Raw genomic sequence first — 57,144 nt, 5'->3', positions numbered from 1 at the left:
GTCGAGGGGGTGCGTGGGTGTCTCGGACATGCCGTCCACCCTAGTTCCCGCGCCCCGGCTCGCCCCTTTGCCTCCCCCTCCTCGTTCAGGAAGTCTCTGCCTGAGCCGTGCGGTGGGGGGAGCCGTGTTCCTGACTCGTGCACTGTTCAGGAAGTCGGGACCGTCAGGTCCTGCATGCTGTGCGTCCAGCGGGCCCGGCATGGTCACTACGCGAGGCTCGACGCAGCCACGGACGCAGTCGCCGCCGTTCGTCTCGGCGGGCGCCTCGCGGGTCCGTCCGCCGCTTCCGTGCACGGGCTCTGGGCGGGGTACGACCGTCGACTGCACGTCTCCGTCCCCCGCCACGCGTCGCGCCTCAGGGACGCGCGCCGGGCAGCACCGGGGGGAGGAGGAGCGCCCAGGTCGGCCGACGACTCGGTGGTGGTCCACTGGACCGACACCGAGCCCCTCGACCTGGGCGAGCCGTGCTGGCTGTCGCCGGTCGTCGTCTGCCTCCGCCAGATGGTCGCGTGGTGCGACGAGATGACGGCGGTCGCGTGCGTCGACACGGCCCTGCAGGCCTCTCTCGTCGGTCTCGACGACCTCACGGCAGGTGTGGAGGGCCACGGTCCTCGAGCGCGTGCCGTGCTCCGGAGGTGCCGTCAGGGGTCGGACTCGGGAGTCGAGTCGATCGTGCGGCAGGCCCTCGCTGTGAGAGGTGTGGAGGTCGAGCAACAGGTCGTGGTGACGTCGGTCGGGCCGAGCGACATGCGCTGCGAGGTCGTCGTGGTCAGGCGCTCCGCGCGCTGGTGGAACTGGACGGCTTCGCTTTCCACTCGCGGCGGGACGCGTTCGACCGGGACCGGAGGAAGGACGCGGAGTCCGCATCGGCCGGCTACACGACCCTGCGGTTCAGCGCCGACCAGGTCGAACGTGATCTCGGGGAGGTCAGTGACACGGTCGTCCGCGTTCGCGACGCGCACGATGCAGGAAAGGACGAGCCGGAGTTCCTGAGCCGTGCACAGTTCAGGACGATCTGACCCCTCATTGCGAGGATCAGGACGGATCTTCCTGAATGAAAGAGGAGGAGGGGGAAGGGGGCGAGCGCGGGCTAGTCGATGCTGAGGAGGACGTGGCCCGACGAGACAGTCTCGCCGACGGCGGCCGAGATGCCCGAGACGACCCCGTCGCGGTGGGCCGCGACCGGCTGCTCCATCTTCATGGCCTCGAGCACGAGCACGAGGTCGCCCTTGACGACCTGCTGGCCCTCCTCGACGGCGAGCTTGACGACCGTCGCCTGCATGGGCGACTTCACCTCGGCGCCCGTGGAGGTGACCACGGCGCCGCGACCGGAGCCGCGGCGGCGGGGGGCAGCCGCAGGAGGCGCGGTGCGCGCGCCGAGACCGGCGGGCAACGAGACCTCGACGCGCTTGCCGCCGACCTCGACCACGACGGTGGTGCGCTGGTCGTCGGGGCGGGGAGCCTCGGCCTCGCCGCTCCACGCGGGGATGTCGTTGACGAAGTCGGTCTCGATCCACCGGGTGTAGATCGAGAACGGCTCGCCGCCTTCGGGGGCGAACGCCGGGTCGCGGACGATCGCGCGGTGGAAGGGCAACACGGTGGGCAGGCCGGCGACCTCGAACTCGTCGAGGGCACGCCGCGAGCGCTCGAGGGCGTCCTCGCGCGACGAGCCGGTGACGATCAGCTTGGCGAGCAGCGAGTCGAACGAGCCGCTGATCTCGTCGCCGGCCTGGACGCCGCTGTCGACGCGGACGCCGGGGCCGCCCGGCGCCTTGAAGACGTGCACGGGGCCGGGGGCGGGCATGAAGCCCCGGCCCGCGTCCTCGCCGTTGATGCGGAACTCGAACGAGTGGCCGCGGGGCTCGGGGTCGCCGTACTCGAGCACGCCGCCCTCGGCGAGGCGGAACTGCTCGCGGACGAGGTCGATGCCCGTGATCTCCTCGGAGACGGGGTGCTCGACCTGGAGGCGGGTGTTGACCTCGAGGAACGACACCGTGCCGTCCTTGCCGATCAGGAACTCGCAGGTGCCCGCGCCGACGTAGCCGACCTCGCGGAGGATCGCCTTGGACGACTCGTAGAGCGCGGTGGTCTGCGCCTCGGTCAGGAACGGGGCGGGCGCCTCCTCGACGAGCTTCTGGTGACGGCGCTGCAGCGAGCAGTCGCGCGTCGACACGACGACGACGTTGCCGTGCGCGTCGGCGAGGCACTGGGTCTCGACGTGGCGGGGCTGGTCGAGGTACTTCTCGACGAAGCACTCGCCGCGGCCGAAGGCGGCGACGGCCTCGCGGACGGCCGAGTCGAACATCTCGGGCACCTCGTCGCGGGTGCGGGCGACCTTGAGGCCGCGTCCGCCGCCGCCGAAGGCCGCCTTGATGGCGACGGGCAGGCCGTGCTGGTCGACGAAGTCGAGCACCTCGTCGGCGCCCGAGACGGGGTTGAGGGTGCCGGGTGCGAGCGGTGCGCCGACGCGCTCGGCGATGTGCCGGGCGCTGACCTTGTCGCCGAGCTGTTCGATCGCCTCGGGGGAGGGGCCGATCCAGACGAGCCCCGCGGCGGTCACGGCGCGCGCGAAGTCGGCGTTCTCGGCGAGGAACCCGTAGCCGGGGTGCACGGCGTCGGCCCCCGAGCGGCGGGCGACCGAGAGGATCTTGTCGATGACGAGGTAGGTCTCGGCGCTCGTCGTGCCGCCGAGCGCGTAGGCCTCGTCGGCGAGGCGGGCGTGCTGCGCGTCCCTGTCCTGGTCGGCGTAGACGGCGACGCTGCCGATCCCGCTGTCGCGCGCTGCGCGGACGACCCGGACCGCGATCTCTCCACGGTTGGCGATGAGGACCTTGCTGATGGACGGCATAGTTCCCCACCCTATTGCGCCACCCGCAGCCTCCTTTGGCTGACGTGCACGAAAACACGCAGGAGGCGCGTGAGGATTGCTACAAAGCGCCGGAGGTCGGTGTCGTCCACAGCTCGTGCCACGACACCCCGAAGCCACGAACCAGCGAGCGCAGCACCGGCACCGACAGGCCGACGACGGCGCTCGGCGTGCCCTCGATGTGGGTGATGAACGCGGAGGCGCGGCCGTCGATGGTGAAGGCGCCCGCGACCTCGAGCGGCTCGCCGGTCTCGACGTAGGCGGCGAGCTCCTCCGGCTCCAGGTCGTCGGCGAAGACCAGGTCGGCGCTCGCGACGGCGCCCGCGCCGCCCGACGGGAACGCCGCGTCGGCGCGGGGCGAGCCCCCGCGGTGGTCGATCAGCCAGTGCCCCGACCAGAGGGTTCCCCGGCCGACCTCGGCCATGCGACGCCAGCGATCGAGGGCGAGGGCGGGCTCGTGGGGCTTGCCGTGCACCTCGCCGTCGAACTCGAATGCGCTGTCGCCCCCGAGGACGAGACCGTCGAGGGGGTGCCCGTCGACGGTCACGTCGAGGACGGCCTCCGCCTTCGCCCTGGCCAGGAGCGAGACGGTCTCGGAGGCGGTGAGGGCTCGGCCCGTCGCCTCCTCGGCCCGCGCGACCGCCGCCTCCTCGTCGACGCCCGGGCTGATCAGCACCGGCTCGACGCCTGCGGCCCGCAGGAGCGCGAGGCGTGCGGGGGAGGTGCTGGCCAGGTAGAGGGGAACGGTCATGTCCGCCAGCCTGGCAGACTCGGAGCATGGGAGACATGCTGGGCCGCGAGGTCGAACTGGACGTGACCGGGATCGCACACGGGGGCATCTCGGTGGCGCGCCTCGACGGGCGGGTCGTCTTCGTGTCGGACACGCTGCCGGGCGAGAAGGTCCTCGCGCGCGTCGCCGACGACCGCAAGAAGTCGTTCTGGCGGGCCGAGACGGTCTCGGTCGTCGAGGCCAGCCCGCACCGGCGCGAGCACGTCTGGTCCGCGGCGTCCGTCGACCGCGCTCCGGAGGACCGCGCCGGCGGCGCCGAGTTCGGGCACATCGAGCTGGGCCACCAGCGCGAGCTCAAGTCGCAGGTGGTCCGCGACGCCCTCACGCGGACCGGCGGGCTCCCCGACGAGCAGGCGACCGTCGCCGTCGAGGCGCTCCCTGGCGACGACGAGCGCGGAGGGACGGGCTGGCGCACGCGGGTGCGCCTGCACCTCGACGCCGAGGGCCGCCCCGGGCAGTACGCCGCCCGGTCGCACCGCGTCGTGCGGGTCGCCGACCTGCCCCTCGCGACCCCCGAGGTCGCCGAGGCCGCTCCGCTCGCCGACGCGTTCCCCGGCGAGGAGCACGTCGACGTGCTGGCGCCGAGCACGGGAGGCGCCCGCCTGATCATCGGCGGCCAGGCGCCCAGCACGGTCACCGAGGTCGTCGGCGACCGCACGTTCCAGCTCGACGACGGCGGCTTCTGGCAGGTGCACCGCCACGCCGCCGCGACGCTGACCGCCGCCGTCCAACAGATGGTCGACCCCGAGCGCTTCGAGCCCGGGGCGGCCAACCTCGACCTCTACGGCGGCGTGGGGCTCCTCGCGGCCGCCGTGGGCGACGCGTTCGGCAGCCGCGTCCGCATCACGAGCGTCGAGAGCGACGAGCGCGCGACCGAGCACGCGTCCGAGAACCTGGCCGACTGGCTCGGCGCCTCGGCCGTCACCGGCCGGGTCGACCGGTGGGTGCGCCAGGCCGCCGCCCAGGCGACCTCGGCCGAGCGCGACCGCTTCCGCTCCGCGACGGTCGTCCTCGACCCGCCGCGCTCGGGGGCCGGTCGACCCGTGGTCGACGGCATCGCGGAGCTCGCCCCGGCGCAGGTCGTCTACGTCGCCTGCGACCCCGTCGCCCTCGCCCGTGACCTCGCGCTCTTCCGCGACCACGGGTACGACGTCGACGCGATCAGGGCCTTCGACCTGTTCCCCAGCACGCACCACGTCGAGACGGTGGTCCGGCTGCTCCGTCGGTGACTCCCCGTCACGTTACGATGACGACGTTGACGACCCGGAATTCAGGGACCGGGTCGCACGCGAACGAAGGACCATCGTGACCGACACCTCGACGGACGCTCCGGCGTCGACGACCCCCGCCCCCGTCCGCGTCGCCATCGTGGACGACCACGAGTCGGTGAGGCTCGGCATCCAGGCGGCCTGCCAGGCCGAGGGCTTCGACGTCGTGCTGACCGCGGCCGGCGTGCAGGAGCTGGTGGAGTCGCTGGCGGGCCGCGAGGTCGACGTCGTCGTCCTCGACCTCTCGCTCGGCGACGGCTCGACGGTCACCGAGAACGTGAAGCGCGTCCAGGCGACCGGCTCCGCCGTGCTCGTGCACAGCATCGCCGACCGGGTGGCGAGCGTCCGTGAGGCGCTCGCCGCGGGCGCGGCCGGCGTCATCCCCAAGTCCTCCGCGACGAAGACGGTGATGGCCGCCGTCGCGACCGTCGCCCGCGGAGACGTGCTCAACAACCTCGAGTGGGCCAGCGCGATCGACGCCGACCGCGACTTCGCCAAGGCCCAGCTCGGCCGGCGCGAGCGCGAGATCCTGCACCTCTACGCCTCGGGCCTGCCCCTCAAGCTCGCCGCCCAGCAGCTCGGCATCGGCTACTCGACCGCTCGGGAGTACCTCGACCGCATCCGCGTCAAGTACGTCGAGGTGGGGCGACCGGCGCCCACGAAGGTCGACCTGCTCCGGCGTGCCGTCGAGGACGGCATCCTGCCGGGACTCGACGCGGACGGCGATGGCCGCTGAGCCCCTGCCGGCGCTGACGCCGCCGACGACGCGCTCGGCGCGGAACCCGATCAGCCGTGCCCTGTTCGACAAGGTGCTCGGCCGGGTCATCGCCCTCGCCGGGCTCATCTTCGGCCTGCAGGCGCTGCCGACGACGATGGTGCAGATCGAGGTCATGCAGGTGGCGTGGGCCTGGCTCATCGGGCTGGGGATGCTCGGCGCCATCGTGGCCGTCGGCGTCGCGAGCGTCGTGGTGCGCGGAGTCGAGACGACCTGCGCCATCCTCGCGGTGTCCTACCTCGTGGCGATCGTCACGTGGCCCCTGGCGGTCGTCGACCCCGACCAGGTCCTCGCCGGCGTGCCGTGGCTCTGGTACCTCTGCACCGTCGCCACCGCGGCGGCCGCCTACGCCTTCTCCGCGTGGATCGCGATCGGCTACTCGGTCGTGGTCCCGCTCGTCTACGGCGCGATCCGGCTGACCCCGTCGGGAGGCGGCGAGTCGCTGGCGCGCGCCGCCCTCGACTCGACCTACGCGATCCTGCTCGGCGGGGCCGTGCTCGTGCTCGTGCTCATCCTGCGCCAGGCGAGCGCGGCCGTGGACGCCGCCCAGGCCACGGCCGTCGCCCGGTACTCGGGGGCGATCCGCGAGCACGCCACCGAGCTCGAGCGCGTGCAGGTCGACGCCATCGTGCACGACAGCGTGCTGACCACCTTCATCCAGGCCGCCCGGGCGTACACGCCGGCGGAGCAGGTGCTCGCCACGACCATGGCCCGCAACGCGATGGCCCACCTCACCTCGGCCGCCGCGACGACGCCCTTCGACGAGTCGACGACGACCCTCGGCGTCCTCCGCCGGCGCTTGTCCGACGCGGTGGACGCGACCGGCGTCGCCGTCGAGCTCCGCGTCGACGACACGGACGACCGGGTGCTGCCGACCACCGCCGTGGAGGCCATCGTCAGCGCCGCGGCCCAGGCGCTCGTCAACAGCTCCCAGCACGCAGGTCCCGGCCCGGTCCGGCGATGGGTCGCCCTCGAGCGCACCGGAGACGCCGGCGTGCTCGTCGAGGTCGGCGACGACGGGGTGGGCTTCGACCCGGGTGCCGTGCCCGTGGAGCGCCTCGGAGTCCGGGTGTCGATCATCGAGCGCGTCGCCAACGCGGGCGGCCGGGCCTGCATCGACTCCCGGCCGGGTGCCGGCACGGTCGTCCGCGTGATGTGGCCCGCGGCCCTCGTCGTCGGCCCGTCGAGGGGAGACGCGTCGTGAGGATCACCGTCCCCCGGTGGCTCATCGTCTCGCTGGCGGCGGTCTTCTCCGGCTACCACCTGGTGCTCGGGGCGGTCTCGCTCGGCCAGGTCGCCGATCCCGTCCCGGTCGTCGCCTGCATGGTCGCGTACGCGGTCGTCACGGCCGTCGTGCTCTGGCCCAGCCGTCAACCGGTGCTGCCCGTGTGGGCGGCGGCCTTCGCCCTCGCCGTGAGCATCGTGGTGCCGCTCGTCGTGACGAGCGTCCTGGACCCCGGGGCCGAGAACGGCTACGCGACCTGGTACGTCGCCGCCGTGGGCACGCTCATGGTGATCGTCTCGACGCGTCGTCGCCAGGGCTTCGCGTGGCTCGGCGTGGGCTTCATGGCCGTGCAGGGGGTCGCGTGGGCCGGGGTGTCCCAGATCGCCGACCTCGGCATCGTCGGCAGCGTCAGCTGGGTCGCCTTCTCGCACGCCATCTCGTCCACGCTGACCCGGGCCGGTCGCGAGACGCGGGAGTTCATCCTGGCCGAGCACGAGGCCGCGGACTGGCAGGCGGCCCAGGAGGCGCACGTCAACGAGCGTCAGTACCGGCTCCTGCAGACCGGCCGCACCGCCCGGCCCATGCTGCAGGCGATCGTGTCCCAGTCCGGCGACCTGTCGCCCGAGCAGCGGCAGGAGAGCCTCCATCTCGAGGGCGCCATCCGGGACGAGATCCGCGGGAGGCGCCTCCTCGACGACGAGGTCCGTCGCGAGGTCATGGCGGCGCGACGCCGGGGGGCCGAGGTCAGCCTGCTCGACGAGGGCGGCATCGACGACGTCCCCGACGACGAACTGCGGCGCATCCACGAGGCCCTCGCCGCGGCGCTGCACGGCTCGGAGGCCGACAAGCTCATCATCCGGACGGTCGCGGGCGGCGACCACGCCGTCAGCGTCGTCGGTCTCGGGTCGCCGGACCTCAGCTCGAGCGCTCTCGGGCGGGGGGTGTCCGCCGAGGCCGACGAGGACGACGACGACGACGAGGTCCTGCTCTGGCTGCAGATACCGCGCCGAGCCGGGGTCTCTGCGGACCAGGCACCGGTCGACGACCTCGAGGGCCTCGACGAGGACAGCCGCGTCGTCCGCTAGGGACGAGGGCCGACGGTGGGGGCGTGCGCCGCCGCAGCGGAGGAGGCCGGCGGCGGGGACCGGGCAGGAACGGGCGACGGGTCCGACGACGGGAAAGAGGGCCAGACACCCGTCTGGCCCTCATGGGAGATATCCCGGTCCAGAGCGACAACCCGAATGTCGCCCTGATCCGCCCCCGACCGAGAACTCGCTTACCCTAGTCAGCTCCCGATCGGTGGTGCGACTCAAGGAGAGGCACCTAGCAAGAACGAGTATGTCGCCCCCCGCCACGAGCGCAAAGTCGTCATTTAGGGGGACAACACGGGGGTGAGCGACCCGTCTACCCCCGTTCGGGTGCCGTATCTCTGGGCCTCGGGGCACGCCGGTGGCGATGGCGGGGTACGAGGTCGGGGTACGCGCGCGGGCGCGGCCGGGCTCAGGCCGAGAAGCTGCGCCAGCGACCGGGGCCGCGGTCGACGGGGCGACGGAGACGAGCCGTCCGGGAGGACCAGCCGGACGGCGACGAGGAGACGTCCCGAGGGGCCGCCCTCGCCGTCTCGGCCGCCTCCGCCTCGAGGGCCGTCAGGACGGCCGTGACGGCGGCGAGCTCCTCCGGTGACGGCGAGCCTCCGACGACGCGCAGGAGCGGCCCCTGGGCCTCGTGCGCGTCGAGGGTGTCGTCGGCGGCGTGGCGGCCGCTCACAGGGGGATGTTCCCGTGCTTCTTGGGCGGCAGGTCGGCACGCTTCGTGCGGAGGGCCCGAAGCGCCTTGACGACGGCGACACGGGTCGCCGCCGGCTCGATCACACCGTCGAGCTCGCCGCGCTCGGCAGCGAGGAAGGGGCTGGCGACGTTGTAGGTGTACTCGCTGGCGAGCCTCGCCCGGACTGCGGCGACGTCCTCGCCGGCGGCCTCCGCGGCCTTGATCTCGTTGCGGTACAGGATGTTGACGGCGCCCTGTCCGCCCATGACGGCGATCTCGGCGGTCGGCCACGCCAGGTTGATGTCGGCGCCCAGCTGCTTGGACCCCATCACGATGTACGCGCCGCCGTAGGCCTTGCGGGTGATCACGGTCACGAGGGGCACGGTCGCCTCGGCGTAGGCGTAGAGCAGCTTCGCGCCGCGGCGGATGACGCCCGTCCACTCCTGGTCGGTGCCGGGCAGGTAGCCGGGCACGTCGACCAACGTGAGGATCGGGATGCCGAACGCGTCGCAGAAGCGCACGAACCGGCTCGCCTTCTCGCCCGCCTCGATGTTCAGGGTGCCGGCCATGGCCGACGGCTGGTTGGCGATGACGCCCACCGACCGGCCCTCGACCCGACCGAACCCGATGACGATGTTCGGCGCGAAGAGCGGCTGGACCTCGAGGAACTCGCCGTCGTCGACGACGTGCTCGATGACGGTCATCACGTCGTACGGCTGGTTGGGGCTGTCCGGGATCAGCGTGTTGAGCTGGCGGTCGTCGTCCGTCGTCTCGAGCTCGACGGCCGTCTCGAAGACGTGCGGCTCCGACAGGTTGTTGTCGGGCAGGTACGACAGCAGCGACCGCGCGTAGTCGAGCGCGTCGTCCTCGTCGCTCGCGAGGTAGTGCGAGACGCCGCTGACCTTGTTGTGGGTCAGGGCTCCGCCGAGCTCCTCGAAGCCGACGTCCTCGCCGGTGACGGTCTTGATGACGTCGGGGCCGGTCACGAACATGTGGCTGGTCTTGTCGACCATGATGACGAAGTCGGTGAGCGCGGGGGAGTACACCGCGCCTCCCGCCGCCGGGCCCATGATGAGCGAGATCTGGGGGACGACGCCGGAGGCGCGGGTGTTCAGCCGGAAGATCTCGCCGTACTTGCCGAGCGCGACCACCCCCTCCTGGATCCGGGCCCCGCCGGAGTCGAGGATGCCGATGATCGGCACGCCCGTCTTGAGGGCGAGCTCCATGACCTTGATGATCTTCTCGCCGGCGACCTCGCCGAGCGAGCCGCCGAAGATCGTGAAGTCCTGCGAGTAGACGGCGACCTGGCGGCCGTGCACCGTGCCCGTCCCCGTGACGACCGCGTCGCCGTAGGGGCGCTTCGACTCCATGCCGAACGCGTGGGTGCGGTGGCGCACGAACTCGTCGAGCTCGACGAACGAGCCCGGGTCGAGAAGGCCGTCGATGCGCTCACGGGCGGTCATCTTGCCCTTGGCGTGCTGCTTCGCGATCGCGGCCTCGCCGCTGGCCGTCACGGCCTCGTGATAGCGGGCCTTGAGGTCGGCGAGCTTGCCCGCCGTCGTGCGGAGATCGGGCTGCGAGGCGTCGTCGCGGGGCGCGGAGTCGGAAGTCACACCGGCCACTCTACCGAGGGCGTCCGCGGCCGCCGTTGGAGGTTCCCTCGCGTGCGACGTGCCTCGGATGGTGGAAGTCGTCAACGCCTAGGCTGGCGGCGTGACCGACCCCACGAGCGCCTCCTTCCCCCTGAGCGCGGCCCACAGCCCGCGGCTGGTGCACGTGGCCGAGACCGGGTCGACGAACGCGGACCTGCTGGCCGACGCGTCGGCCCCGCACCTGGCGGTGCTCGCCACGACGTCCCAGACCGCCGGGCGCGGGCGTCTCGGCCGCACCTGGACCGCGCCTCCGGGCCGCACGCTCGCCGTGAGCGTACTCGTGGAGCGCCGAGGGATGCCCGTCGAGTCCCTGGGCTGGGTGCCCCTCGCCGCGGGCGTCGCGATGCGCGCCTCCCTCGCGGCCGTCGTCCGGACGGGCGAGGTCGGCCTGAAGTGGCCGAACGACGTCCAGGTGGACGGCCTCAAGGTGTGCGGGATCCTCGCCCAGGCGCGCGACGACGCGTCGGCCGTCGTGGTCGGCGCAGGCGTCAACCTCTCGCTGACCCGGGACGAGCTGCCGACGACGGTGTCCACCTCGTTGTCGCTGCACGGGGCCGAGGGGACGACGGAGGCGCTGGCAGACCAGGTCCTGTCGGCGTGGCTCGCCGACGTCGTCGCGCTCGTCGACGTGCTCGCGTCCGCGGGGGGCGACGCCGAGGCGAGCGGGCTGCGCGCCCGAGTGCTCGCCGACTGCACCACGCTCGGCCGCCGGGTGCGCGTCGAGCTGCCCTCGGGCGAGGTCCTGACCGGCACGGCGTCGTCGATCGACCACGATGGTCGTCTGGTCGTCGAGCCGCCGACCGGGGGCGCCGTCGCCGTGTCCTCCGGCGACGTCACCCACCTGCGGTATGAATGACCCCGTGAGCACGGCCGAGCAACAGCCCCGAGAAGAGGTCGTCGCGCGCCTGCACCCGCACTCCCGGGCGTTGTTCTGGCCGTCGGTGGCCCTCGTCGCGGTGTGCGCCGCAGGCGGCTACTTCAGCAGCTGGTTCGAGCTCGAGTGGCAGAACTGGATCGTGCGTGCGGCTGCCGTGCTCTTGGCGGTGCTGCTGTGGCTCGTGCCCCTCCTCGTCTGGCTCGGTCGCCGCTACGTCATCACGACGAGGCGCATCGTCCTGCGACGCGGATTCGTCGTCCGGTCGCGTCAGGAGCTCCTGCACAGCCGCGGCTACGACCTCACCGTGCGCAAGAACGCCGTGCAGAGCCTCTTCCGCAGCGGGGACGTGCTCGTGAACACGGGGCTCGACCGCCCGGTCGTGCTCTGGGACGTGCCGGGGGCCGACCTGGTGCAGGCGACCCTGCACGACCTGATGGAGGCGGACGCGACCCTCGTCGCGCAGCGCCGCCGACTCGACCAGTCGACCCCGGGCGCGTGGCCGCGCCCGGCGGAGTAGGAGCGACGTCCCCATGCAGATATCCGTCATCGGTTGTGGCTACCTCGGTGCCGTGCACGCGGCGTGCATGGCCGAGCTGGGGCACGAGGTGGTCGGCGTCGACGTCGACGGCGCCCGGGTCGCCCGGCTCTCCGCCGGCGACGCGCCCTTCTTCGAGCCCGGCCTTCCCGAGGTGCTCGCGCGCGCGGTCGCGAGCGGTCGGCTCCGCTTCACCACCGACATGTCCGAGGTCGCCGACGCGAGCGTGCACTTCGTCGCGGTGGGCACGCCGCAGGCCCAGGGCAGCCAGGCGGCGGACATGACCTACGTCGACGCCGCCGTCGACGCCCTCGTGCCCTGGCTGTCCGAGGGGGCGCTGGTCGTGGGCAAGTCGACCGTCCCGGTCGGCACGGCCGCCCGCCTGGCCGAGAAGGTGCGCGCGGGAGCGTCCGGCGCCGACCTCGCCTGGAACCCCGAGTTCCTCCGCGAGGGCTTCGCCGTGAAGGACACCCTGACGCCCGACCGCTTCGTGTACGGGGTCCCCGCGGGGCCGGCCGGCGAGCTCGCCGCAGCCCGGCTCGACGCGGTCTACGCCACCGCCCTCGCGGCAGGGACCCCCCGGATCGTCACCGACTACGCCACGTCCGAGCTCGTCAAGGTGTCGGCCAACGCCTTCCTCGCGACCAAGATCTCCTTCATCAACGCGATGGCCGAGATCGCCGAGGCGACGGGCGCCGACGTGACGCAGCTCGCCGACGCCATCGGGCACGACGCCCGCATCGGGCGGAGGTTCCTCAACGCCGGGCTCGGCTTCGGCGGCGGCTGCCTCCCGAAGGACATCCGGGCGTTCCAGGCCCGCGCCGACGAGCTCGGGCTCGAGTCGCTGGCGTTCCTCGCCGACGTCGACGCGGTCAACCTCCGCAGACGTGCGAAGGTCGTCGAGCTCGCGGCGGAGCTCGTCGGGGACGTGGACGGCGCTCGCGTCGCGGTGCTCGGCGTCGCGTTCAAGCCCGACAGCGACGACGTCCGCGACTCGCCCGCGCTCGACGTGGCCCGAGCGCTGCACGCCCGCGGTGCAGCCGTGCGCGTCTACGACCCCGAGGCGAACTCGACGGCCGCCCGTCTCGCGCCCGAGCTCGAGTACGCGGCCGACGCGGACGCGGCCCTCCGCGACGCCGACGTCGTCCTCGTGCTCACGGAGTGGGCCGAGTTCCGCCAGCTCGACCCGTCCCGCGTGGGCGACCTCGTGGCTGCTCGGCGCATCGTCGACGCGCGCAACGTGCTCGACCTCGCGGCGTGGCGTGCGGAGGGCTTCGAGGCGCGCGGGCTCGGGCGCCCCTGACCCGGCCGGTCGTCCGGATCGACCAAGATGGTGTCCGAGCCGGTCCCGCAGCGAGTCCGGCGCCGCCTGCCCGACGTGCACCACGAGGAGACGACATGACCTACCGGATCGGCGTCATCGGAGGCGGCCAGCTCGCCCGCATGATGGTCCCGCCCGCCGTCCACCTGGGGATCGAGATCTCGGTGCTGGCCGAGACCGAGGGCAGCTCGGCTCGGCTGGCGGCCACGCAGGTGGGGGACTACCACGACGCGGAGACGGTGCTGGGGTTCGCGAAGGACGTCCACGCCGTGACCTTCGACCACGAGCACGTCCCTCAGGACGTGCTGCGGGCCCTGGTCGACGCCGGCGTCGAGGTCCACCCGAGCCCCGAGGCGCTCTTCGTGGCCCAGGACAAGATCGTCATGCGCGAGCGCCTCACGGCGCTCGGACTGCCGGTCCCCGCGTGGGCGGCCGTCCGTGGTCGCGACGACCTGGCGGCGTTCCTCGCCGAGCACGGCGGGCGCGCGGTCGTGAAGACGCCGCGCGGCGGCTACGACGGCAAGGGCGTCCGGGTCGTGCGCTCGGCCGACGACGCGGACGACTGGTTCGCGTCGCTGGACGCGGCGGGCGCCTCCGACGCCCTGCTCGTGGAGGAGCTCGTCGAGTTCCGGCGGGAGCTCGCCCAGCTGGTCGCTCGTCGGCCCTCCGGCGAGATCGCCGCGTGGCCCCTCGTCGAGACGGTGCAGCGCGACGGCGTGTGCGCCGAGGTCACGGCCCCTGCCCCCGACGCCGACGACGCCCTGGCGGACGAGGCGCGGCGGATCGCCACCGTCGTCGCCGAGGAGGTCGGCGTCACGGGCGTCCTGGCGGTCGAGCTCTTCGAGACGGCCGACGGCCGCCTCCTGGTCAACGAGCTCGCGATGCGACCGCACAACACCGGGCACTGGAGCATCGACGGCGCCGTCACCGGCCAGTTCGAGCAGCACCTCCGGGCCGTGCTCGACCTGCCCCTCGGGGACACGACCCCGCACCGTGCCTGGAGCGTCATGGTCAACGTGCTCGGCGGCCCTGCGCAGGGCACGATGGCCGACCGGCTCTCCGCCCTGATGGCGGACCAGCCGGGGGCGAAAGTGCACGACTACGGCAAAGAGCCCCGGCCCGGCCGCAAGGTCGGACACGTCACGACCACGGGGCCGGACCTCGAGGACGCCCGGGGGAGGGCGCGCGCCGCTGTCCGTTTCTTCGAGGACTGACGGCTATCCTCTCCTTCGTGCCCGACCAGACGACCGACCCCGAGACCGCCCCGACGCCCGAGCGAGCGCCCACGGTGGCCATCGTCATGGGGTCGGACAGCGACTGGCCCACGATGCAGAGCGCCGCCGCGATCCTCACCGAGTTCGGCATCGCCCACGAGGTCGAGGTCGTCTCCGCGCACCGCACGCCCGAGAAGATGATCCGGTTCGGCCAGCAGGCCGCGGGTCGCGGCATCCGCGTGGTCATCGCGGGCGCAGGAGGCGCGGCCCACCTCCCGGGGATGCTCGCGTCGGTCACGACCCTGCCGGTCATCGGCGTGCCCGTGGCCCTCGCGAAGCTCGACGGCCTCGACTCGCTCCTCTCGATCGTCCAGATGCCCGCGGGCATCCCGGTGGCCACCGTGTCGATCGGCGGGGCCGCCAACGCCGGCCTGCTCGCCGCCCGCATCCTCGGCTCCGGCGATCCCGTCCTGTCGGCGCGGCTCGCCGACTACGCGACGAGCCTCGCCGAGCTCGTCGAGGAGAAGAACGCCGCCCTGCAGCGATCGCTGTGAGCGCTGCCTCGCTGCCGGTCCGGCACCCCGACGTCACGTCCCCCTCGTTCATGACGAGGCGGGCGTGGACGCTCGTGCTGCTCAACGTCCTCATCCCGGGCTCCGCCCAGGTGCTCGCGGGGAGCCGTCGGCTCGGTCGGTGGGGCCTCGGCTCGACCCTCGTGTCGTGGGCCGTGGTGCTGGTCACCGTCGCCCTGGCACTCTTCTGGAACACGCCCCTCCTCGAGGTCGCGACGAACGTCGTCGCGCTGACGGTCGTCCAGGTGTTCCTCATCTACTACGCGGTGCTGTGGGTCGTGCTGACGCTCGACACGCTGCGCCTCGTGCGCATCATCCGCACCGCCCCCACGGCGCGGGGGTTCATCGCCGGCGTCATGGCTCTCCTGCTCGTGGTGACGGTGGGGCCGGTCGCGTGGGGCGCGTACCTCACGAGCGTGCAGCACGGCCTGCTGAACTCGCTCTTCACCTCGCAGGCCGCTGCCGCCGACCCGGTGAACGGCCGCTACAACATCCTCCTGCTCGGCGGCGACGCCGGTGCCGACCGCACCGGGCTCCGCCCCGACAGCATCTCGGTCGCGAGCATCGACGCCGAGACGGGCGCCACGACGATCGTGGGCATCCCGCGCAACCTGTACAACGCGCCGTTCTCTGAGGGGTCGCCGCTGTGGGGCGAGTTCCCCGACGGCTACAGCTGCGGCGACGACTGCCTGATCAGCTACCTCTACACCTACGGCGAAGAGCACCCCGAGCTCTACCCGGACGCCGAGTCGAAGGGCAGCAACCCCGGCATCGAGGCCATGCGGGACGCGGTCCAGGGCGTCACCGGCCTCACCCTCCAGTACTACGTGCTGATCGACATGCAGGGCTTCGTCGACCTGATCGATGCCCTGGGCGGCATCTCGGTGGACAACACCGAAGGGCGCCTGCCCATCAACGGCGGCGTCGACGGCGCCGGCAACCCGATCAACGTCGACGGGTGGATCGAGCCGGGGGAGCAGGTCCTCGACGGCTACCACGCCCTCTGGTACGCCCGCGCCCGCCACGGCTCGGACGACTACCACCGGATGGCACGTCAGCGCGAGGTGCAGCAGGCGCTGCTGTCACAGTTCCAGCCCGCCACCGTGCTGTCCAAGTTCCAGTCGGTCGCGTCGGCGGGGGTGCAGACAGTCGACACGGACATCCCCCAGGCCGCTCTCGGCGCGTTCGGGCAGTTGGCCCTGAAGGCCAAGGAGCAGCAGATCAGCGACCTCGAGATCGTCCCGCCGACCTACTCGAACGTCTATCCCGACTACGACGTCATCCGCGCGGACGTCGCGACGGCCACGGCCACGGCGACCGCCGGATGACGAGGCACGCCGCCGGGGCGGGCCTCGGGGCCCGCCTCAGAGGTCGGCGTGCAGCTGCCAGACCTTGTCGGCCGAGTCGCGCCAGCTGAACGCCCTGGCCCGGTCGAGCCCCGCGATGCCGAGGCGGGAGGCCAGCTCGAGGTCGGTGACGACCTGGAACATCGCCTGCGCGAGTCGCTCGGGGTAGCCCTCGGCGTCCTCACGGGGAACGACGACGGCGCCGTCGGCGGCCACCTCCACGAGCGCAGGAGCGTCGGAGACGATGGTGGGGGTGCCGAGGCTCAACGCCTCGACCACGGGCAACCCGAAGCCCTCGGCGAGGCTCGGGAAGACGAAGGCGGACGCGCGCTGGAGGAGGACGGCGAGCTGGGCGTCGGAGACGAAGCCCAGTGTGCGCACCCGCTCGGGCGAGAGGCCTGCCTCGGCGACCACGTCCGTCACGCGGACGTCGCCCCAGCCCTCCGGGCCCACGACGAGCAGCGGGACGTCGGGAGCGTCGGGGTGCGCCATCGCTCGGATGAGCGGCACGAGCCCCTTGCGAGGCTCGATCGTCCCCACGCTGAGCACGTAGGCATCGGGCAGGCCGAGTCCGTCCGCCACGTCGTCGGCGTCGGCCGGTACACGGAGGTCGTCGCTGACGGCCCCTCCGACGACGCGGACGCGGTCGCCGAAGGGGAAGAGCTCGAGCAGCTCGCTCGCGACCGCGTGGGTGGGCACGACGACTGCGTCCGCGTGACGGAAGGCGCGCTTCGCCATCGCCTTGTGCCAGCGGACGCCCCGGGGGGTCAGCGTCTCGGGATGCGTCCACGGCACCGTGTCGTGGATCGTGACGACGGTCTGGTTGCCGGGGGCGAGGCCCCGGTCGTGGCGACCGAGGGGAGCCAGCAGGCTGGTGGCGTGGACCATGCCCCGCCCCGGCAGCCCGGCGATGCCGGCCTGCCAGGCGAGGGACAGCTCACGACGGCCGAGGGGCGACTTGGCCAGCCCGCTGAGCCCGGGCACGAGGTCGGTGAGCCGGTCGTACTCGGCCTGCGGGTGCGCCGCGACGACCCCTTGGACGTCGCAGCCCCGAGGCGCGGTGAGGACCAGCGCCCTCGAGAGCTCGCTCGTGTAGCGGCCGATGCCTCCGGGGACGGGCGCGAGGATCTGGTCCATGACGACCCTGAGGGTCGTCATCGTCCGTCGGCGGAGCCGTCGGAGGGAGTGTCGTGGACGAACACGCCCTCGGCGGAGGCCTCGGCCAGGGCTTCCTGCCACGGTCGCATCGGGCTGAGCCCGGCCCGGGCCCAGGCGTCGTGCCCGAGCACGCTGAACGCCGGCCGTGCGGCGGGCCGGACGAAGGCCGAGCTGTCCGTGGGCAGGACCCGCTCGGGGTCGAGGCCCTCGAGCCGGAAGGTCTCCTGCGCGAAGCCCTGCCAGCTCGTCGAGCCCGAGTTCGTGCCGTGGTAGATCCCGGCCGGGGCGTCGGAGTCGACGAGGGCGACGATCTGACGGGCCAGGTCCATCGTCCAGGTGGGCTGCCCGACCTGGTCGGCGACCACCGAGAGGGTGTCCCGGGTCGCCGCGAAGCCGAGCATGGTCTTCGGGAAGTTCGCACCGTGGCGGCCGTAGAGCCACGCCGTCCGCACGACGTACGTGCCGTCCGGGTGGGCCGCGAGGGCCGCCTCCTCGCCGACGGCCTTGGTGCGACCGTAGGCGTTCAGGGGATCGCGGGGCTCGTCCTCGGCGTAGGGCTCCGTGGCGTCGCCCGCGAACACGTAGTCGGTCGAGACCGTGACGAACGTCGCGCCGACGGAGGCGGCGGCCTCGGCGAGCAGCCCCACGGCGGTCCCGTTGACCGCGAGGGCCGCCTCCTCGTCGGTCTCGGCGGCGTCGACGGCCGTGTAGGCGGCGGCGTTGATGACGACGTCGTGGCCCTGGACGGCCGCGAGGACGGCGTCGCGGTCGGTCACGTCGAGGTCGGCCCGGCCGAGGAGGGTCACGTCACGGCCGAAGAGGGCCTCGACGAGGTCGGACCCGAGCATGCCGCGGGCTCCGGTGACCAGGTACTTCGCAGGGGAGATCGGGCTCATGCGAGGGCCGCGCGCTCCTTGAGGGGCTCCCACCACTGGCGGTTGTCGCGGTACCACTGCACCACCTCGGCGAGCCCCTCGGCGAACGGGACCTGCGGCTCGTAGCCGAGCTCGGCGCGGATCTTCGAGATGTCGACCGAGTAGCGGAGGTCGTGGCCGAGGCGGTCCTGCACGCGGTCGACGTACGACCAGTCCTTGCCGGTGGCCTCGAGGAGCATCTCGGTCAGTTCTCTGTTGGTGAGCTCGGTGCCGCCGCCGATGTTGTAGATCTCGCCCGCACGGCCGCCGACGAGCACCATGGCGATGCCACGGGTGTGGTCGTCCACGTGCAGCCAGTCGCGGATGTTGTTCCCCTCGCCGTACAGGGGCACGTGGACGTCGTCGATCAGGTTCGTGACGAAGAGCGGGATGACCTTCTCGGGGAAGTGGTACGGGCCGTAGTTGTTGCTGCAGCGCGTGATCGAGATGTTCAGGCCGTGCGTGCGGTGGTAGCTGCGGGCGAGCAGGTCGCTGCCGGCCTTCGATGCGGAGTAGGGGGAGTTCGGCTCGAGCGGGCGGTCCTCGGCCCAGGATCCCTCGGCGATGGAGCCGTAGACCTCGTCGGTCGAGACGTGCACGAAGCGCGCCAGGTCGTTCCGCAGGGCGGCGTCGAGCAGCTGCTGCGTGCCGAGCACGTTGGTCTCGACGAAGATCGAGGCGTCGCGCACCGAGCGGTCGACGTGCGACTCGGCCGCGAAGTGGACGACGGCGTCGACCTCGGGGAAGAGGGTGTCGAGCAGGGCGCCGTCGCGGATGTCGCCCTGGACGAAGCGGTAGCGGGGGGAGTCGGCGACGCTTGCCAGGTTCTCGAGGTTGCCCGAGTAGGTGAGGGCGTCGAGGACGACCACCTCGGCACCTTCGAGCCCCGGGTACGCGTCTTCGAGGGTGCGGCGGACGAAGTTGGAGCCGATGAAGCCGGCTCCGCCGGTGACGAGGATTTTCACGAGAGTTCCTTGATGTGGTCGGTCGCGGATGTCGGTCGATCCTAGCCGGGGAGATCCGACCGGGCGGCGTGGCGGGGCGGCGGGGCGCGAGGTCGCCGCCGGAGCTCCACCCCGGTCCGATAACCGGTCGCGGTAGGGTGTCCGGGTGCAGATCCGTGAACTGAAGATCCCAGACAGCTACGAGATCACGCCGAAGCAGTTCGGCGACGATCGGGGAGTGTTCCTCGAGTGGTACCGGTTCGACCGGCTGGAGGAGACGATCGGCCACAGCATCGACCTCCGCCAGGCCAACACCTCCGTCTCCAAGCGCGGCGTGGTCCGTGGCATCCACTTCGCCGACGTGCCCCGCGGGCAGGCCAAGTACGTGACCGCGACGCACGGCGCCGTCCTGGACTACGTGATCGACATCCGGGTGGGCTCGCCCACCTTCGGCCAGTGGGACTCGGTGCTGCTCGACGGCGTCGACCGGCGCGCCATCTACCTCGCGGAGGGGCTGGGCCACGCCTTCGTGGCGCTGACCGACGACGCGACCGTCAGCTACCTGGTCACCGACACCTTCGACGCCGAGCGTGAGCACGGCATCGACCCCCTCGACCCGGAGATCGGCCTCGTGTTCCCGCCCGAGGCGGGCGAGGCCCTGCTCTCCCCCAAGGACACGGCGGCCCCCGGGCTGTCCGAGGCGGCGGACGCGGGTCTCCTGCCGACGTGGGACGACATGCGCGCCTTCTACGCGAGCCTCGACCAGCAGGGCGGCGCAGCGTGAAGGGCATCATCCTCGCCGGGGGCTCCGGCACGCGGCTCTGGCCCATCACGAAGGGCATCTCGAAGCAGCTGATGCCCATCTACGACAAGCCGATGGTCTACTACCCCCTGTCGACGCTGATGATGGCCGGCATCCGCGAGGTGCTCGTCATCACCACGCCCGAGTACAACGACCAGTTCCGGGCCCTGCTCGGCGACGGGTCGCAGCTCGGCATGACGATCGAGTACGCGGTCCAGCCGTCGCCCGACGGCCTGGCCCAGGCGTTCGTCATCGGCGAGGAGTTCATCGGCGAGGACAGCGTCGCGCTCGTGCTGGGCGACAACATCTTCCACGGCGTCGGCCTCGGCTCGAACTTGAAGAAGAACGCCGACGTCGAGGGCGCGACGATCTTCGCCTACCACGTGTCCGATCCGAAGGCCTACGGGGTCGTCGAGTTCGACGACTCGTTCCGTGCGGTCTCGATCGAGGAGAAGCCCGCGGCTCCCAAGAGCAACTACGCCGTGCCCGGGCTCTACTTCTACGACAACGACGTCGTGCGCATCGCGAAGACGATCGAGCCGAGTCCTCGCGGCGAGCTCGAGATCTCGACCGTCAACGAGCGCTACCTCGAGGCGGGCGCGCTCCAGGTGCAGGTGCTCGACCGCGGCACGGCATGGCTCGACACCGGCACCTTCGAGTCGATGATGCAGGCGTCCGAGTACGTCCGGGTCATCGAGGACCGCCAGGGCCACAAGATCGGCTGCATCGAGGAGATCGCCTGGCGCAACGGCTGGATCGACGACGAGCACCTCGCGTCGCTCGCGGCTCCGCTCGCCAAGAGCGGCTACGGCGTGTACCTCGCGGCGCTGCTCGGCAGCTGAGCGACGGACCAGAGGAGGGGCGTGCGGGGATCCGCACGCCCCTCGCTCGTAGTGGCGCCCCCGTCGCCGACCCGTCAGGGCTCGAGCAGATGAGCGAGGCCCAGCTCCTCGAGGTCGGCGGGAGACGTGCGGCCGTCCTCGTAGGCCCGTGCCAGGGCCGTGACGACCGCCTCCTCGTGGCCCGCTCGTCGCATGCCGACGACGTTGGCGGAGGCGACCCGCGCGGGTGAGCCCCAGGACTTGGAGAACGGCGGCAGGTCGCGCGTCACGACCGAGCCCATGCCCACCATGGCCCCGCGGCCGATCGACCTGGTCTGGTGCACGGTCGTGCCGAGGCCCAGGTTGGCGCCCGCGCCGACGTGGACGTGACCGGCGAGCAGCACGCTCGACGCCAGGGTCACGCCGTCCTCGAGCACGCAGTCGTGAGCGACGTACGACTGGTTCATGACGAAGGCGTCGTCGCCGACGGTCGTGACGCCCTTCCAGCCCTGGTGCACCTGGGCCGCCTCGCGGATCACGGTGCGCGAGCCGATGACGACGCCGCCGCCGGCGCTCTCCGACGAGAGGCCCGGGTGCTCGAACGAGCGGACCTCGGGCGGGGCGCCGACCACCACGCCGGCGCCGAGCCAGTTGTCGTCGCCGATCGTGACCGGGCCCCGCACGACGACGAACGGACCGATCACGTTCCCCGAGCCGAGGCGGACGTCGCCCTCGATCACGGCGGTGGGGTGGATGTCGTTCATCGTGCTCCGTTCGGGGGTGTCCTGGCTGAGGCCAGCTCGCCTCCAGGGTATGTTGGACGGTGGCATAAAACGCGATCGGGGGGCGGCCCCCAGTCTGGAATTCTCATGATCCCCATCTCGCGAGTCGATTTCGGCCCGGAAGAAGAAGCATCCGTCCTCGAGGTCCTCAGGTCGGGCATGATCGCCCAGGGCCCCAAGGTGGCCGAGTTCGAGGCGGCGTTCGCCGAGGCGTTCGGCGCCGAGCACGCGATCGCCGTCAACAACGGCACGACCGCGCTCATCGCCGCCATGGAGGCGATCGACCTCGGCCCGGGCGACGAGGTCATCACCACCCCCTTCACGTTCGTCGCGACCGTCAACGCGGTGCTCAGCACCGGCGCGTCCGTCCGGTTCGCCGACATCCGCCGGGACGACTTCAACATCGACCCGGCCAGCGTCGAGGCGCTGGTGACCGAGCGCACCAAGGCGATCGTGCCCGTGCACCTCTACGGCCAGATGGCCGACATGGCGCCCATCATGGCCGTCGCCGAGCGGCACGGCCTCGCCGTCGTCGAGGACTCCGCGCAGTCGCACGGAGCCATGTACGACGGTCGCTTCGCCGGCACGTTCGGCATCGGCACCTTCTCCTTCTACGCGACGAAGAACATCGCGACGGGCGAGGGCGGCATGATCACCACCTCCGACGACGCGGTCGCCGACAAGCTGCGTGTCCTCCGCAACCAGGGCATGCGGGCTCGCTACCAGTACGAGTTCCCCGGCAACAACTACCGGCTCACCGACCTGCAGGCTGCCGTCGGCGTGCCGCAGCTCGCGCGGTACGAGGGCATCGTCGAGGCACGCCAGCGGAACGCCGCAGCGCTCACGGCACGCCTGGAGGAGGTGGGCGGCATCGTGCCGCCCCGCCAGCTCGAGGGTCGCCGCCACGTGTGGCACCAGTACACGATCCGCGTCACCGAGGAGGCGGGCCTCAGCCGCGACCAGCTCAGCTCGCAGCTCGCCGAGGACGGCGTCGGGTCCGGCGTCTACTACCCGGCTCTCATCGGCGACTACGCGGCCTACCGTGGCCACCCGCAGATCGGCACGGAGGAGACCCCCGTCGCCGCCGAGGTCGTCGGCCAGGTGCTGTCGCTCCCGGTGCACCCGCACGTCGGCGACGACGGCGTCGCGCTCATCGCCGACCGCATCGCGGCTCGCGTCGGGGTGAACGCCTGATGGCCCGCCAGCGCGTCGTGCTCGTCGGGGCCGGCATCATGGGCAGCCACCACGCCCGCGTCATCTCGCAGTCCTCCGAGTCCGACCTGGTCGCCCTCGTCGACCCGTTCGAGGAGGGCGGCCGTCGCGTCGCGGGACGCTACGGAGCCACCTGGCTGCCGGAGCTGCCGGACCTCGACGACGTCGACGCGGTAGTCGTCGCCGCGCCCACCGAGCACCACCGCCCCATCGCGCTCGAGGTGCTGGGCTCGGGGACCCCGCTCCTGATCGAGAAGCCGGTCGCCGCCGACCTCGGGGTCACCCGCGAGATCGTGACGGAGGCGGACTCCCGGGACGTCCCGCTCATGTGCGGCTTCCTCGAGCGCTACAACCCCGCCGTCCTCACCGCCGCGTCGATCATCGAGCAGCCGCTGCACATGTCGTCGGTCCGCCACTCGCCGTACGCGCCGCGCATCCGGACCGGTGTCGGCTGGGACCTCCTGGTGCACGACGTCGACCTCAGCCTCCGGTTCCTCGGGACGGAGCCGACGACCGTCACGTCGTCCCTCGGGCACTTCCACCCGACGTCCGGTCCGGACTCGGAGGACGTCGCCGAGGCGGTCCTCGGCTACGCTGACGGCGGGGTCGCCCACGTCTCCGCGAGTCGCGTCGGCCAGCGGAAGATCCGACAGATCAGCGTCTACGAGCTCGACCGTCTGGTCGAGATCGACCTGCTCCGTCGCGACGTGACGGTCTACCACCACGTCTCCGAGAACTCGGCGGACGGCGAGGGCCGGGGCTACAAGCAGCAGACCGTGATCGAGATCCCGGAGATGGTCACGAGCCAGGAGCCGCTCACCGCGCAGTTCGAGCGCTTCATGTCGCTCGCCCGGGGCGAGGGCGACGCCGCCGCCGAGCGCGCAGGTCTCCTGCCCGCCCACGTCGTCGTCGACCGCGTCCTCCACGGCTCGGCCGAGTGAGCGCCGGGGGTCCCGGCGGCGCCGAGCGCGGGCACGGCGGCGACGCGAGGCCGTCGCCTCGCGGCTTCCGTGCGCTCCTCGACAACGGGGTCGTCCGGTACCTGCTCGTCGGCGGGTCGGCCTTCGTGGTCGATCTCGGGCTGCTCGCGCTGTTCCACGAGCTGCTCGGATGGCCCGTGTGGATCGCGACCGCGGTCGCCTTCCTGCTGAGCTTCGCGTACACGTACACTCTGCAGCGACTCGCCTTCCGCTCCGAGCGGACGCACGGCACCGCCCTCGTCCGGTACACGATCCTGGTGGCCGTCAACCTCGTGGCGACGTCGGGCCTGGTGGCCCTGCTGGCCGTCACACCGATCGGGTGGGTGGGCGCGAAGGTCGTGACGACCGCGGTCACCACCGTCTGGAACTTCTTCATCTACAGGTACTGGGTCTTCGCGGCCCCTCGCAGTGACGCGGCGTCGACCTCGGCGCCCACCCAGGAGGTCTGACCGTGTTCCAAGGAGCAGTCGTAGCCGCAGTCGTGCCGGCGTACAAGGAAGAGTCGATGATCGACCGGGTCATCGACACGATGCCCGACTACGTCGACCACATCGTGATCGTGGACGACTGCAGTCCCGACGCCACGAGCGACGTCGTCCGGCGCAGCACCGACCCGCGGGTCGACCTGATCCGTCACGAGGTCAACCAGGGCGTGGGCGGGGCCATCATCACCGGTCACGAACGGGCCATGGAACTCGGTGCGGACGTGAACGTCATCATGGCCGGCGATGCCCAGATGGATCCGGCGTACCTGCCTGCGCTCCTCGAGCAGGTGACCGACGGCGGCTACGGCTTCGCCAAGGCCAACCGGTTCTTCTCGCCGGAGTCCTTCGACGGGATGCCCCGCTACCGTGTGCTGGGCAACATCGGGCTGTCGTTCATGACCAAGCTCGCCTCGGGGTACTGGCACCTCTTCGACCCCCAGAACGGCTACACCGCCATCCGCACCAGCGTGCTGCAGCGGCTGCCCCTCAAGAACGTGGCGAAGCGGTACTCCTTCGAGAACGACCTGCTGATCCACCTGAACATCCTCCAGGTGCCCGCGGTCGACGTGCCGATCCCGGCCGTTTACGGCGACGAGGTCTCGAGCATCAAGCTCTCCAAGGTGGTCCCCGAGCTCGTCAACCTGCTCGGGCGAGGCTTCTGGCGACGGATCTGGTACCGCTACGTGCTGTGGTCGTTCAGCCCCATCGCCCTGCTGCTCGTGCTCGGGATCGTCCTCTTCGGGTTCGGCCTGGCCGTGTCGGTCTGGCTGGCGTTCCTGTCGCTCAACAGCGTCATCGCGACGGCGGCCACGGTGATGCTCGCCGCCCTGCCCCTCATGCTCGGCGTGCAGATGCTCATCAGCGCACTGCAACTCGACATCCAGGCGAGTCCCGACACCCCGGACGGGCACCCGTTCCCCGGGCCGGACGTCCCGACCCCCACCGTCTGACCCCGGCGACCGGCGCCATCGCGCCTCACGTGCCTCGCCGGTCGGCGGTGAGGCTCAGGAGGCGCGGCGCCGCCGACGGGTGACCCATCGCGCGCGCGCGGCCAACCCGAGGCGCAGGGCGAGCCGGAGCGGAGCGAGGACGCGTCCGTGGTACTTCCGGGACAGGTAGAGGTAGGCGCTCTCGTGGTGGACGCGCTCCATGACGACGGAGTTCTGCGACGTCGACTGCGCCCCGGCGTGGACGACCGTGCCGGTCGGCACGTAGACGCTTCGCCAGCCGGCCCGGCCGAGTCGCTGGCCCAGGTCGACGTCCTCGAAGTACATGAAGTACGAGTCGTCGAAGCCGCCGACCTCGTCGAAGGCCGAGCGGCGGAGCAAGAGGAACGCGCCCGACAGCCAGCCTGCATCGCGCTCACGATCGAGCTCGCGCTCGGCCTTGTAGGACGTCGACCAGGGGTTCGTCGGCCAGACCCTGCCCAGGGCGGCGTGGCCGACCCCGGTGCGGAGCGACGGGAGGCTCCTGGCTGACGGGTAGGTGCCGCCGTCGTCGTCGAGGATGCGCGGGCCGAGCGCGCCGGCGTCGGGGAGCCGCTCGGCCGCCGACAGCAGGAGGGCGAGGCAGTCGGGCTCGACCACGATGTCGGGGTTGGAGACCACGAGGTAGGTGGCCTGTCGCTCGAGGGCCGCCACCGCGGCGGTGACGCCCGCCCCGTAGCCGGCGTTGGCCGCCAGGTGGAGGTACCGGGCACCCGAGGCCTCGACGAGCTGGACGACCGTCGCGGAGGGCACGGGGGAGTTGTCGGCGACGACGACCTCCGCGTCCGGCTGTCCGGCGCGCCGGAGGGACTCGCCCAGCGAGGTCAGGAAGGCGCCGATGGTGTCGTCCGACCCGTACGCGACGGCGACGACCGCGAGCGAGGCCGTCACGCCGCCTCCTCGTACGCGACCAGGTGACGGTCTGCCGTCCGCCGCCAGGTGAACTCGGCCGCGCGGGCCCGGCCCGCCCGGCCGAGCCGGCCCCGCAGGGCCTCGTCGTCCATCAAGGACCTCAACGACTCGACGAGGGCGTCGACGCTCACGTCCGTGTAGGCGACGGCGTCGCCGCCGACCTCGGGGATGGCCGTCCACCGGGTGGTGAGGACGCAGGCTCCCGTGGCCATCGCCTCGAGGACGGGGAGGCCGAAGCCCTCGGCGACGCTCGGGTAGACGACGGCCTCGGACCCGCCGAGCAGCGCCGGGAGCGTCTCCAGGGGCAGGTAGCCGACCTCGTGCAGCCCGTCGCCCGGGCGTCGGGCGTCGAGCAGGGCGAGCGCGTCGTCGTCCCAGCCGCGGCCCCCGGCGATCACGAGGTCGGGGAAGTCGGGATCGGCGTCGCGGAGGCGGTGGTGCGCCTCGATCAGGACCCCGACGTTCTTGCGCGGCTCGATCGTCCCGAGGAACGCGATCCACGGGCGCCCGGGGGCGAGGTCGAGCAGCGGTCGCGCGGCCTCCGTCTCGGCGGCCGTCGGTGGCCGGAAGAGCGCGGCGTCCACCCCGTGGTGCGCGACGACGACATGGGCGCGGGCCCCCCGGACGAAGCGCCGCAGCTCGGACGCCGTCGCCTCGCTGGGCACCACGCACACGGTGCGCCGATCGCGCAGGGCCAGGCGAGTCCAGGCGGAGAAGAACCCGCGCTTGAGCGCGCCGTGACGTTCGGGGTCGCTGAAGAAGGTCGCGTCGTGCAGCGTGACGACCCGCGGCCCCCTGCGGACGAGCGGCCTGGTGTAGTGCGGCGAGTGGACGAGACGGGCGCCGACGCGACGGGCGAGGAGGGGCAGGCCGAGTTGTTCCCACAGGAGTCGGAGGGGCGTCCTCGACGTCCACGCAGGGGACGTGAGCACACGACGACCAGGCGCCAGGGTCCGGAAGCGCGACGCGTGCTCCGGGCGCGCGACGAGCGAGAAGTCCGCACCTGCGTCGACGAGGCCGGTGACGAGGCCCTCGAGGTACCGGCCGACGCCTCCGAGCTCGGCGGGGATCGCCGTGGCGTCGATCAGGACAGGCGTGGTGCTGGGCATGTCCTGGACCTCATCTCGCGCTGTCGTGCGTCGTCAAGCATAACGAGCCGCGCGCGGCCCCCGGTCGGTTCCGGTCACGAGTCAGGGACGAGGTGTCCCCGCAGCCGAGACGAGGGGACGCGGGCACGGCGGTCGAGGGACCGACGGGCACGGAGGGCGGACGGGAAGCGGACGACGACGTCGGCCACGCCGCCCAGCCGGCCGAGCAGTTCCTCGCGTGCGGCCGCGTCGCCGGGTGTGCGCGCGGCGCGGACCGCTGTCGACGCGACGCTCCCGAGGGCACGGGAGAGGGTGCCCGGCAGCGTCGAGGCGGGGGCGTTCCGGAGCGCGACGACGACGCGGTTGCGGGTGTTCCAGCGGACGAAACGACGGCTGCCCGTGCCCGAGGAGGCGGCGTGGGCGTGGTGCGAGACCGCGTCCCGGGCCCAGCGGACGGACCACCCGTGGCGGCGGAGCCGCCACGACAGGTCCGTGTCCTCGTAGTACATGAAGAGCGTCTCGTCGAAGAGGCCGACGTCGTCGAGGGCTGCGCGGCGGAGCGCGCACGCTCCGCCGTGGAAGCCGAACACATCGGCGTCGTAGTCGGTCCCCAGCGGTGCGAGCCACCCGCGATCCCGGCCGTTGCCGCTGACGGAGACGAGGTTGCCGGTGCTGTTCAGCAGCGGGACGGCGTCGTCCCGCCCGGACGCGTCCCGCCGCCAGCGGGTGCCGTCGTGCCCGACGAAGTCCCCGTCCGGCGCACGCACGAAGGCGCCCTCGAGGACGACGGTGGCCGTCGTGGCCCCGACGGAGGCGTCAGCGAGCAGGGGAGCGACGAGTGCGGCCGTGAAGGTCGGCTCGTAACGGGCGTCGTCGTTGACGACGGCGACGACATCGGCGTCGACGCCTCGGACACCGGTGTTCGCGCCCGCACCGTAGCCTCCGTTGTGCTCGCGGCGCAGCACCGTCACGGTGGGGAAGGCGGTGCGCACCCAGTCGGCCGAGCCGTCGACGGAGCCGTTGTCGACGACCACGACCTGGTGTTCCCAGCCGTCGGGGACCTTCTGGTCGACGAGCGACCGCACGCACGACCCCAGGCGGTCTCGGCCGTTCCAGGTGACCACGACGGTGGCGACGCGCAGAGGGGGGGACACGAGAGCCCAGCCTAGCGAGACGTGCGCCGTCGACGCGGCCGCGCTCGGCTCCGGAGCAGGTCGCCCTGCTAACGTCGACGGCTCGTCGGGGCCGGTCGGGCACCGTCGGCAGGGAGGACACCGCATGACCACGACGACGCGACGGGACGTGCTCCTGGTGGGCGCGTACGAACGCGACAACTTCGGGGACTCGCTCTTCCTGCTGGCGACCGAGCGCCTCCTCGAGGGGCGTGCCCTCGCCTCCTCGGTCATCTCGTCCGACATGACGGACGTCCTCGGTCGACGCGTGGTCTCGACGGACGCCGCGTTGCGCGCCGCGTCGTGGCGTGCGGTCTGGGTCGTGGGGGGCGAGATCGGCGGCGTCACCGTCCAGGACGCCCTGCCCATGTCGCTGGCCGACCCGCTCGGCAGCGAGTACGAGCAGCTGTCGCCCGCCGACCGGACCGACTTCGACGCGTTCGTCTCGGGCCTGGACGGCCAGGCGCCCGCGTACCTCCCCGAGCTCGGCCGCTACCCCCGCGCCGCCGGCACGCGTCTCGTGGTGCACTCGGTGGGCCTGACGGGGGCGGAGCGGGACGCGGACGGCGCGATCACGGGCCGGGAGGCCGTCGCCCTGCGGGGCGCCACGAGCGTCACCGTGCGCGAGGACGGTTCACGGGCCGCGGCGGAGGGGGCAGGCATCCCCGTCTCGACGTCGCCCGACCTCGTCCACGCCCTCCCTGCCTTGTTCCCGGACCTGGCAGCCCGGACGTCGACCGTCGGCGACGAGCGTCGCTCCCTCGTGTTCCAGATGAACCGCGGGCTCGTCCACCACCACGGCGCCGAGGAACTGGCAGGGGTCCTGGTGGGCATCGCGACCGAGCACGACGCCAGGGTCCTGCTCTTCCCCGCGGGCACGGCGCGCCATCACGACAGCCCCGAGCAGTACGACGAGCTGCTCTCCGCCGTCCGGACGCTCGGTCCCGACGTCGACGCGCGCGTCGTCAGCACCCGTGACCCGCTGGGGCTCGCGCAGGTCGTCGCGAGTGCCTTCTGCTGGATCGGCTCATCGCTGCACGGGCGCATCGTGAGCTCGGCCTACGGCGTGCCGCGGGTGAGCCTGGACGTCGACAAGGTGACGAGGTACGCCACGACCTGGGACCCCGACCTCCCCGCCGGGGTGACGCTCGACGAGGTGCCGGAAGCGGTGCGCTCGGCCCTGGCCGCCGCCGGGAGCCCAGAGCAGGTGGCACACGGTCGCGAGCTCGTCGAGGAGGCCTCGTCGCGGGGGCGGGCCGTGGCGGCGGAGGCGCTCCGTGGCTGACGAGGTCGGGGTCCGGCCGGACTTCGTCGAGCGCGCGCTCGCCGACGAGGTCGACCGGCTGAGGTCCGAGCACCTGGCCGCTCTCGGCCGGGCACGGGACCGGGCGGAGGCGGACGCGGAGGTGCTGCGCGGCCTGCGTGAGGAGCTGAGGGTCTCGCACGAGCACCTCGTCGAGACGGCCGCACAGCGCGCAGCCCAGGAGGACAGGGCCTTGCGGGCGGAAGCCGCGCTCACCGCCGTGCACGAGTCGAGGTCGTGGCGCTCCACGGCGGCCCTCCGGCGGGTGTCCGAGGCCCTCTCGCGCGACCACCGCTGATCACCCGGACACGAGGCGGCCGCGGGGCGGGCGGCCCCGTCGCGGGCGGCCGCCCCGCGGTCAGCGGCTGCGGCTGCCCGGTGCCTCGACGACGGCGGCAGAGCGCTCGACGCGGAACTCACCCGTGAACTGGACGTCGCCGGCACCGTGCGGGTCGCGGGCGAACTCGATCAACGCGGCGTTCTCGTTCAGGTCGAGCCGCTGGCCTGCAGGCCGCTCGGCGCCGAACTGGACCACGTACTGGCCGCCGCCCAGCGACATGTCCTCCATCGTGAAACGGAGATCGTACGTGCCGGGCTCGTCGGGCAGCGGGTGGTCGAAGCCCTCCGAGTTCACTCGGTAGACCAGGTGCCCGGGAGGCGTGGCGATGCTGAGCCCGGCGATCCAGGGGCCGAAGTCGTGGACCGTGCAGGTGGCCACGACCTCGAGGGCGGAGCCCGGCTCGATCACGCCGTCGTGGGGCACGCCGTCCACGAGCACCACGACGTCGTCGATGGTCACGGCGGGCAAGGGCTGGCCGGCCGAGTCGACCTGCTCGGGGGGCAACTCGGCGATGCGGTCCTCCTCGAACGTGCCCCGGAGGGCTCGCACGCCGGACTCGGCGCTGCCGTCGTGGACGACCTCGCCGGCCTTGAGGACGATGATGCGGTCGCAGAGGTCGGCCACCTGCTCGACCGAGTGGCTCACCACGACGATGGTGCGGCCCTCGCGCTGGAACTGCCGGATCTTGTCCATGCACTTCTTCTGGAACGGCTCGTCACCGACGGCCAGCACCTCGTCGACGAGGAGCAGGTCGGGGTCCGAGTTGATGGCGACGGCGAAGGCGAGCCGCACGTACATCCCGGACGAGTAGAACTTCACCTGCGTGTCGATGAACTGGCCGATGCCGGAGAAGTCGACGATGTCGTCGAACACGTCCTCCGTCTGCTGCTTCGACAGCCCGAGGATCGAGGCGTTCAGGAACACGTTCTCCCGGCCGGTGAGGTCGGGGTGGAACCCGGCCCCCAGCTCGAGCAGGGCGGCCATCCGGCCACGTCGCATCACCGATCCGCTGGTCGGGTGGATGATGCCGCCGATGGCCTTGAGCAGCGTGCTCTTGCCGGAGCCGTTGTGGCCCATCAGCCCGACCGTCTGCCCCGGGAAGATGTCGAGCGAGACGTCGCGCAGGGCCCAGAAGTCGTCCTTCAGGTCTCGCGACTGGCGGAAGTTGACGATCCTCTCCTTGATCGACTTGTCCTTGTGGATCACGAAGCGCTTGGAGACGTCCTGGACGGAGATGATCGGCCGCGCGTCGGCAGCGGCGGGAGGTGCGGCGGTCGGGGTCATCACAGTTCCTGAGCGAAGTTGCTCTGCAGGCGCGAGAAGACGCGCTGGCAGATCCAGAGGAGGACGAGGCTGATGGCCAGGGCGATCAGCAGGCGGAGGCCGAGGTGGGGCGGCCAGTAGATCGTGGGGTCCTCCGTGCCGGCCAGCCAGATGGCCTTCTGCATGCCCAGCGTCGCGAGCGTCAGCGGGTTGGCCAGGTACAGGGACTCGGCGAAGGTCCCGACGAGCCGGTCGTGCACGAACGTGAAGTTGTAGACGATGGGCGAGGCCCAGAAGAGGACCAGGACGAGGATGTCGACGATGTGCTGCGTGTCGCGCAGGTACACGTTCAGCGCGGACAGCAGGAACGCGATGGCGGTGCCGAGCACGATGACCAGGGCGATCGCGAGGGGAGCGTAGAGGAGGTCGCGGTGCAGCGGGAACGAGCCGGAGAGGACGGTCGCCGCGATCAGGATGACGAACTGGATGCCGAAGTTGAAGAGCGCGCTGCCGACGGCGCTCAGGGGGAAGATCTCCCGTGGCAGGAAGACCTTCTTGATGAGTCCCGAGTTGTTCACCACGGAGCTGGTGCCGCCCGCGACGATCTCGGCGAACAGCCCCCAGATCGTCAGGCCGGTGAAGACGAACACCGCGAACTCGGGGGTCGCCCTGGCTGCGCCGAGGAACTGGCCGAGCGCGACGTAGTAGATGAGGAGCTGGACGATGGGGCGCATCAGGGACCAGACGATGCCGAGGACGCTGTTCTTGTAGCGCGCACGGATCTCGCGACGGACGAGGAGTCCGAGCAGCTCGCGGTACTCGAGGACGCCGCGCACGCTGTCCACGGTGCCCCGGAACAGCCCGCGTCGATCTCCTACCTGGACCAGGTCGTCGGCGATGACCCGCTCGACTCGGTCGGCATGGTTGAGGCTCAACGCAGCCCTCCTTCTGTGGTCGATGACATCGGGTGATCCTAGGTCACGAGCCCTCGGCCCGATCCGAACTAGGGTTGTGGTCGTCACAGACCGCATCCACGAGGATAGACCGCGCCCGCGGCCGTCCTGTTCCGAAAGGCCACGCCGTGAAGAAAACTCGTGACGGAGTAATCTCCGTCGTCCTCGTCAACTTCCGGGGCACGGACGACACGCTGACCTGCATCGCCGAGCTGGAGAAGGTCGAGTGGCCCGCCGCGCGGCTACAGATCATCGTGGTCGAGAACGGGTCGGGCGACGACAGCTACGAACGGCTCAAGGCGGCGGGCACGTCGGCCACGATCATCCGGTCGAAGGAGAACCTCGGCTTCACCGGCGGCTGCAACCTGGGCGTCGACCACGCCAGCGGCTCAGTCGTCGCTTTCCTGAACAACGACGCGCGACCCGACGCTCGCTGGATCGCCGAGGCCATGGCCGTCCTCGAGGGCGACGAGGGCATCGGAGCCGTGGCGAGCAAGGTCCTCGACTGGGACGGCGTCGACATCGACTTCGCGGACGCGGCCGTCACCTGGTACGGGATGGGCTACAAGCCGACGGCGGGCCAGCCCGACGACGGCTCGCACGAGGTGGCCCGTGACGTCCTCTTCGGCACCGGCGCGGCCATGTTCGTGCGCACCGAGGCGTTCCGCGAGCTCGGCGGGTTCGACGACCGCTACTTCATGTTCTACGACGACGTCGACCTCGGCTGGCGGTTGAACCTCGCCGGGTGGCGGGTGCGCTACGTGCCGCAGTCGATCGCCTTCCACAAGCACCACGCGTCGATGAACAAGTTCGGCGACTTCCGCGAGACCTACCTGCTCGAGCGCAACGCGCTGTACACGCTCTACAAGAACCTGGACGACGAGACCCTGGCCACGGTGTTCCCCGCCGCGCTCGCGCTCGCGGTCCGACGGGCCGTGGCACGCGGCGAGCTGGACTCCGAGATGCTCGACATCCGTCGGGCGGGTGGCGACGACCAGGGCACCGTCCCCGTCTCGAAGAACACGATGGCCGGGATCTTCGGCATCGACCAGCTCGTCGAGAACATCCCGTCGCTGAGTGAGTCGCGCCGCGAGATCCAGGCGAACCGGGTCGTGTCCGACCGCCAGCTCATCGGCCTGTTCGGCAAGCGCGACGAGCCCGCGTACCCGATCGAGGACTACCTCTCGGGCTACGACAAGCTGGTCGCGAGCCTCGACCCGCTCCGGATCTCCGGGCGTCGTCGGGTCCTGGTCGTCACGGGCGACGCGATCGGCGACCGCATGGCCGGGCCGGCCATCCGGGCCTGGAACATCGCAGAGCTCCTCTCCGAGGAGCACGACGTGCGGCTGCTGAGCCTCAGCAAGGCAGTCGACCGCGGCCAGTCGTTCGAGCTGGCGACCGCCTCCCACCACCACCAGTCGTCCATGAAGCCGCACGAGGCCTGGGCCGACGTCATCGTGGTCCAGGGGCACGCCCTCAACCTCTTCCCGGTCCTCGAGCACACCGACAAGATCGTCGTCGTCGACGTCTACGACCCGCTGCACCTCGAGCAGCTCGAGCAGGGCCGCGGGCACGGCCACGACCAGTGGGACGCGCAGATCTCCGACGCGACGTCCGCCCTCAACCTGCAGCTCGCGATCGGCGACTTCTTCCTCTGCGCCTCCGAGCGTCAGCGGTTCTTCTGGCTCGGCCAGCTCGCCGGGCTCGGCCGCGTCAACGCGCAGACCTACTCGCGTGACGAAGACCTCAACTCCCTCATCGCCATCGCGCCGTTCGGCATGACGACTGAGGACCCGGTCCACAGCACGGCGGTCGTCAAGGGCGTCGTGCCCGGGATCGGCGAGGACGACAAGCTCGTGATCTGGGGCGGCGGGCTCTACAGCTGGTTCGACCCGATCACCCTCATCCGCGCCATCGGGCAGCTCGCCGAGCGGCGGCCGAACGTGCGCCTCTTCTTCATGGGCGTGCAGCACCCCAACCCGGACGTGCCCGAGATGGACATCGTCGGGCAGTCGCAGGCCCTGGCCGCCGAGCTCGGGCTCCTCGGCGTCAACGTCTTCTTCAACCAGACGTGGGTCGACTACGACCAGCGCCAGAACTACCTCCTCGAGGCGGACGCGGGCGTCTCGACCCACTACCAGCACCTCGAGACGACGTTCTCGTTCCGCACGCGCATCCTCGACTACCTCTGGGCCGGACTCCCCATGGTCAGCACAGTGGGCGACTCCTTCGCCGACCTGATCGAGAAGGAGGGCCTCGGCGCCACCGTGCCCGAGCGCGACGTCGACGCCCTGGCCTCGGCCCTGGAGAGCGTCCTCTTCGACGAGGAGGCGGCCGACACGGCACGACGGAACGTCGCGAGGGTGCGTCAGGAGTTCACCTGGGACAAGGCGATGGCCCCCCTCGTCGAGTTCTGCCGCAACCCGCTCCGCGCCGCGGACCGGTCGGGACGTCGGCAGGGCAGGGCGGCGCTCCCGTCGCACGGCGGCGCCGTCGTCGTCCCTCGGCGGGCCAAGACCTACGGTCTTCGTCACGACCTGGGCCGCGTCGTGCACTTCGCCCGCGAAGGGGGAGTGCAGGCCGTCGTCGGCAAGGTGCAGGAGCGTCGTGAGCGCGCCCGGCGGATGGCCGAGTGAGCGCCGCCTCGACCGAGGAGACCCGAGACCGCCGTCGTGGACGCCGCGACGGCGGAACCGGCGGGCACCCTGCCGCTCGGGCGGGCCGCCGCACGCTGAGGGTCTGGCTCCTCGCCTTCGTCGCGTTCGCGGTCGTCAGCGGCACGTGGGCCCTCACGAGCCCGACGGGGGCGAGCCCCGACGAGCCGGCGCACATCATGAAGGCAGCCTCGGTGGTGCGCGGCCAGCTCATCGGGGAGGCGACCGACAGTCCTCCCGTCAAGTCCGTCGAGGTACCGGCCGGCATCGCGTACGCGGCCTACGCCATCTGCTACGCCCACTTCCCCGAGACGACGGCGGACTGTGCTCCGGCGTACCCGGCGGACCCGGCAGAGATCGTGGACGCGACGACCAGTGCGGGCCTCTACAACCCCGTGTACTACGTCCTGGTCGGCTGGCCGTCGGTCGTGCTCGACGGCAAGGCCGCCCTGATCGGCATGCGGCTGGTCAGCGCTCTGCTCTGCTCGCTCTCCTTCGCGACGGCGATAGCCTGCCTGTCGCGCCTGCGCCGGCCCGTGCTGCCGGTCTTGGTCGCGATCGCCTCGGTGACGCCGACCATGTGGTTCCTCGCCGGGTCGGTGAACCCCAACGGGCTCGAGGCCACCGTCGCGCTCTCCTTCGCGGCGTCCTACTTCGTCGTCCTCCTCGGGAGATCGTCCCCGCCGTCGTGGCCGATGGTCGCCGTGATGGCAGCCTCGGGCGCGCTCCTCGTGCACATCCGCGGGCTGTCCCCTCTGTGGTTGGGGCTCATCGTGATCCTCGGCGTCGTCCTCGTCGGCTGGCCGAGGTTCGTGGAGCTGCTTAGGCTGCCCCGCGTCCTGGGCGCCGTCGGGCTCGTGGCCGTCTCGACCGTGTTCGCCCTCATCTGGGCGTCGAGGACCAACTCGGTCGCCTCGGTAGGAGAATTCCCCGGACAGGGCACGACGTTCGTGGGCGGCTTCGTCGAGATGCTCGAGCGCACGGTCGACTACGCGCTGGGGATGGTCGGGTCCCTCGGCTGGCTCGACACCCCGGCACCCCTCTACACGATCTACGCCTTCCTCGTCCTCGCCGGCGTGCTGCTCGCGGTCCCCCTCCTCGCCCCCGGCGAGAGGCTTCCCCGAGCGGCGCTGGCCTTGGGCGTGGCGCTCTTCCTCCTCGTGCCGCCGCTGGTCCAGGCGGCCACGGTCACGGAGTCGGGCTACGTCTGGCAGGGGCGCTACGTGCTGCCCTACTTCCTCGCACTGGCCGTGCTCGCCGCCATCGTCGCCGATCCCGTCCTGGCACGCGCGTCCCGCGTGGTCGTCCGTCGGCTCACCGCAGTATTGGTCGTGCTGTTCCCGATCTGCACGGTGATCGCCGAGCTGACGTTCCTGCGCCGCAACTCCGTCGGCTTCTCCCAGTCGTGGCTGGCCATGCTCGGCGACACCCCCTGGCACCCGCCGGGCGCGTCGACGACCGTGTGGGCGCTGATCGTCATCGGGGGAGGGCTGATCGCGATCGCCGCGACCGTGCTCGTCCTCCGCGAGCTGTCCCCGGACGACCGTGGACCGGACGACGCCGAGCTCGACTCCGTGGTGTCCGGCCGGGGCGAGGTCGACCGGTAGCCTGGTCCGGTCCCGGCCGGGACGAGGCTCTCCGCCCGGGACCGGCTCCGCGTTCCCGGGAGGATCCTCCGCCGTCATGCCCCGCTTCGTCACCCGAGAGCGCCTCGTCGCCCTCGTCGCCCCGCTCCTCCTCGTGCTCGTCGCCTGTGTCTCCGTGGGCGTGCACGTGCCCGACAACGAGGCCCTGTCGCCCATCGACGAGTGGGTCTACGCCGACTACCTCGACAAGGTGCCGACGCAGGGCGTCGTGACGCGGGGTGAGGAGACGGGCGAGTTCGCACGTTCCGAGCTGGCCTGCAACGGGGTGCGCCTGGCCCTCGACGAGAACCCGGTGCTCTGTGCCCAGGTGGCCGCCGGCACCGAGAAGGACTCCGACCTCCCCATGGGCGGTGTGACGTCGGCCGACATCTACACGCCGGCCTACTTCGCCGTCACGTGGGTCATGGCCAAGACGATCCAGTTCCTCGGCGTCGACGACCTCCTCGACGCGGCGTCGTACGCGGGGGCCGTCTGGCTCTCCGTCGGGCTCCTCTTCCTCTTCGCGGCGATGCGGAGGCTGGGCGTCGGCCGGACCGTGGCGGTGGCCCTCGGCGCGCTCGTGACCGCGTCGCCCGGCGCCTTCTGGTCGTCGACGTACGTGAGCACCGACGCCCCGGCCCTCGCGGTGGGCGGCAGCCTCCTCTGGCTGGCTGTCCGGATAGTCCAGGGGCGGTCGGGCAAGGTCGCCTTCGTGCTGGTCAGCCTCGTCGGGGTGGTCTTGAAGGCCCAGTTCCTGCTCGGCATCGCCGTCGCCGGTCTCGCCGTGGTCGGCTGGACGGCCGCGAGGGCGTTCGCGGAGCGAGGCCACGACGCGAGGAGGGGCGGCTGGGTCGTGCGGGCGCTCCTGGCGCGCGAGACCCTGACGGTCGTCGCGAGCTTGGTCGTGGCCGTCGTGTTCCAGGTCGTGTGGGCCGTCGTCCGCTCGGCCATCGCGACGGGACCTTATCCCGACCAGTCCGTCGCGCTGCCGGTGACGGTCCACGGCCTGCTCGCCGAGGTCCTCAAGTTCCTGCCGCTCACTGCCCAGGACCCGACCGACGTCGCGAACTCGATCGCCCTGGTGACCGCCGGGACGCTCGTCTCGTGGCTGTCCATCGCCGGCGTCGTCGGACTCGTCGCGGTCGGTCGGGACGACGCGGAGTCGACGTGGTTCGCGCGGGCCGCCCTCGTCGCCGCGGTCTCGGCGGGTCCGGTGCTGGCGGCGGGGTCGATCGTCGTCAGCGGCTACTACTTCGAGCTGCCGTACCGCTACGGCCTGGCCATGCTCCCCGCGTTCATGCTGTGCGCCGGCGTCCTGCTCAGCCGTCAGCGTGCCTGGTTGCCGGTCTCGCTGGCCGTCGTGAGCGGCGTGGTCTACGCTGCGTCGCTCGCAGGGAACTGAGCAGCCCGCACGCACACGAGAGGGCCCCGCACGTCAGCGACGTGCGGGGCCCTCTCGTGTGCGTGGACGATCAGCCGAAGATGTTCCAACCGCTGCCGACCGGCACTCCTGCAGCCCAGCCCGAGCGCGTGAGGCCGGCCCGCGTCGTGCCCGGGTACCACCAGAGCGTCCCGTCGGCCCGGCGACCCAGAAGGTCACCCGAGCGGACTCCCGCGTCCCCGGTGCCGGTGACCACGTCGAAGACGGTCCAGCCGCTCCCGACCGTCAACGGAGCGGCGAAGCCGGCGTCGCCGACCGCGGATCCCGTTCCGGGCAGGACGACGAGGCCCCCGCCCCCGACGAGTGCGGTCAGGTCCGCCTTGCCGTCGCCGTTCAGGTCTCCCGTGCTCTTGGGCGCGAAGCCCGGCACGGAGGCCTTGGAGAGCGACGTGGCCGCTCCGAACCACGGGGAGCCGGCGGTCGTCCTGGCGAGTCCCTGGCGGCCCGTCACCGCGCCTCCTGCCCCGACCGAGACGACGTCGACCTTCTTGTCGCCGTCGAAGTCGCCGAGAGCGAGGTCGCTCACCCCGGACCAGCCGGTGGCCTCGAGCTGGACGGGCTGCCCGTAGGCGACGCCGTTCGTCGAGACCGTGCCGGTGCCGGGATACATCCAGAGGCTGCCGTCGTTGCGGATTCCCACCAGGTCGCGTCTGCCGTCGCCGTCGACGTCGCCGCCGTCGACGACCTTGCGGAACGATCCCCAGCCCTCGCCGATGCGCTGGCCCGGTCGGTAGCTGAGGTGCACGCCGGCGTTGGTGCCGTAGCCGGCGTAGTACCAGAGTCCGCCGTCCGTCGCGATGGCGACGACGTCCGCTGCTCGGTCGCCGTTGAGGTCGCCCGCCCCGAAGAACGAGGCGAAGCCGTTCCAGCCGCTGCCGACCTGCTGGCCGTTGCCGAACGCTGCTTCCTGACCGGTGATGCCCGCGAGGAAGAGCAGCTCGCCGCTGCGGGTCCGGGCGTAGAGGTCGGAGCGACCGTCGCCGTCCGCGTCGCCGGCAGCGAGGAGCAGTTCGCTGCCGACGAGGCCCGTGCCCAGCACGGCCGCGCTCGCGTACGAGCCGCCCGAGCGCGTGTAGAGGGTGAGGCTGCCGTTCGTGCGGAACCCGGCCAGGTCGTCGAGACCGTCGCCGTTCACGTCGCCGACGCCGACCACCTGGGAGAAGCCGTTCCAGCCGGTGCCGACGAGGACGCCCGCGGACAGGGTCCCGTCGCCCCGTCCCGGATAGAGGATGAGCGAGCCGTCAGGGTGTCGGGCGAGCAGGTCGCGCTTGCCGTCGCCGTCCGAGTCGCCGGTGGCGACGAAGTCCGTGAAGGCGTCCCACCCGGAGCCGACCTGACGGCCGGCGCTGAGGCCGGCACCGGCGGTCGAGCTGGCACCGGTCCCGGCGTAGAGCCACAGGCTGCCGTCGGGCTTGCGGGCCATGACGTCGGCCTTGCCGTCGCCCGTGACGTCGCCGACGCCGGCGATCTGGTTGAAGACGCCCCATCCGGAGCCCATCTGCACCCCCGAGCCGAAGGCGACGCCCGAGCCCGACTTCCCGGCACCCGGGTAGAACCACAGGGTCCCGTCCGGCCGACGTGCCATGACGTCGGGTCTCCCGTCGCCGTTCAGGTCACCTGCCCCGACCGCCGGCTGCTGCATGGGCAGTCCGTTCAGGGCCAGCTGCTGCAGGGTGGCCAGGCTGCCGTTGAAGGTGTTCGAGTCGCCGGGGAACGGGCCCGTGCTCGAGTACTGCCACATCGTGTACGACGACCAGCCGGCGGGCAGGGTCCCCGCACCCGAGGCGAGGTTCGCCGGGTAGCGAGCGATGAAGAGCGGGTTGGCGCCGAAGGTCGGGTTGTTGCCGGTGCAGGTGCGCCACCAGTCCGTCGTCGTGTAGATGGCCGGGCGAGCACCGGTCAGGGTCTGGATGCGCTGCGAGAACTCGGCGATCCACTGGCTCATGGCTGCCGGGCTGAGGCCGTAGCAGGAGTTGGTGCCGTCGCTGGCCGCGTAGGGGTTGTACTCGATGTCGAGCAGGGGCGGCAGGGTGCGGCTGTCGCCCACCCATCCGCCGCCGTTCGCGACGAAGTAGTTGGCCTGGGCGGTGGCGCTCGAGATGTTGGGGCGGGCGAAGTGGTAGGCGCCCCGGATCATGCCCACGGCGTAGGAGCCGTTGTACTGCTGGGGGAACTGTCCGTTCCGGTAGGTGAGCCCCTCGGTGGCCTTGACGTAGGCGAACCGGGCGCCCTGGGCCCAGACGCCGTTCCAGTCGACGTTCTCCTGCCAGCCGCTCACGTCCAGGCCGGGGACGCCGGGCGGGAAGGCCGCCTGGGCCGACAGCTGACGCTGCTGCGAGCGCGGGGCCGCGGGCTGGGGCTCGTTCGACGGGACCGTCGACCCCATCGTGTGGTTCTCTGCCGCGTTCATCTCGGCCAACGACGGATCGAGGTCGACGAACGAGCCGTCGGCGGTCGTGGGAGCGGTGGGGGCAGCCGGAGGCGTCGCCGACGGTGACGGCGCCGCGGTCGGTGACGGCGACGTGGTCGGCGCCGCCGTGGGAGGAGGCGTGCTCGGGGCGGCGAGCGCGGGCTGCGGCGCCCCGACGAGGCAGGCCCCGACGAGTGCCGCGGCGGTCAGCGCCCCCGCGAATGTGGAGATGGTCGTGCGCAAGTGATGTTCCCCTCGGTGGTGTCCGGGCACACCGAGGCGGCCCTGTCCTGATCTCGCGAAGGCTACAGGACGGTCGATCGCCCCAGAAGGAGCTCGGGCGCCCCGAACTGGGGGTCGCGACCTGCACTCGGGGCGACCGTCTAGAGTCGAGTCGGCCCCAAGGCCACGTCCCCGCACAGGAACGGATCCACGCATGACCGCCCACACCGGCGCAGGCGCCCTCGTCGTCCTCCCCACCTACGACGAGGTCGAGAACCTCCCGATCATCCTCGGGCGTCTCTTCGCCGCCGCGCCGGACGTCGACGTGCTCGTCGTCGACGACGGCAGCCCCGACGGCACGGGCGAGCTCGCCGAGCGGATGGCCGCCGCCGACCCCCGCATCCACGTCGAGCACCGCACCGGCAAGCTCGGCCTCGGCTCGGCGTACGTCAAGGGCTTCCGCTGGGGCCTGGAGCGCGGCTACGACTTCGTCATCGAGATGGACGCCGACGGCTCCCACCCGCCGGAGGCGCTGCCCGAGATGATCTCGCGGGTCACCGGGGACGATGCCTGGACCCCGAGCCTCGCGATCGGCAGCCGCTGGGTGCCCGGCGGCTCCGTCGTCAACTGGCCCGTCTCGCGCCAGCTGCTGAGCCGTGGCGGCAACCTGTACGCGCGGCTCGCCCTCGGTCTCCGTCTCAAGGACGTGACGGCGGGCTTCCGCGTCTACACCCGAGACGCACTCGCAGCCATGGACCTCGCGGGGATCGACTCCAAGGGCTACTGCTTCCAGGTCGACATGACGCTCCGCACGCTCGACGGCGGCGGTCGCGTCGTGGAGGTGCCGATCGAGTTCCGTGAACGCGAGCTGGGCGAGTCCAAGATGAGCCAGGCGATCGTCGTCGAGGCCATGGCCCGGGTCACCGTCTGGGGCGTGCAGCGGCGTCTGGCGGCCCTGCTGGGTCGCCGACCGGGCCCCGACTGGGTCGTCGAGCGCTGAGCACGACCGGGGCGACCAGCGGCCGGGGCGACTAGCGGTCCGACCCGCGCGGGGGCGCGGCCAGCTGCGGCAGGCGCGAGCGCCACGACCGTTTGCGGGCAGCGATCGTGGCGATGGCGACGAACAGCATGAGCGTCCCCTCGAAGAGCACGAAGCTCTCGGCGAGGGCGGTGACCCCGATCAGCACCAGCACGAGGGCAGGCCAGACGTACGCGACGATCGGGTGGCCGGAGGCGGTCGCCCAGCTCCGCACGAGTGCGAGTGCCCCCGAGACGACGAGCAGCAGCACGCCCACGAGGCCGAGCTGCAGCCAGACGTCGAAGAAAGCGTTGAGGGCCGTCGCGTAGGGGCGGCCGTCCGGCGCCAGGACCGTCGAGAAGGGGAAGATCTCGGCCGGCCACTGGCCGACGAAGCCCCACCCGGTGATGTCGTGCACGCTGGCGAGGCTCCGGACGCGCGCCCAGAGGAGGGATCGTGCGCTGAGGTCCGATGCGCCGTCGACGCTCGCGAGCAGGGAGTCGCGGAGGGCCCAGGAGATCGCGCCGCCGACGACGACCACGACGGCCAGCACGCTCTGGAGCAGGGGACGCCGGTGCTCGGGCGCCTTGCGCAGGGCACGGAGCGCGAGGCCGGCCAGGACGAGGACCACGACCGCCAGCGCAGCCACGGGCGAGCGCGCGAACAGCAGGGTCACGGCGGCCAGCACGGCGGACGCGGCGGCGTGCGACCGGGGGACCGACCGGGTCAGGAACTCGACCACGAAGGTGACGAGGGCGAGCGCCGCCAAGAAGCCGAGGTAGTTGCGCGTGCCCGCGAGCCCCTGGATCGGCCCGCCGAGAGCCAGGTCGCCCCGGATGCCGAGGAACCCGATCGGCTGGTCGATCAGCAGCCCGGCGAACACCTCGAGCGACATAGAGGTGACGAGGACGATCCGCAGCGCGTCGCCGACGGCTCGCACCACCTGGACCAGGTCCCGTCCCAGCGCCAGGTAGAGGCCGAGCGCCCCGAACCCCGCGGCGTAGGCGGCGCCTCCCACCGTGACCCAGGTGTACTCGCTCCAGAGCACGCTGATGGCCATGAAGCCGAAGAGCGCGATGAGAGACACCGGCAGGATGCCGTGCCACTCGACGTGGTGCCGGCCGCCGAAGAGCGACAGCGCCGCGAGCACGAGCAGCGTCGCGAGCACGGCGACCGCGCCCGGCCAGCCCATCACCGAGCGGATGGCCTGCGTCGAGAACGCGAAGAGCACGATCGCCACCGAGAGCGCCTGGGAGAACTGGCCGCCGGCGGAGAAGCCGACCCAGGCCGAGAGGTACCGCCGCAGGGGGTCGCGGCGTCGCGGGCCGAGCCCGTCGATCACCGGTCGCGGTCCGTCCAGCCGTAGGCGTCCCGTCGCGTGACCACGACGACGACCACGAAGATCGCCCAGCCCCACTCGACGATCAGCCGCGACTCGGTGAGGCCGTGCACGAGGAGGAGGGTCAGCAGCAGCACGGGCAGCAGGTCGAGCGCGGACCACGCCGCCTCGCGCCCCACGCCGAGGACGCGGCGGTCCGTCGCCCAGGACCACGCCCGCAGCAGCACGCCGACGACGACGAGCAGGAAGAGCACGAGGCCGACCCAGCCGAGCTGGAACCAGACGTCGAGGTACGCGTCGTGCGCCTGCAGGTACACGACGCCGTTGCGCTCGGCGAGGTCGATGAACGGCTCGGAGATGGGGATCCAGTAGCTGACCCAGCCCCAGCCGACGACGGGGTGCTGCACGCCGAGGTCGAGCACGGCGGCCCAGATGTCGGTGCGGCCGGTGAGGTCGCCGCTGCGGCCGGCGAGGGCGAGCAGGGGCTGGCGCGCCAGCACGAGGAGCCCCGCCGCGAGCACGGCCAGGACCGCGGCGGCGCCGTAGACCCGCCCGCGCCTCTCGACGGGCGTCGCCCGCAGCCTCGTGACGAGCAGCAGCACCAGGGCGACGGCGACGGCGCAGACGACGGTGGTGGCCGATCGCGTGAGCAGGAGCGCGACGACGGCCGCGGCGATGCCGACCCGCCCGGCGTTCTTCGTCACCTGGCCGGCGGCGAGCTGCACGGCAGTGACCACCAGGGCGAGGAGGGCGAACACGGCGAGGATGTTGCTGTTGCCCTGCAGCCCCTGGATGCGGCCGCCCGTGAACAGCTCGGCCCGCGACCAGAAGAAGGCGTCGGGGACGCCGCCCGTGCAGTCGAGGTAGACCGGGCACACGGGCCGGCGCACGATCACGCCGACGACGAGCTCGAAGAGCAGCGAGGCCCCGACGTGCAGCCGCAGCGCCCGGCCCAGGGCGATCACGATCGACGGCCAGGGCAGCGTCGAGGTGACGGCGACGGCCCCGAGGGTCGTCGCCAGCGTCGCGACGATGCCGATGGCGGAGGCGGCGGGGTACTGCGACCAGGACAGCGAGACGACGGCGAAGGCCAGCCAGAGCACGAGGAGGCGCGGCAGCGTGCGCACCCGCGGCGGGTGCCGCACGACGACGACCGCCGCGGCGATCACCATGACGCCGCAGACCACGCCCCAGCCCCAGAAGCTCGTCCCGTTCCGCAGCACGTCGCCGCCCAGGAGGACGAGGAAGACGAGCGTGGCGAAGAGCGTGCGGGCACGCTCGGGAGGCGCGGGCGCGGCACGGCGAGCGGGGAGCGTCGTCGTCATGCGGACCAGGCTAGACGACGGCGCCCCCGCGGCGGGCCGCCGCTCAGACGAAGGCGGCCTGGCCGGTGATGCTGCGGCCGACGATCAGCGTGTTCATCTCGCGCGTGCCCTCGTAGCTGTAGAGGGCCTCGGCGTCCGCGAAGTGGCGCGCGACGTCGTAGTCGAGCACGATCCCGTTGCCGCCCAGCACCTCCCGGGCGTGCGCCACCGTCTCGCGCATCCGGGCGGTCGTGTAGGCCTTGGCGAGCGAGGCGTGCTCGTCGCGCTGCTTGCCGTCGTCGAGCATCTGCGACACGCGGACCACCATCCCGAGCGAGGCCGTGATGTTGCCGATGCACTTGACGAGCAGGTCCTGCACGAGCTGGTGCGCGGCGATCGGCTTGCCGAACTGGATGCGCTCCCCGGCATAGGCCAGGGCCGCCTCGTAGGCGCCGATCGAGTTGCCGACCGCGGCCCAGGCGACCTCGGCCCGCGTGAGCCGGAGCACCGCCGCCGTGTCGCGGAACGAGTTCGCCTGCTGGAGGCGCAGGCTCTCGGGCACCCGGACCCCGTCGAGCACGATGTCGGCGTTCTGCACGATCCGCAGGCTCTGCTTGTCCTCGATCTTGGTCGCCGTGTAGCCGGGGGTCGAGGTGGGGACGATGAATCCCTTGACCTGGCCGTCCTCGGCGCTCTTCGCCCAGATGATCGTGAGGTCGCTGAAGGTCGCGTTGCCGATCCAGCGCTTCGACCCGGTGAGCACCCAGTCGTCCCCGTCGCGTGTCGCGACCGTGCGGAGGCCCTGCGCCGAGTCGGATCCCGACAGCGGCTCGGTGAGGCCGAAGGCGCCGACGAGCTCGCCGCTCGCGAGCCGGGGCAGCCACTCGGCGCGCTGCTCGGGGGAGCCCCCGACGCTGATCGACCCCATCGCCAGCCCGTTCTGGACGCCGACGAAGGTCGCAACAGAGGCGTCGACCCTGGCCAGCTCGAGCGCGACCCAGCCGCGGAACACGGCCGAGTTCTCGAACGGACGGGTCTCCTCCCAGGGGAGGGCGAAGATGCCGAGGTCGGCGAGGCCCTTGACGATCCTCGTCGGGAACTCCGCCCGGGCCCAGTGGTCGTTGACGATCGGCTTCACCTCCGTCTCGAGGTAGTGCCGCAGGTCGGCCAGCACCGACTTCTCGCGGTCGGTGAGCAGGTCTTCGTACCCGTAGAAGTCGCTGGCGAGCGAGGTGAACGAGGTGAGGGTCGATGTGGACATCAGGTGGCTCCGTTGCTCCGTGTCGTGGTGGCGACGACGACGCCCGCGTCGCCGTCCCGGGTGAGACGCGGCGAGCCTAGGCAGGAGGGCCGAGGGCGGCAACGAGCTTGGTAGTTTTGACCAAGGCCTCCCGGCCGGCGCGCTCGGCCCTTTGTAGAGGGGCCCCAAGCCCGGCCGCCCGGTCGCCGCGCACGCCGCCCGACGGGCACGACCCACGACACGCTCGGAGAACCATGTTCCTCGCCATCACGAACACCCCGCGCGACTACGCGTGGGGTTCCCGCACCGCGATCTCCGAGCTGCTCGGGCGTCGGCCGTCGGGCAGGCCGGAGGCCGAGCTCTGGCTGGGCGCGCACCCCGGGTCGCCGAGCATCGTCGTGGCCCCCGCCGTCGTGGACGGTGCCGACACCCTGGCCGACTGGTTCGAGGCCGAGCCCGCCAGGGCGCTCGGGCGGGGCCGCACCGAGCTGCCGTTCCTGCTCAAGGTGCTCGCCGCCGACCAGCCGTTGTCGATCCAGGCGCACCCGACGCCCGAGCAGGCCGAGGACGGCTTCGCCCGCGAGGAGGCGGCGGGCGTCCCCCTGGACGCACCGCACCGCAACTACAAGGACCGGTTCCCGAAGCCCGAGATCATCGTCGCCCTCAGCGAGCGCTTCGACGCGCTCTGCGGCTTCCGCGACCCGGCCGAGACCCTCGCGGACATCGACGTGATCGACGCGGGCACCGGCCGTCTCTCGGCACTCCGCGGCAGCGTCGAAGCGTCGCTCGAGTCGACGCTGGCCTGGCTCTTCGACGGCTCGGACGAGTCTCGACGGGTCGTCGGGGCGGTGGCCGAGCTGGCGAGGGGGGTCGCCGACCCGAGCCCGAGCACCGCGACCGTCGTCGAGCTCGACCGCCTCTACCCGGGCGACCCCGGCGTGGTCGTGTCGCTGCTGCTCAACCGGGTCTCGCTCCGAGCCGGCGAGGCGCTGTTCCTGCCGGCGGGCAACGTCCACGCCTACCTCGGCGGGCTCGGCATCGAGCTGATGGCGCCCTCCGACAACGTGCTGCGCGGCGGCCTCACCCCCAAGCACGTCGACGTGCCCGAGCTGCTGCGGGTGCTCGAGTTCTCCCCGCTGCCCGTCCCGTGGCTCCGCCCCGTCGAGGTCGCCCGCGGGGTCGAGCGCTTCGCCCCCGAGGGCACCGGCTTCGCCCTGCTGCGGGTCCACGCAGGAGGCGCGGGCGCGGTCGTCGAGATCGGCGGGCCGAGCATCCTGCTCGTCACCGACGGCGAGGTCGACGTCAAGGGACAGGACGGCACCATCCACCTCGCCCGGGGCGAGTCCGCCTTCGTGACCCCCGACGAGGTCCGCCTCGCGGTCAGCGGCGGCGGCCTGCTCTGGGTGGCGACGCCCGCCTGACGCGGTTCCCTCGCGACGGGGGCGCGCCCGTCGCGGGCCGGTGCTGCGGACCGGGAGGCGCCTCCTCGTCTCGCTAGGCTGACGCCATGTCATGGTTGGTCACCGGCGGTGCCGGGTACATCGGGTCCCACGTCGTCCGCGAGCTCACGGGGGCGGGCATGGACGCCGTCGTCCTCGACGACCTCTCGTCCGGCCTCGAGGGCTTCGTCCCGGAGGGCGTGCCGTTCGTCCGTGCGAGCATCCTGGACCGCGACGCCGTCGCCGCCGCGATCGAGCAGCACGGGGTCACCGGGGTCGTCCACGTGGCGGGCTACAAGTACGCCGGAGTCTCGGTGCAGCGCCCGCTGCACACCTACGAGCAGAACGTGACCGGCACGCAGGTGCTCCTCGGCGCCATGGCCGACGCCGGGGTCGACCGGGTCGTCTTCTCCTCGAGCGCCGCCGTCTACGGCACCCCGCCGACGGACGTCGTCACCGAGGACACCCCCAAGGCCCCCGCCTCGCCCTACGGCGAGAGCAAGCTCATCGGCGAGTGGCTGCTCCGCGACCAGGCGACGGCCGTCGGCCTCCGGCACACGAGCCTGCGCTACTTCAACGTCGTCGGCTCGGGCTCGCCCGAGCTCTGGGACGCGAGCCCGCACAACCTGTTCCCGCTCGTCTTCGACGCGCTCGCCGCGGGGCGCTCGCCGCGGATCAACGGCGACGACTACGACACGCCCGACGGCACCTGCGTCCGCGACTACGTGCACGTCGCCGACCTCGCCGTCTCGCACGTCGCCGCGGCGCGTCGTCTCGACGCGGGCGAGCCCGTCGAGGCCGCCTACAACCTGGGCTCCGGAGGCGGGGTGTCGGTCGCCGAGATCATGGACGCGATGCGCGAGGGCACCGGCGTCGACTTCACCCCGGAGGTCGGCCCGCGTCGCCCCGGCGACCCCGACCGCATCGTCGCCGACGGAGCGCTGGCGGCCCGCGATCTCGACTGGGAGATGCGCCACACGCTGCTCGAGATGGTGACCAGCGCCTGGGACGCGGCACCGCGTCCCTGACGCGACGACCGCCTCCTCGGAGCCGTGTCGGCGTTCGCCGGGTCCCGGTCCGACACGCCGGAGCCCGGTTGACCCTCGATGAGGGGTGCAGGGTTTATGGGGTCCGACTTGACGTGGCCGAACTACACCGGTGTAATTGGCACATCGCAGCCGTCCAGGGAGCGAGCGACACGAGGGGAGATGTGCCATGGCGATCGACGAGAGCCGTGACGACCGAGACCTCGTCGCACCGGTCCGAGCGGGTGTGCCCGACGACTGGCACGTCGACCCGGTGCTGCTGGGGGTCCCCGGTGTCCGCAGGTCCGGCGACGAGGACGAGGCCCAGCTGTCCTGGCAGGTCGACTCGCTCTGCGCCCAGACCGACCCCGAGGCGTTCTTCCCCGAGAAGGGCGGCTCGACCCGCGACGCGAAGAAGATCTGCGCCTCGTGCGACGTGCGCGCCCAGTGCCTCGAGTACGCGCTGCAGAACGACGAGCGCTTCGGCATCTGGGGCGGCCTGTCCGAGCGTGAGCGCCGCAAGCTCCGCAAGCGGGCCTAGTCCGTTCCCCTGACGTCACCACGGCGCCCGGTCCCCGAGGGGGACGGGCGCCGTCGTCGTCCCGGGCCGTCGACTCTCGTGCGGCTCGCCCCTCATCGGCTCCTCACAGGTGGGGAGGGACCGGCGCGGCGCGGCGGAGGCGCGGGGCACCCGACCTAGGCTGCTCAGGTCATGCAGCCGAGAGTCACAGCGATCCTCGTCGCCCCTGGTGGAGCGACCTACCTCGACCGAACCCTCGACGCGCTGTCGCGGCAGACCCGCCCGCCGGAGTCCCTGGTCGTGGTCGACGCGGGCGGCAAGGACAGCGAGGCCGGGCGCCTCTCGCTCAGCGGGGCGGCACAGCTGACCAGCGTGCCCGCCTCCACGACCTTCGTCCAGGCGCTCGCGCAGGGCGTGCGCGTGTCGGGGCCGGGCGACTCTCCCCGCGACGGCGCCGTCGACGCGGACGAGTGGCTGTGGTTCCTGGGGCACGACAACGTGCCCGGACCCGAGGCGCTGGACCGCCTCCTGTCCCAGGTCGAGGTGTCGCCCTCGGTCGCGGTCGCCGGGCCGAAGCTGATGCGGCTCGACGACCCGACCGTCATCGCCGAGTTCGGCGAGACGATGACCCGCTACGGCGCGTCCATGCCCCTCGTCGAGAGCCAGCTGGACCAGGGGCAGCACGACCACCACGAAGACGTCCTCGGCGTGGCGGCCGCGGGCATGCTCGTCCGCCGCAGCGTGTGGACGGCCCTCGGCGGCTTCGACCCCGGCCTCCCGCACGTCGACGCCGCCCTCGACCTCTCCGTCCGCGCGCGCCTCGCGGGGCACCGCGTCGTGCTCGTGCCCGACGCGCGGGTGTCGAGCGCCGGTCAGCCGGAGGACTTCGGGCAGGCCCCCGGGGGGCACGCCCGCGCCGCCCGCCTCCACCGTGCCGCCCAGCTGCACCGGCGGCTCGTCTACTCGCCCCCTGCCGCGTTGCCCCTGCACTGGCTCTCGCTCGTGCCCCTCGCCTTCGTCCGGTCGGTCTGGCACCTGCTGACGAAGAACCCCGGGGCGGTCCCGGGGGAGTTCGCCACCGCCCTGACGGCCGCGTTCGGCGGGTCTCGGGTGCTGCCCGCGCGGCGGGCGCTCGCGCGCACCCGGACGACCAGCTGGTCGTCCGTGGAGCCGCTGCGCGCCTCCTTCAACCTGATCCGCGAGAGGCGCGTCAGCGACCGTGACGCCCTCGTGGCGCACGGTGAGGACGCGACGGACCCGCGGGCGAGCTTCATCGGATCCGGCGGCCTCTGGGTCGTGCTGGTCGCCGCCGTCGTGGGCGTCGTGGCGTTCCTCGAGTTCCTGCCGCAGCCGGCCCTGACGGGTGGTGGCCTCCTGCCGCTAAGCACCTCGGTCGCCGAGCTGTGGGACAACGTCGGGTGGGGGCGCCACGAGATCGGCACCGGGTTCGTCGGGCCGAGCGACCCGTTCACCGCGGTGCTCGCCGTCCTCGGCTCGATCACGTTCTGGTCGCCCTCCACCGCGGTGCTCGTGCTCTGGCTCGTCGCGCTGCCGGCCTCGGCCCTCGGCGCGTGGTTCGCCGCCCGTCGCGTCACGAGCCGGGCGTGGACCCCCGCCGTCGTCGCCGCGGTCTACGGGCTCTCGTCCCCCCTGCTGTCCGGCCTGCAGTCGGGCCACATCGGCGCGGTCGTGGCGCACGTCGCCCTGCCGTTCCTGATCTGGGCGCTCATCGGGTCGGCCCGGTCGTGGGCCGCCGGGGCGACCGCCTCCCTGCTCTTCGCGGTCGTCGCGGCGTGCGCCCCGTCGTTGTGGCCGGCCCTCGTCGTCATCTGGCTCGGGTCGCTCGCCACCCGGCCCCGGGGAATCCACCGGATGCTCGCCGTCCCGCTGCCCGCCGTGGTCCTCTTCGTGCCGCTCGCCGTCGCGCAGATCTCGCGGGGCACCTGGTGGGGGCTCCTCGCCGACCCTGGTGTCCCCGCGCGGATCGATCCCGCGTCGCCGTGGCAGCTGCTCGTCGCCTCGCCCGAGACCGGCCTGAACGGCTGGACGACCCTGCTCGCCGGGCTGGGCGTGAGCGGCTCGACCGCCGCCGTCGTCGTGGCGGCGGCCTTCGTCCCGCTGGCCCTCCTCGCCGTCGCGGCGCCCTTCGTCGGCCAGGCGCGGCGTGCCGTGCCCGCCCTGTCGCTCGCCCTGCTCGGATTCGTCACGGCGGTCGCCGCGACCCACCTCTCGATCTCGGGCGTCGGCAGCGAGACGACCTCGGTCTGGGCCGGGAGCGGGCTGAGCCTCTACCTGCTGGGTCTCGTCGGCGCCGCCGCGGTCACCCTCGACCGTCTGCCGCGCGTGGCGCCCACGGCGGGCGTCGTCGTCGCCGCGGTGACCGTGGCGTCCGTGTTCCCGCTCGTGGTCGCCTCCTACCTCGGCACGGGCGACGTGCGCCCCAGCTCGGGCCGCATCCTGTCGGCGTACGTCACGGCCGAGGCCGAGGCGTCGCCCGAGGTGGGCACCCTGGTGCTCACGCCCCAGCCGGACGGTTCCCTCGCCGTGTCCCTCGAGCACGGCCAGGGCGCGACCCTCGACGACCAGTCGACCCTCGACGCGACGGCGCAGCGACTGACGTCGACCAACGAGGACCTGACGGTGCTCGCGGGCAACCTCGTGAGCATCAGCGGCTTCGACCCGTCCGACGACCTCGACCAGCTCGGGGTCGGCTTCGTCCTCCTCGGCGAGGCGGCGGACGGCGACGACGAGGCGCGGGCCCTGGAGCGCCGGGCGAGCGAGGCGCTCGACGGGACCGCGGCGTTCCAGCCGGTCGGCGAGACCACGAACGGCCTGCTGTGGCGCTGGGTCGACGCCTCGGGCGCCGCTCCGGACCGCGACGACGCCGGGCCGCTCCGCCCCGTCGTCCTGATCAGCTGGGCCCTCGTGTTCGGCTCCGCGCTGCTGCTGGCCGTGCCGACGACGCCGCGACGCCGACGCTCCCGGGCCGGCGTGCCCGAGTCGGAGCAGCCTGCCACCACCTTCGACGAGGAGAGAGATGACTGAGCGACCGATCATCGCGCGCACCCGACGTGTCGGACTCGGCGCGGCCGGCCTCGCCGTCGCGGCCGTGGTCGTCGGCGCCGCGGGCGTCCTGCCGCTGCCGACGCTGCAGACCGTGCCCGCCGGGCAGCTCGTCGCCCCGGTGGCGGTCGACCAGCAGCGCGTCTGCACGGGAGGGCTGCTCCAGCTCTCGGACGACGAGGGCCAGCAGGCGACGACCGCCAGCTCGGTCGGTCGGGCGCAGGTCGAGTCCGCCTCCAGCTCGGGCGACGACGAGAGCACCGCCCTCGCCGGGGCGGACGGGAGCGACTCCGACCCGGTGCTGTGGACGACGCCCGTGGAGGGCGACGACGTCCCGCTCGTCGCCGCCGCCCAGAGCCAGTCCGTCTCCGAGGGCGAGCTCGTGGGCTTCGCGGCCGCCCCGTGCACCGAGCCGACGAGCTCGACCTGGCTCGTCGGGGGCTCGACCGAGACCGGACGCGTGTCGCTCGTCGTGCTCGTCAACCCCACGGACGTCAACGCGACCGTCGACCTCGGCATCGCCGCGGAGAACGGTCGCGTGCAGGGCCCCGGCATCGACGGCATCGTCGTCGCCCCCCGCAGCCAGAAGGTCGTCCCGCTCTCCGGCTTCGCGACGGGCCTCGTGTCGCCCGTCGTCCACGTCCAGAGCCGGGGCGGCCGCATCGTCGCGTCGCTGCAGCAGAGCGTCGTGCGCACCCTCGACCCCGGCGGCGTCGACATCGTCAGCGGTGCGGCCCCGCCCGCCCGCCAGGTGGTCGTCCCCGGGATCGTCGTCCGGGACTCCGCGGCGCTCGAGGGCGCGCTCACCGAGCCCTCGTCGGCCGACCTGCAGAGCGTCGTCCGGATCTACGTCCCCGGCGACGAGGCCGCACAGGTCTCGATCACGCTCTCGACGGCCGACGGCACGGGCGCGACGTTCCAGACGAGGGTCGAGGCCGGGCGCGTCACCGACGTGCCGGTCGACGGCCTCGCGGACGGCACCTGGACCGCCACGCTGGTGTCGCAGGTCCCCGTCGTGGCCGGTGCCCGCACCTCCACGATCTCGGCCGAGGGCGCGGTCGACCTCGCCTGGGCCGCCGGGGCCCCGGCGCTGCGTGGCGACACGCTCGTGCAGGTGCCCCAGGGCGAGGGCCCCACCCTGTCGATCGCGAACCCCGGCACGGAGGCGGCCACGGCGGTCGTCGAGATCGGCGACGCGGAGCAGCGGGTGACGGTCCCGGCGGGCAGCACCGTCGGCGTCACGGTGTCCGGCGGCGACGTCCTGACCCTGCGCGACGCCGACGATCTGCGAGCCGCGGTGAGCTGGTCGGCCGCCGGCGCCGTCGCGTCGTGGCCCGTCACCTCGGCCCTCCCGGCGTCGACCCCGGTGGTCGTCTACCCGTAGGTCAGCGGTCGCGCCAGCGGTCGGGGGACAGATCCCACGGGTCCTTGCCGAGGAGGTCGCCGACGGCCTGCAGCACCCAGCCCTCCACGAGGACCCGGTGCTGCCACTCGTCGTCCACCTGCCGGTGCGACTCGGGCACGTGCGAGAGGCGCTCGATGGGCAGACGGTAGACGACCACGCTGCGGGCGGCCCGGTCGACGCGCCAGCGCTCGACGCGGGACGGGTCGGGGGCCGCAGGCAGGCCGGCGACCTCGAACGTCACGTCGGCGAGGTCGTCGGGCCACAGCTCGCGCAGGTGGTCCGCCGTCTCGGCGACGAGGTCGTCGAAGAGCTCGACCCTCGTGCGCAGGAACGGCAGGTGGGGGCCGGCGGCCGAGGAGCGCAGGCCACGGCCGTGTCGGTCCCGACGGCGAGACCGGTCGGTGACGCGGACTCGACGTGGCCTCGGCATCTCGCCATCGTAGTCCGGCGGTATCGTGGCGGTCCATGGAGCCACGACCCTGCAGCAAGGTCACCTGCCACGACGAGGCGGTGTCGACCCTCACCTACGTGTACGCGGACTCCATGGTCGTCGTCGGCCCCCTGAGCGACCGGGTCGAGCCGCACGGGTACGACCTGTGCGCCCGACACGCGTCGTCCCTGTCCGTCCCCCAGGGCTGGCAGGTGCTGCGCCGGGTAGTTTTGGGCCATGACCACTGAAGACACCGTCGACCTCTCCGCCTTCGTCAAGACCTACGACGTCCGCGGGCTGGTCGGGAGCCAGCTCACCGACGACGTCGTCGAGGCGTTCGGGGCCGCCTTCGCGGACGAGGTGGGCGCGGCGGGGAGCGAGCTCGTGGTCGGCCACGACATGCGCGACTCCTCGCCCTCGTTCGCGGCGGCCTTCGCCCGCGGCGCCCTGGCCCGGGGCGCGGACGTCGTCGCCCTCGGGCTCTGCTCGACCGACGAGTCCTACTTCGCCTCGGGCTCGCTCGACGCGCCGGCGGCGATGTTCACCGCCAGCCACAACCCCGCGACCTACAACGGCATCAAGATGAGCCGTGCAGGCGCCCAGGGGATCAGCCTCGACACGGGCCTCTCCTCGATCCGCGACCGGGCCGCCGCCTATCTCGCCGACGGCATCTCGTCCGTCGAGGTGCCGGGGTCGCTCCGCGAGCACGACGCGCTGCCGGGCTACGCGGCGCACCTGCGCGGGCTCGTCGACCTGGCCGGCGTCCGGCCCCTGAAGGTGGTCGTCGACGCCGGCAACGGCATGGGCGGCCTGACCGTGCCCGCGGTCCTCGGCGCCGCCGCCGGGCTCCCGGCGCTGCCCCTCGAGATCGTCCCGCTCTACTTCGAGCTCGACGGCACGTTCCCGAACCACGAGGCGAACCCGCTCGAGCCGGCCAACCTCGTCGACCTCCAGGCCGCGGTCGTCGCCCACGGCGCGGACCTCGGCCTCGCCTTCGACGGCGACGCCGACCGCTGCTTCGTCGTCGACGAGAAGGGCGACGCGGTCACCCCGTCCGCCGTCGCGGCGATCGTCGCGGTGCGCGAGATCGCCCGGGTCCGGGCGGCCGAGCCGGACGCCTCCATCTCCGTCATCCACAACCTGATCACCTCGCGCGCCGTGCCCGAGGCCATCGTCGCCTCCGGGGCGGTGCCCGTCCGCACCCGGGTCGGGCACTCGCTCATCAAGGACGAGATGCGCACGACGGGCGCGATCTTCGGCGGCGAGCACTCCGCGCACTACTACTTCCGCGACTTCTGGGGCGCCGACAACGGCATGCTCGCCGCCATGCACGTGCTCGCCGAGCTGGGTCACCAGGACGAGCCGTTGTCGACCCTGACCGACCGCTACACGCCGTACGCCGCCAGCGGCGAGATCAACTCGACCGTCACCGACGTGCCCGCCGCCTACACCCGCGTCGTCGAGGCGTTCACCGGCCGGGGCGACTTCGACGAGCTCGACGGCCTCACCGTGTCGGGGTCGTCGGCGGACGGCGGCTTCTGGTGGTTCAACGTCCGCCCCTCGAACACCGAGCCTCTGCTCCGCCTGAACGCCGAGGCGGCGACGCGCTCGGGCATGGAGGCGGTGCGCGACGAGGTCCTGGCGCTGATCCGGGCATCGTGACGACCGACCCGAGCACGACGCCGCCGGGATCTCCCGGCTACAGCGGCTCGAAGCAGCAGATCGTGACGCGCCTCCGCCGTGCCGAGGGCCAGGTCCGCGGCATCCAGCGGATGGTCGAGGACGACGTCTACTGCATCGACGTCCTCACGCAGGTGAGCGCGGCCACGAAGGCGCTCGAGACGGTGGCCCTGCAGCTGCTCGAGGACCACCTCGCGCACTGCGTCGCCGAGGCGGCTCGCGAGGGCGGGGCGGTGGCCGACGAGAAGATCGCGGAGGCGTCGGCCGCGATCGCCCGTCTCGTGCGTTCCTGACCCCGGGCCGGACCCACGCGGCTCTCCGAACCTGGGCGACACACGCGGCAGGGTGGGCGAGAATGGACCCATGCCCACTGACACGACCACGCTGCCCTACAAGGTCGCCGACCTGTCCCTCGCCGAGGCCGGTCGACACCAGCTCCGGCTCGCCGAGAACGAGATGCCCGGCCTCATGGCCCTCCGCGAGGAGTTCGGCCCGACGCAGCCGCTCGCCGGTGCCCGCGTCGCCGGCTCGCTGCACATGACCGTGCAGACCGCCGTGCTGATCGAGACCCTCACGGCCCTCGGCGCGCAGGTCCGCTGGGCCAGCTGCAACATCTTCTCCACGCAGGACGAGGCGGCGGCCGCGATCGTCGTCGGCCCGACCGGCACCCCCGAGCAGCCGGCGGGCGTGCCCGTCTTCGCCTGGAAGGGCGAGACGCTCGACGAGTACTGGTGGTGCACCTCCCAGATCTTCGACTGGTCGGCCGAGGCCGCCGAGGCAGGCGCCTCGTTCGCCGGCCCGAACATGATCCTCGACGACGGCGGCGACGCCACGATGCTCGTGCACAAGGGCCGCGAGTACGAGCTCGCCGGCGCCGTTCCCGACGACGCCCCCGGCGACAGCCACGAGTGGCGGGTGATCCTCGAGGTGCTGCGCGGCTCGCTGGCCGAGTCGACCGACCGCTGGACGACCATCGGCGCCGAGCTGCAGGGCGTCACGGAAGAGACCACGACGGGCGTGCACCGCCTGTACGAGCTCGCCCGTGCCGGCGAGCTGCTGTTCCCCGCCATCAACGTGAACGACTCCGTCACGAAGTCGAAGTTCGACAACAAGTACGGCATCCGCCACTCTCTGCCCGACGGGCTGATGCGGGCGACCGACGTGCTCATCGGCGGCAAGGTCGCCTTCGTCGCCGGCTACGGCGACGTGGGCAAGGGCGCCGCGGAGGCGCTGCGCGGGCAGGGTGCGCGCGTCATCGTCAGCGAGGTGGACCCTATCAACGCCCTCCAGGCCGCGATGGACGGCTACCAGGTCGCCCGTCTGGAGTCCGTCGTCGAGACGGTCGACATCCTCGTCACGGGCACCGGCAACCTCGACGTCGTGACCGTCGACCACCTCCTCGCGCTCAAGCACCTCGCGATCGTCGCGAACGTCGGCCACTTCGACAACGAGATCGACATGGCCGGGCTCGAGTCGCTCGCCGGCGCCGAGCGCGTCGAGATCAAGCCCCAGGTGCACGAGTGGCGCCTCCCCACGGGGCGCAGCGTGCTCGTGCTCAGCGAGGGCCGCCTGATGAACCTCGGCAACGCGACCGGTCACCCCTCGTTCGTGATGAGCAACTCCTTCACGAACCAGGTCCTCGCGCAGATCGAGCTCTGGGCTCACCGTGAGAACTACGAGACCGAGGTCTACGTGCTGCCCAAGCACCTCGACGAGAAGGTGGCGCGGCTGCACCTCGACGCGCTCGGCGTCGAGCTGACCACCCTCACCGACGCGCAGGCGAAGTACATCGGCGTCAGCGTCGACGGCCCCTACAAGGTCGACCACTACCGGTACTGAGCCGCCGGTGCACGAACGCCCCCTCCCCGTCGTCGAGACGGAGCGGGGGCGTTCTCGCGTGCGGGCCCGAGCGGCACGCGAGAGCCGGGTCAGCGCCGCGCGCGACGGGGGGGCTGCTCAGCGCCGCGGGCGACGGGGGCTGCTCAGCGCCGCGGGAACCCGCGCAC

The 57,144-nt window shown here is 72.4% G+C and carries 51 protein-coding genes (1 of these 51 only partly in view); 32 read left to right on the top strand and 19 right to left on the bottom strand.

The genetic code is table 11. The features are described 5' to 3' along the window. On the bottom strand, positions 1–30 hold the 5' end (the start) of the coding sequence (locus tag RWM17_RS00255; protein ID WP_123546556.1) for a purine-nucleoside phosphorylase. Its footprint begins 801 nt before the window's first position; 30 of the gene's 831 nt are visible here — the first part of the coding sequence; the start codon lies at positions 28–30; the stop codon falls past the left edge of the window. A gap of 758 nt (positions 31–788) precedes the next feature. On the opposite strand from RWM17_RS00255, the gene RWM17_RS00250 reads away from it, so the two are divergent. Next, the gene (locus tag RWM17_RS00250; protein WP_314100557.1) at positions 789–1,019 is read left to right on the top strand and encodes a DUF559 domain-containing protein; all 231 of its coding nucleotides are present in this window, start codon (positions 789–791) and stop codon (positions 1,017–1,019) included. A 71-nt stretch (positions 1,020–1,090) separates the two neighbouring features. On the opposite strand, the gene RWM17_RS00245 is transcribed toward RWM17_RS00250, so the two are convergent. Both RWM17_RS00245 and RWM17_RS00240 read right to left on the bottom strand, forming a co-directional pair. After that, on the bottom strand, positions 1,091–2,848 hold the full coding sequence (locus RWM17_RS00245; RefSeq protein WP_314100556.1) for a biotin carboxylase N-terminal domain-containing protein: 1,758 nt from the start codon (positions 2,846–2,848) through the stop codon (positions 1,091–1,093). Between the two features lie 79 nt (positions 2,849–2,927). Beyond that, entirely contained in the window at positions 2,928–3,617 is a 690-nt protein-coding gene (locus RWM17_RS00240; protein ID WP_314100555.1) for a nucleoside triphosphate pyrophosphatase, read from the bottom strand. Between the two features lie 26 nt (positions 3,618–3,643). On the opposite strand from RWM17_RS00240, the gene RWM17_RS00235 reads away from it, so the two are divergent. The 4 genes from RWM17_RS00235 (at position 3,644) to RWM17_RS00220 (ending at position 8,009) form a co-directional block, all read left to right on the top strand. Beyond that, on the top strand, positions 3,644–4,885 hold the full coding sequence (locus tag RWM17_RS00235; protein ID WP_314100554.1) for a TRAM domain-containing protein: 1,242 nt from the start codon (positions 3,644–3,646) through the stop codon (positions 4,883–4,885). A 76-nt stretch (positions 4,886–4,961) separates the two neighbouring features. Continuing rightward, on the top strand, positions 4,962–5,660 hold the full coding sequence (locus RWM17_RS00230) for a response regulator transcription factor (protein ID WP_223269329.1): 699 nt from the start codon (positions 4,962–4,964) through the stop codon (positions 5,658–5,660). Then, positions 5,650–6,903: an ATP-binding protein gene (locus tag RWM17_RS00225; RefSeq protein WP_314100553.1), complete on the top strand. Its 1,254-nt coding sequence runs from the start codon at positions 5,650–5,652 to the stop codon at positions 6,901–6,903. The genes RWM17_RS00230 and RWM17_RS00225 overlap by 11 nt, the downstream gene beginning before the upstream one ends. Next, positions 6,900–8,009 carry a hypothetical protein gene (locus RWM17_RS00220; protein WP_314100552.1) on the top strand — a complete coding sequence of 370 codons (1,110 nt, stop codon included), beginning with the start codon at positions 6,900–6,902 and terminating at the stop codon, positions 8,007–8,009. Before RWM17_RS00225 ends, RWM17_RS00220 begins: the two co-directional genes overlap by 4 nt. Before the next feature lie 415 nt (positions 8,010–8,424). Here RWM17_RS00220 and RWM17_RS00215 read toward each other — a convergent pair whose 3' ends face one another. Next, the gene (locus RWM17_RS00215) at positions 8,425–8,691 is read right to left on the bottom strand and encodes an acyl-CoA carboxylase subunit epsilon (protein WP_314100551.1); all 267 of its coding nucleotides are present in this window, start codon (positions 8,689–8,691) and stop codon (positions 8,425–8,427) included. Next, positions 8,688–10,304 carry an acyl-CoA carboxylase subunit beta gene (locus RWM17_RS00210; protein ID WP_314100550.1) on the bottom strand — a complete coding sequence of 539 codons (1,617 nt, stop codon included), beginning with the start codon at positions 10,302–10,304 and terminating at the stop codon, positions 8,688–8,690. Before RWM17_RS00210 ends, RWM17_RS00215 begins: the two co-directional genes overlap by 4 nt. Positions 10,305–10,404: 100 nt before the next feature. Between RWM17_RS00210 and RWM17_RS00205 the strand changes: the two genes are divergently transcribed. The 6 genes from RWM17_RS00205 (at position 10,405) to RWM17_RS00180 (ending at position 16,190) form a co-directional block, all read left to right on the top strand. Further along, a complete protein-coding gene (locus RWM17_RS00205) occupies positions 10,405–11,199 on the top strand; it encodes a biotin--[acetyl-CoA-carboxylase] ligase (protein WP_314100549.1) in 795 nt (264 codons plus the stop codon). A 4-nt stretch (positions 11,200–11,203) separates the two neighbouring features. Beyond that, a complete protein-coding gene (locus tag RWM17_RS00200) occupies positions 11,204–11,737 on the top strand; it encodes a PH domain-containing protein (protein WP_314100548.1) in 534 nt (177 codons plus the stop codon). A gap of 13 nt (positions 11,738–11,750) precedes the next feature. Beyond that, positions 11,751–13,058 (top strand): UDP-glucose/GDP-mannose dehydrogenase family protein, encoded by a 1,308-nt coding sequence (locus RWM17_RS00195; protein ID WP_314100547.1) that lies wholly within the window; start codon positions 11,751–11,753, stop codon positions 13,056–13,058. Positions 13,059–13,153: 95 nt separating this feature from the next. After that, positions 13,154–14,290, top strand: coding sequence for a 5-(carboxyamino)imidazole ribonucleotide synthase (locus tag RWM17_RS00190; RefSeq protein WP_314100546.1), 1,137 nt, complete (start codon positions 13,154–13,156; stop codon positions 14,288–14,290). A gap of 86 nt (positions 14,291–14,376) precedes the next feature. Next, on the top strand, positions 14,377–14,844 hold the full coding sequence (gene purE / locus RWM17_RS00185; RefSeq protein WP_314100573.1) for a 5-(carboxyamino)imidazole ribonucleotide mutase: 468 nt from the start codon (positions 14,377–14,379) through the stop codon (positions 14,842–14,844). Continuing rightward, on the top strand, positions 14,841–16,190 hold the full coding sequence (locus RWM17_RS00180; protein ID WP_314100545.1) for an LCP family protein: 1,350 nt from the start codon (positions 14,841–14,843) through the stop codon (positions 16,188–16,190). Before purE ends, RWM17_RS00180 begins: the two co-directional genes overlap by 4 nt. 36 nt (positions 16,191–16,226) lie before the next feature. On the opposite strand, the gene RWM17_RS00175 is transcribed toward RWM17_RS00180, so the two are convergent. Genes RWM17_RS00175 through rfbB form a run of 3 tightly spaced genes read right to left on the bottom strand, consistent with a single transcriptional unit; the run spans position 16,227 to position 19,245 of the window. Further along, positions 16,227–17,345: a glycosyltransferase family 1 protein gene (locus tag RWM17_RS00175; RefSeq protein ID WP_314100544.1), complete on the bottom strand. Its 1,119-nt coding sequence runs from the start codon at positions 17,343–17,345 to the stop codon at positions 16,227–16,229. Positions 17,346–17,362: 17 nt separating this feature from the next. After that, positions 17,363–18,262 carry a dTDP-4-dehydrorhamnose reductase gene (rfbD, locus tag RWM17_RS00170; RefSeq protein WP_314100543.1) on the bottom strand — a complete coding sequence of 300 codons (900 nt, stop codon included), beginning with the start codon at positions 18,260–18,262 and terminating at the stop codon, positions 17,363–17,365. Then, complete coding sequence (gene rfbB / locus RWM17_RS00165) at positions 18,259–19,245, bottom strand: dTDP-glucose 4,6-dehydratase (RefSeq protein WP_314100542.1); 987 nt, start codon at positions 19,243–19,245, stop codon at positions 18,259–18,261. The genes rfbD and rfbB overlap by 4 nt, the downstream gene beginning before the upstream one ends. Positions 19,246–19,390: 145 nt before the next feature. Here rfbB and RWM17_RS00160 point away from each other — a divergent pair, with 145 nt between their 5' ends. Further along, a complete protein-coding gene (locus RWM17_RS00160; RefSeq protein WP_314100541.1) occupies positions 19,391–20,008 on the top strand; it encodes a dTDP-4-dehydrorhamnose 3,5-epimerase in 618 nt (205 codons plus the stop codon). Then, on the top strand, positions 20,005–20,868 hold the full coding sequence (gene rfbA, locus RWM17_RS00155; protein ID WP_314100540.1) for a glucose-1-phosphate thymidylyltransferase RfbA: 864 nt from the start codon (positions 20,005–20,007) through the stop codon (positions 20,866–20,868). Before RWM17_RS00160 ends, rfbA begins: the two co-directional genes overlap by 4 nt. A 74-nt stretch (positions 20,869–20,942) precedes the next feature. Here rfbA and RWM17_RS00150 read toward each other — a convergent pair whose 3' ends face one another. After that, the gene (locus RWM17_RS00150) at positions 20,943–21,611 is read right to left on the bottom strand and encodes a UDP-N-acetylglucosamine acyltransferase (protein ID WP_314100539.1); all 669 of its coding nucleotides are present in this window, start codon (positions 21,609–21,611) and stop codon (positions 20,943–20,945) included. Between the two features lie 105 nt (positions 21,612–21,716). On the opposite strand from RWM17_RS00150, the gene RWM17_RS00145 reads away from it, so the two are divergent. Genes RWM17_RS00145 through RWM17_RS00130 form a run of 4 tightly spaced genes read left to right on the top strand, consistent with a single transcriptional unit; the run spans position 21,717 to position 25,256 of the window. Continuing rightward, positions 21,717–22,823, top strand: a complete 1,107-nt coding sequence (locus RWM17_RS00145; protein WP_314100538.1) for a DegT/DnrJ/EryC1/StrS family aminotransferase — start codon at positions 21,717–21,719, stop codon at positions 22,821–22,823. Beyond that, complete coding sequence (locus RWM17_RS00140; protein ID WP_314100537.1) at positions 22,823–23,782, top strand: Gfo/Idh/MocA family oxidoreductase; 960 nt, start codon at positions 22,823–22,825, stop codon at positions 23,780–23,782. The genes RWM17_RS00145 and RWM17_RS00140 overlap by 1 nt, the downstream gene beginning before the upstream one ends. Beyond that, entirely contained in the window at positions 23,779–24,270 is a 492-nt protein-coding gene (locus RWM17_RS00135) for a GtrA family protein (RefSeq protein WP_314100536.1), read from the top strand. The genes RWM17_RS00140 and RWM17_RS00135 overlap by 4 nt, the downstream gene beginning before the upstream one ends. Before the next feature lie 2 nt (positions 24,271–24,272). Then, positions 24,273–25,256: a glycosyltransferase family 2 protein gene (locus tag RWM17_RS00130; protein WP_314100535.1), complete on the top strand. Its 984-nt coding sequence runs from the start codon at positions 24,273–24,275 to the stop codon at positions 25,254–25,256. A gap of 54 nt (positions 25,257–25,310) precedes the next feature. Here the strand turns inward: RWM17_RS00130 and RWM17_RS00125 are convergent, their stop codons facing one another. The 3 genes from RWM17_RS00125 to RWM17_RS00115 form a co-directional block, all read right to left on the bottom strand. Then, complete coding sequence (locus tag RWM17_RS00125) at positions 25,311–26,183, bottom strand: glycosyltransferase family 2 protein (RefSeq protein ID WP_314100534.1); 873 nt, start codon at positions 26,181–26,183, stop codon at positions 25,311–25,313. Next, the gene (locus RWM17_RS00120) at positions 26,180–27,313 is read right to left on the bottom strand and encodes a glycosyltransferase family 1 protein (RefSeq protein ID WP_314100533.1); all 1,134 of its coding nucleotides are present in this window, start codon (positions 27,311–27,313) and stop codon (positions 26,180–26,182) included. The genes RWM17_RS00125 and RWM17_RS00120 overlap by 4 nt, the downstream gene beginning before the upstream one ends. Positions 27,314–27,387: 74 nt before the next feature. Further along, positions 27,388–28,446 carry a glycosyltransferase family 2 protein gene (locus RWM17_RS00115; protein ID WP_314100532.1) on the bottom strand — a complete coding sequence of 353 codons (1,059 nt, stop codon included), beginning with the start codon at positions 28,444–28,446 and terminating at the stop codon, positions 27,388–27,390. A gap of 124 nt (positions 28,447–28,570) precedes the next feature. Between RWM17_RS00115 and RWM17_RS00110 the strand changes: the two genes are divergently transcribed. Continuing rightward, positions 28,571–29,749: a polysaccharide pyruvyl transferase family protein gene (locus RWM17_RS00110; RefSeq protein ID WP_314100531.1), complete on the top strand. Its 1,179-nt coding sequence runs from the start codon at positions 28,571–28,573 to the stop codon at positions 29,747–29,749. Next, on the top strand, positions 29,742–30,065 hold the full coding sequence (locus RWM17_RS00105; RefSeq protein ID WP_314100530.1) for a hypothetical protein: 324 nt from the start codon (positions 29,742–29,744) through the stop codon (positions 30,063–30,065). The genes RWM17_RS00110 and RWM17_RS00105 overlap by 8 nt, the downstream gene beginning before the upstream one ends. A 60-nt stretch (positions 30,066–30,125) precedes the next feature. Here the strand turns inward: RWM17_RS00105 and RWM17_RS00100 are convergent, their stop codons facing one another. Together RWM17_RS00100 and RWM17_RS00095 are read right to left on the bottom strand one after the other, a co-directional pair. Then, a complete protein-coding gene (locus RWM17_RS00100) occupies positions 30,126–31,391 on the bottom strand; it encodes an ABC transporter ATP-binding protein (RefSeq protein ID WP_314100529.1) in 1,266 nt (421 codons plus the stop codon). Beyond that, on the bottom strand, positions 31,391–32,305 hold the full coding sequence (locus tag RWM17_RS00095; protein ID WP_314100528.1) for an ABC transporter permease: 915 nt from the start codon (positions 32,303–32,305) through the stop codon (positions 31,391–31,393). The genes RWM17_RS00100 and RWM17_RS00095 overlap by 1 nt, the downstream gene beginning before the upstream one ends. Positions 32,306–32,451: 146 nt before the next feature. On the opposite strand from RWM17_RS00095, the gene RWM17_RS00090 reads away from it, so the two are divergent. The 3 genes from RWM17_RS00090 (at position 32,452) to RWM17_RS00080 (ending at position 38,004) form a co-directional block, all read left to right on the top strand. Beyond that, positions 32,452–34,959 (top strand): glycosyltransferase, encoded by a 2,508-nt coding sequence (locus RWM17_RS00090; RefSeq protein WP_314100527.1) that lies wholly within the window; start codon positions 32,452–32,454, stop codon positions 34,957–34,959. Next, positions 34,956–36,584 (top strand): DUF2142 domain-containing protein, encoded by a 1,629-nt coding sequence (locus RWM17_RS00085; protein ID WP_314100526.1) that lies wholly within the window; start codon positions 34,956–34,958, stop codon positions 36,582–36,584. The genes RWM17_RS00090 and RWM17_RS00085 overlap by 4 nt, the downstream gene beginning before the upstream one ends. A gap of 76 nt (positions 36,585–36,660) precedes the next feature. Next, complete coding sequence (locus RWM17_RS00080) at positions 36,661–38,004, top strand: hypothetical protein (protein ID WP_314100525.1); 1,344 nt, start codon at positions 36,661–36,663, stop codon at positions 38,002–38,004. Between the two features lie 70 nt (positions 38,005–38,074). On the opposite strand, the gene RWM17_RS00075 is transcribed toward RWM17_RS00080, so the two are convergent. Next, positions 38,075–40,696 carry a GH25 family lysozyme gene (locus RWM17_RS00075; RefSeq protein ID WP_314100524.1) on the bottom strand — a complete coding sequence of 874 codons (2,622 nt, stop codon included), beginning with the start codon at positions 40,694–40,696 and terminating at the stop codon, positions 38,075–38,077. A gap of 193 nt (positions 40,697–40,889) precedes the next feature. Here RWM17_RS00075 and RWM17_RS00070 point away from each other — a divergent pair, with 193 nt between their 5' ends. Beyond that, positions 40,890–41,675 carry a polyprenol monophosphomannose synthase gene (locus tag RWM17_RS00070; RefSeq protein ID WP_314100523.1) on the top strand — a complete coding sequence of 262 codons (786 nt, stop codon included), beginning with the start codon at positions 40,890–40,892 and terminating at the stop codon, positions 41,673–41,675. A 31-nt stretch (positions 41,676–41,706) separates the two neighbouring features. Here RWM17_RS00070 and RWM17_RS00065 read toward each other — a convergent pair whose 3' ends face one another. Genes RWM17_RS00065 through RWM17_RS00055 form a run of 3 tightly spaced genes read right to left on the bottom strand, consistent with a single transcriptional unit; the run spans position 41,707 to position 45,597 of the window. Further along, positions 41,707–43,035 carry an O-antigen ligase family protein gene (locus tag RWM17_RS00065; protein ID WP_314100522.1) on the bottom strand — a complete coding sequence of 443 codons (1,329 nt, stop codon included), beginning with the start codon at positions 43,033–43,035 and terminating at the stop codon, positions 41,707–41,709. Beyond that, positions 43,032–44,357 (bottom strand): O-antigen ligase family protein, encoded by a 1,326-nt coding sequence (locus RWM17_RS00060; protein WP_314100521.1) that lies wholly within the window; start codon positions 44,355–44,357, stop codon positions 43,032–43,034. Before RWM17_RS00060 ends, RWM17_RS00065 begins: the two co-directional genes overlap by 4 nt. A gap of 43 nt (positions 44,358–44,400) precedes the next feature. Next, positions 44,401–45,597, bottom strand: a complete 1,197-nt coding sequence (locus tag RWM17_RS00055) for an acyl-CoA dehydrogenase family protein (RefSeq protein ID WP_314100520.1) — start codon at positions 45,595–45,597, stop codon at positions 44,401–44,403. 233 nt (positions 45,598–45,830) lie between these two features. Between RWM17_RS00055 and manA the strand changes: the two genes are divergently transcribed. The 5 genes from manA to RWM17_RS00030 all read left to right on the top strand — a co-directional run bounded on the left by manA (position 45,831) and on the right by RWM17_RS00030 (position 53,007). Next, on the top strand, positions 45,831–46,997 hold the full coding sequence (gene manA, locus RWM17_RS00050; protein ID WP_314100519.1) for a mannose-6-phosphate isomerase, class I: 1,167 nt from the start codon (positions 45,831–45,833) through the stop codon (positions 46,995–46,997). Between the two features lie 86 nt (positions 46,998–47,083). After that, positions 47,084–48,043, top strand: coding sequence for a UDP-glucose 4-epimerase GalE (gene galE, locus RWM17_RS00045; protein ID WP_314100518.1), 960 nt, complete (start codon positions 47,084–47,086; stop codon positions 48,041–48,043). A gap of 187 nt (positions 48,044–48,230) precedes the next feature. After that, positions 48,231–48,581 (top strand): WhiB family transcriptional regulator, encoded by a 351-nt coding sequence (locus RWM17_RS00040; protein ID WP_133737781.1) that lies wholly within the window; start codon positions 48,231–48,233, stop codon positions 48,579–48,581. A 171-nt stretch (positions 48,582–48,752) separates the two neighbouring features. Then, positions 48,753–51,605: a glycosyltransferase gene (locus RWM17_RS00035; RefSeq protein ID WP_314100517.1), complete on the top strand. Its 2,853-nt coding sequence runs from the start codon at positions 48,753–48,755 to the stop codon at positions 51,603–51,605. Further along, positions 51,598–53,007, top strand: a complete 1,410-nt coding sequence (locus RWM17_RS00030) for a DUF5719 family protein (protein WP_314100516.1) — start codon at positions 51,598–51,600, stop codon at positions 53,005–53,007. The genes RWM17_RS00035 and RWM17_RS00030 overlap by 8 nt, the downstream gene beginning before the upstream one ends. Before the next feature lies 1 nt (position 53,008). On the opposite strand, the gene RWM17_RS00025 is transcribed toward RWM17_RS00030, so the two are convergent. Next, positions 53,009–53,458 carry a hypothetical protein gene (locus RWM17_RS00025; RefSeq protein WP_123546515.1) on the bottom strand — a complete coding sequence of 150 codons (450 nt, stop codon included), beginning with the start codon at positions 53,456–53,458 and terminating at the stop codon, positions 53,009–53,011. A gap of 35 nt (positions 53,459–53,493) precedes the next feature. Here RWM17_RS00025 and RWM17_RS00020 point away from each other — a divergent pair, with 35 nt between their 5' ends. The 4 genes from RWM17_RS00020 (at position 53,494) to ahcY (ending at position 56,977) form a co-directional block, all read left to right on the top strand. After that, complete coding sequence (locus RWM17_RS00020) at positions 53,494–53,706, top strand: DUF3499 family protein (RefSeq protein WP_133737779.1); 213 nt, start codon at positions 53,494–53,496, stop codon at positions 53,704–53,706. Continuing rightward, entirely contained in the window at positions 53,696–55,120 is a 1,425-nt protein-coding gene (locus tag RWM17_RS00015) for a phosphomannomutase/phosphoglucomutase (protein WP_314100515.1), read from the top strand. Before RWM17_RS00020 ends, RWM17_RS00015 begins: the two co-directional genes overlap by 11 nt. Before the next feature lie 59 nt (positions 55,121–55,179). Continuing rightward, entirely contained in the window at positions 55,180–55,431 is a 252-nt protein-coding gene (locus tag RWM17_RS00010; RefSeq protein ID WP_314100572.1) for a metal-sensitive transcriptional regulator, read from the top strand. 70 nt (positions 55,432–55,501) lie between these two features. Beyond that, positions 55,502–56,977, top strand: coding sequence for an adenosylhomocysteinase (ahcY, locus tag RWM17_RS00005; protein WP_314100514.1), 1,476 nt, complete (start codon positions 55,502–55,504; stop codon positions 56,975–56,977). Positions 56,978–57,144: the final 167 nt, after the last annotated feature.

Source organism: uncultured Frigoribacterium sp. (assembly GCF_963515265.1).
Classification (GTDB): Bacteria; Actinomycetota; Actinomycetes; order Actinomycetales; family Microbacteriaceae; genus Frigoribacterium.
This window is presented reverse-complemented; position numbering and strand designations above follow the sequence as displayed.

Excerpts from the sequence above, each read along its gene's own strand:
- RWM17_RS00245 (WP_314100556.1), bottom strand. The coding sequence starts at position 2,848 with ATGCCGTCCATCAGCAAGGTCCTCATCGCCAACCGTGGAGAGATCGCG.
- RWM17_RS00240 (WP_314100555.1), bottom strand. The coding sequence starts at position 3,617 with ATGACCGTTCCCCTCTACCTGGCCAGCACCTCCCCCGCACGCCTCGCG.
- RWM17_RS00235 (WP_314100554.1), top strand. The coding sequence starts at position 3,644 with ATGGGAGACATGCTGGGCCGCGAGGTCGAACTGGACGTGACCGGGATC.
- RWM17_RS00225 (WP_314100553.1), top strand. The coding sequence starts at position 5,650 with ATGGCCGCTGAGCCCCTGCCGGCGCTGACGCCGCCGACGACGCGCTCG.
- RWM17_RS00195 (WP_314100547.1), top strand. The coding sequence starts at position 11,751 with ATGCAGATATCCGTCATCGGTTGTGGCTACCTCGGTGCCGTGCACGCG.
- RWM17_RS00190 (WP_314100546.1), top strand. The coding sequence starts at position 13,154 with ATGACCTACCGGATCGGCGTCATCGGAGGCGGCCAGCTCGCCCGCATG.
- purE (WP_314100573.1), top strand. The coding sequence starts at position 14,377 with ATGGGGTCGGACAGCGACTGGCCCACGATGCAGAGCGCCGCCGCGATC.
- RWM17_RS00175 (WP_314100544.1), bottom strand. The coding sequence starts at position 17,345 with ATGGACCAGATCCTCGCGCCCGTCCCCGGAGGCATCGGCCGCTACACG.
- rfbD (WP_314100543.1), bottom strand. The coding sequence starts at position 18,262 with ATGAGCCCGATCTCCCCTGCGAAGTACCTGGTCACCGGAGCCCGCGGC.
- RWM17_RS00150 (WP_314100539.1), bottom strand. The coding sequence starts at position 21,611 with ATGAACGACATCCACCCCACCGCCGTGATCGAGGGCGACGTCCGCCTC.
- RWM17_RS00145 (WP_314100538.1), top strand. The coding sequence starts at position 21,717 with ATGATCCCCATCTCGCGAGTCGATTTCGGCCCGGAAGAAGAAGCATCC.
- RWM17_RS00140 (WP_314100537.1), top strand. The coding sequence starts at position 22,823 with ATGGCCCGCCAGCGCGTCGTGCTCGTCGGGGCCGGCATCATGGGCAGC.
- RWM17_RS00120 (WP_314100533.1), bottom strand. The coding sequence starts at position 27,313 with ATGCCCAGCACCACGCCTGTCCTGATCGACGCCACGGCGATCCCCGCC.
- RWM17_RS00110 (WP_314100531.1), top strand. The coding sequence starts at position 28,571 with ATGACCACGACGACGCGACGGGACGTGCTCCTGGTGGGCGCGTACGAA.
- RWM17_RS00100 (WP_314100529.1), bottom strand. The coding sequence starts at position 31,391 with ATGACCCCGACCGCCGCACCTCCCGCCGCTGCCGACGCGCGGCCGATC.
- RWM17_RS00080 (WP_314100525.1), top strand. The coding sequence starts at position 36,661 with ATGCCCCGCTTCGTCACCCGAGAGCGCCTCGTCGCCCTCGTCGCCCCG.
- RWM17_RS00070 (WP_314100523.1), top strand. The coding sequence starts at position 40,890 with ATGACCGCCCACACCGGCGCAGGCGCCCTCGTCGTCCTCCCCACCTAC.
- RWM17_RS00060 (WP_314100521.1), bottom strand. The coding sequence starts at position 44,357 with ATGACGACGACGCTCCCCGCTCGCCGTGCCGCGCCCGCGCCTCCCGAG.
- RWM17_RS00055 (WP_314100520.1), bottom strand. The coding sequence starts at position 45,597 with ATGTCCACATCGACCCTCACCTCGTTCACCTCGCTCGCCAGCGACTTC.
- manA (WP_314100519.1), top strand. The coding sequence starts at position 45,831 with ATGTTCCTCGCCATCACGAACACCCCGCGCGACTACGCGTGGGGTTCC.
- galE (WP_314100518.1), top strand. The coding sequence starts at position 47,084 with ATGTCATGGTTGGTCACCGGCGGTGCCGGGTACATCGGGTCCCACGTC.
- RWM17_RS00040 (WP_133737781.1), top strand. The coding sequence starts at position 48,231 with ATGGCGATCGACGAGAGCCGTGACGACCGAGACCTCGTCGCACCGGTC.
- RWM17_RS00035 (WP_314100517.1), top strand. The coding sequence starts at position 48,753 with ATGCAGCCGAGAGTCACAGCGATCCTCGTCGCCCCTGGTGGAGCGACC.
- RWM17_RS00030 (WP_314100516.1), top strand. The coding sequence starts at position 51,598 with ATGACTGAGCGACCGATCATCGCGCGCACCCGACGTGTCGGACTCGGC.
- RWM17_RS00025 (WP_123546515.1), bottom strand. The coding sequence starts at position 53,458 with ATGCCGAGGCCACGTCGAGTCCGCGTCACCGACCGGTCTCGCCGTCGG.
- RWM17_RS00020 (WP_133737779.1), top strand. The coding sequence starts at position 53,494 with ATGGAGCCACGACCCTGCAGCAAGGTCACCTGCCACGACGAGGCGGTG.
- RWM17_RS00015 (WP_314100515.1), top strand. The coding sequence starts at position 53,696 with ATGACCACTGAAGACACCGTCGACCTCTCCGCCTTCGTCAAGACCTAC.
- ahcY (WP_314100514.1), top strand. The coding sequence starts at position 55,502 with ATGCCCACTGACACGACCACGCTGCCCTACAAGGTCGCCGACCTGTCC.